The sequence below is a fragment of the Pseudomonas sp. DW-iso3 genome (genome assembly GCF_058725305.1).
Genome location: NZ_JBZXDZ010000007.1, coordinates 223809 through 280906, shown reverse-complemented (window position 1 = coordinate 280906; position 57098 = coordinate 223809). Strand labels below are relative to the sequence as shown.

The following is a 57098-nucleotide window of genomic DNA, read 5'->3' as shown; positions in this document are numbered from 1 at the left end:
CCTGCATGCCGGAAATGGCATTGGCCGCGTCACCAAGGCTGAAGCCTGCGGCAAACACCGGGTCGGCTGCCAGGGTCATCAGGCAGGAAAGGGCGAAACCGCGTGAAATCTTCATCGAAACAACCTCTGGGTATAGGGGTGAAAGCAGGCGTTTGACTGGGCATCCGGCACATTGTTCCAGGTCGGTCGAGGAACCCAATCGGCATACCAGAGTCCATGAAATGACTTCAAGACTTGCCAGGAACAGCCTTATGAGTGCCAGCCGCCCCCCAGTAATTGAACAAAAAAACCCATTCTGGAGCCGCCCGCGCGTGTTCATCGGCGTGTGCGTGGCCATCGTCGCCGGGCTCGGCGGCGCGCTTTATACCCAGGACAGCGTCAAATCCGCCGCGACCCTGGTGACCACCACCCAGCAGCCGGCGGCGCAGATCATGGCGCACAAGGATTACCTCGAAGTCGACCCCATTGCCACGGCGGCACCTGAACCCGACCGCAGCCTGGAACTGTGGGCCATGCCAGAAGGCAGCGCGCCGGTTTCCCTGGGGCTGTTACCGGAGGATGGCAAGGGCATCATTGGATTGAACCCGCGCCAGCAGGCCAGCATTCGCAAGCCGGTGGAATTGATGGTGAGTTCGGAAACTAAGGGTGGGTCGTTGAGCAAGCAGCCCACCGGCCCGACGGTGTACCAAGGCGCACTGGCCTACCGCTGATACTTCAAATACCACAAAACCCTGCGGGAGAGAGCTTGCCCCCCTCCCGCAGGTGGATCTTCGATAGCCTGGGGTTTATGCCGCGCTGAACAACTTATGCGGATCGATCACAAATTTCTTCGGCACACCCGCATCAAACTCGCCATACCCACGTGGCGCGTCATCCAGGCTGATCACCTGCACGCCGACGATCTCGGCAATGTTGATACGGTCCCACATGATCGCCTGCATCAGCTGGCGGTTGTACTTCATCACTGGCGTCTGCCCAGTGTGGAAGCTGTGGGATTTGGCCCAGCCCAGGCCGAAACGAATGCTCAGGCTGCCCATTTTCGCGGCGGCATCGACAGCACCTGGATCTTCGGTGACGTACAAGCCAGGGATACCGATCTTGCCGGCCACGCGCACCACGCCCATCAATGAATTGAGCACGGTGGCCGGTGCTTCGGCCTTGACGCCGTCGTGGCCGTGGCCGCGGGCTTCAAAACCTACGCAGTCGACGGCGCAGTCCACTTCCGGCTCGCCGAGCAACGCGGCGATCTGTTCGTGCAGCGGGGTATCGGTGGACAAGTCGACCACTTCAAAGCCCTGCCCCTTGGCGTGCGCCAGGCGGATAGAGTTGACGTCGCCGATGATCACCACCGCTGCGCCCAACAGGCGGGCTGAAGCCGCAGCGGCCAAGCCCACAGGGCCGGCACCGGCAATGTAAACGGTGCTGCCTGGGCCCACGCCCGCTGTGACGGCGCCGTGGTAGCCCGTCGGGAGAATGTCGGACAGGCACGTCAGGTCGCGGATTTTCTCCATGGCCTTGTCGCGGTCCGGCAGTTTCAGCAGGTTGAAGTCGGCATAGGGCACCAGCACGTATTCGGCCTGGCCGCCGGTCCAGTCGCCCATGTCGACATAGCCGTAGGCGCCGCCGGCACGGGCCGGGTTGACGGTCAGGCACACGCCGGTGTGTTGTTCTTTGCAGGAGCGGCAGCGGCCGCAGGCTACGTTGAATGGTACGGAAACCAGGTCGCCGATTTTCAGGTTCTCGACGTCGCTGCCCTTCTCGATCACTTCACCGGTAATTTCATGACCGAGCACCAGGCCGGTCTGGGCAGTGGTGCGGCCGCGCACCATGTGTTGGTCGGAGCCGCAGATGTTGGTGGAAACCACGCGCAGGATGACGCCGTGCTCAATCTTCCTGCCACGGGGGTCCTGCATTTTGGGATAGTCGATTTTCTGTACTTCGACCTTGCCGCTGCCGAGATACACGACACCACGATTACCAGACATGCTTTCACCTCGCTGTTGTTTTTATGGAACTGCGTTGCCTCTTTGGTTGGGCAGCGCGTTTAAGTGCTCGGGTACAGATGCTGTTTTTGCGTTGTTAGTAAGGACCTCATCGCGGGCAAGCCCGCTCCCACATTTGATCGGGTTCCAACCTTGAAATGCGGTCGAATGTGGGAGCTGGCGTGCCTGCGATAGCGATCTAAAGAACGACCGTGCGATTGGCGTTGAGAAACACCCTTCGCTCAATGTGATACCCCACCGCCCGGGCCAGTGTCAGCCCTTCAATATCCCGTCCCTTGGCAATCAAATCCTCGGGATAGTGGCTGTGATCCACCACTTCCACGCCCTGGGCAATGATCGGGCCTTCGTCCAGGTCGTTGTTGATGTAATGCGCCGTGGCGCCGACCAATTTCACACCCTTGTTGTACGCCTGGTGATACGGCTTGGCGCCCTTGAACCCCGGCAGCAACGAGTGATGAATGTTGATGGCCTTGCCATCCAGCTTGCGGCACAGCTCCGGCGACAACACTTGCATGTAGCGCGCAAGGATCACCAGTTCCGCGCCGGTGTCTTCCACCACCTGCCACACTTGACGCTCCTGGGACGGTTTGTCGTTGGGGTCGAGGGGGAAATGGTAGTAGGGAATCTGGTGCCAGTCGGCCAAAGGTTTGAGATCGGGGTGGTTGGACACCACCGCCACCACGTCCATCGACAGTTGGCCGATGCGCTGGCGGTACAGCAGGTCGTTCAGGCAGTGATCGGCCTTGGAGACCATGATCACCACTTTTGGCCGGTAGTTCGGCGCCGTCAGCTCGAAGATCATGCCGAAGGCTTCACCCCGGGTGGCCAGGCCATCACGAAAGGCCTGCTCGTCAAAACCGTCGGGCTGGCGGAACTCCACGCGGATGAAGAACCGGCCCGACAGCCGGTCATCGAACGAGTGGTGCTCAGTAACGTAGCAACCCTGCTCGAACAGGTAGCGGGTGACCGCGTCCACCGTGCCGAGCACGCTGGGGCAGTCGGCGGTCAAAATCCATGTATCGGGTGCGCGGCTCATGGGGTATTCCTCAGGCTTGGACGCTCAGGCCAAATTCGGCAGATGCATCCTGCAACCACAACCACCAGTAATCCGAGAAGCTGCGACGGATCAGCAGTTCCCAGGTGTCTTCAGCCGTGTGGCGGATCACCAGTTGCGACTTGGCGAACACCGTGCCCACCGCCTTGCCCACCGGGAAGTTGTTGGGGTGCACGTCGTAGCTGGTGGACTTCATCAGCACGTCACGCACGTTCGGGCCGCTGAGTTCAAGAATCTGCTGGCCGCCGCTGACGTTGACGATCTGGATATGCAAATCACCCAGGGCGGCACGCAGGTTTTGCTCGGCGGCAAATTCTTCACCGCTTGGCACGATCAGCAGCCACTCATCCGGGCCGAGCCATTGCAGGCTGGTTTCGCCTTTGACGATGACTTGCAGGGCCCCTGGAAGCTCAATGCCGAGCGCTTTGTGCACGCCGGCGGCGAAGGCTGCATCGTGGCCATCACCGCGAAGGGTCAGGTGGCCCAGAAGCTTTTTCTCGCGCACGGTCACACCGGCGTTCTTGCGACCTTTGCCGACCAGGCTGGCGAGGTCGGCATGGTGCAGCGACGACTCGGCCTTGGCGCCGGTGGTGGGGCGTTGTTGGTATACGTTGGCTGCTGTCATAAAGCACCTGTTCTGAATGCTGTGGTGATTGTTCTGGCCTCATCGGGGGCAAGCCCCCTCCCACATTTGCAACGCATTGCGCTGTGGGAGCTGGCTTGCCTGCGATGCAGGCGACTCGGTGCATCAGATGTTCTGGCGATCGCCTTTCGGGTCGAAGAACACCGAAGACACAATCTCCGCCTCAATCACGCTGCCATCCGCTTGCGGTGAGAACACCCGCTCGCCAATGCGCTTCAAGCCGCCCTTCACCACTGCCATCGCGAACGAATAGCCGAGGGAGTTGTGGGCATAACTTGAGGTGACGTGACCCACCATCTTCATCGGAATCGACTGCTTCGGATCAAACACCAGCTGCGCGCCTTCTGGCAGCCACACGGTCGGGTCGATCGGTTTCAGGCCCACCAGTTGCTTACGCTCTTCACGCACGCAGTCTTCACGGTTCATGCCGCGCCAGCCGATCCACGAGAACGGCTTGGTACGACCGACGCACCAGCCCATGTTCAGGTCGTCCGGAGTCATCGAGCCGTCGGTGTCCTGGCCGACGATGATGAAGCCCTTCTCGGCCCGCAGTACGTGCATGGTTTCGGTGCCGTACGGGGTCAGGTTGTACTTTTTGCCGGCCTCGACGATTTTTTCCAGTACGCCCATGGCGTAGTCAGCCTGCACGTTGACTTCGTACGACAGCTCACCGGTAAACGAGATCCGGAATACGCGAGCCGGTACGCCGCCGACCAAACCTTCTTTCCAGGTCATGAACGGGAAGCCGTCCTTGTCCAGGTCGATATCCGTCACTTCCGCCAGCAGCTTGCGGCTGTTGGGGCCGGACAGGGTCATGGTCGCCCAGTGGTCGGTGACCGAAGTGAAGTACACCTTGAGGTCTGGCCATTCGGTCTGCTGGTAGATTTCCAGCCACTGCAGCACACGGGCGGCGCCGCCGGTGGTCGTGGTCATCAGGAAGTGGTTGTCGGCGAGGCAGGCAGTGACGCCGTCGTCGAAGACCATGCCGTCTTCCTTGCACATCAGGCCGTAGCGCGCCTTGCCCACGTCGAGCTTGGTCCAGGCGTTGGTGTAGATGCGGTTGAGGAACTCACGCGCATCCGGGCCTTGAATGTCGATCTTGCCGAGGGTCGACGCGTCCAGCAGGCCGACGCTGTCGCGCACAGCCAGGCATTCACGCTTCACCGCGGCGTGCAGGTCTTCACCGTTGCGTGGGAAGTACCAAGGGCGTTTCCACTGGCCGACATCTTCAAACTCGGCGCCGTTCTTCACGTGCCAGGCGTGCAGCGCGGTGTAGCGCACCGGCTCGAAGATGTGCCCACAGTGCCGGCCCGCCACTGCGCCAAACGTAACCGGCGTGTAGTTCGGGCGGAACATGGTGGTGCCCATCTGCGGGATGGTCACGTTCAGCGAGCGCGCGGCAATGGCCAGGCCGTTGACGTTGCCCAGCTTGCCCTGGTCGGTGCCGAAGCCCAGCGCGGTGTAGCGTTTGACGTGCTCGACCGACTCGAACCCTTCTCGGGTCGCCAGTTCGATGGCGGCAGCGGTCACGTCGTTTTGCAGGTCGACAAATTGCTTCGGTGCCCGTGCCGTCGGCTTGTCATGCGGCACTTGGTACACCGCAAGCGTCGGTTCTTCCAGCCGGCTCAAGGCCTTTGGCAGAGTGCCTTCCACCGGGGCAAAACCGGCTTCGCTGGCCGCGCGCACGCCGCCTTCAAAACCATCCGCCAGCGAATCGCCAAGGCCATAAACGCCGTTGATACCGCCGACACACACGCGTTTCTGCGGTGCTTCGCCCGGCACGAAACCGAGGATGTCTTCACGCCAGGTCGGCTTGCCGCCCAGGTGCGAAGCCAGGTGGACTACCGGGCTGTAGCCGCCGGAGCTGGCGACCAGGTCACAGTCCAGCCATTCGCCGGGGCTGGTGACTTTATGCGCTTTCACATCGATCGCGGCCACGCGGGCGGCGGTGACGTGCTTGCTGCCACGGGCTTCGATCACGGCGCTGCCGGTGAGGATACGAATGCCTTTGGCGCGGGCTTCTTCAACCAGTGCGCCACGTGGGTTGTGGCGCACATCGGCGACGGCAACCACTTGCAGGCCTGCATCGAGCCAGTCGAGCGCTACGCGGTAGGCGTGATCGTTGTTGGTGGACAACACCAGTTTCTTGCCCGGTGCCACGCCGTAGCGGCGCACGTAAGTGGACACCGCGCCAGCCAGCATGTTGCCCGGCACGTCGTTGTTGCCGTAGACGAGTGGACGCTCGCACGCACCGGTCGCCAACACCACGCGCTTGGCGCGCACACGGTGGATACGCTGACGCACCACGCCAATCGGCGCACGGTCACCAAGGTGATCGGTGAGGCGCTCGTGAATAGTCAGGAAGTTATGGTCGTGGTAGCCGTTGACGGTGGCGCGAGGCAGCAGCACCACGTCCGGCAGGGCCTTCAGTTCGGCAATGACGCTGGCAACCCATTCAGCCGCCGGCTTGCCGTCGAGGCTTTCACGCGAGTCCAGCAGCGAACCGCCGAACTCTTCCTGCTCATCGGCGAGGATCACACGGGCACCGCTGCGCGCAGCGGCAAGTGCAGCCGCCAAACCGGCAGGGCCTGCGCCCACCACCAGCACGTCGCAATGACGGTTGAAGTTGTCGTAGGTGTCCGGATCGTTCTCGGTCGGCGAACGGCCCAGGCCAGCGGCCTTGCGGATGTACTTCTCGTAGGTCATCCAGAACGATTGCGGGTACATGAAGGTTTTGTAGTAGAAGCCCGGCGGCATCAGCTTGCCGCCAACCTTGCCGAGAATGCCCATCACGTCATTGTTGACGTTCGGCCAGCCATTGGTGCTGGTGGCGACCAAGCCCTGGTACAGCGCCTGTTGCGTAGCGCGCACGTTAGGGATTTGCGTGGCTTCGGTGGCGCCGATCTGCAGCACCGCGTTCGGCTCTTCAGCGCCTGCCGCGAAGATGCCGCGAGGACGCGAGTACTTGAAGCTGCGGCCGATGATGTCGACGCCGTTGGCCAGCAAGGCTGCGGCCAGTGTGTCGCCCTCAAAGCCTTTGTAGCTCTGGCCGTTGAAGGTAAACGTCAGGACTTTATTACGGTCGATCCGGCCACCGTTGGACAGGCGATTGGTCTGGCTCATACCTTCTCTCCAGAGGCCTTGGCGGTGAATTGTGGCTTCTCACCGATCTTGTAGGTTTCAAGAATTTCGTAGGTCAGGGTGTCGCGGGTCGCGTTGAAGTACTGACGGCAACCCGCCGCGTGGATCCACAGTTCGTGGTGCAGGCCACGGGGGTTGTCGCGGAAGAACATGTAGTCGCCCCACTCTTCATCGGTGCAGGCGTTCGGGTCCAGCGGGCGCGGGATGTGCGCTTGGCCGGACGCGTGGAATTCCTCTTCGGAGCGCAGTTCGCCACAGTGAGGACAGAAGATATGCAACATAGGGAATTTCTCCTGTTAGTGGGCGACGGCCGCAGCGCCGTGTTCGTCGATCAACGCACCGTTGTGGAAACGGTCGATGGAAAAAGGCGCGGCCAGCGGGTGCATTTCACCCTTGGCGAGGCTGGCGGCAAACACGTTGCCTGAGCCCGGTGTGGCCTTGAAGCCACCGGTGCCCCAACCGCAGTTGAAGAACATGTTCGGCACCGGCGTCTTGGAGATGATCGGGCAAGCGTCGGGCGTGGTGTCGACGATGCCGCCCCACTGACGGTTCATGCGCACGCGCGACAGCACGGGGAACATCTCGACGATGGCCTGGATGGTGTGCTCGATCACCGGGTACGAACCACGCTGGCCGTAGCCGTTGTAGCCGTCGATACCGGCGCCGATCACCAGGTCGCCTTTGTCGGACTGGCTGATGTAGCCGTGCACGGCGTTGGACATGATCACGCTGTCGATAATCGGCTTGATCGGCTCCGACACCAGGGCTTGCAGCGGGTGGGATTCAATCGGCAGGCGGAACCCGGCGAGCGAAGCCATGTGCCCGGAGTTACCGGCAGTGACCACACCGACGCGCTTGGCGCCGATAAAGCCCTTGTTGGTTTCCACACCGATGCACACGCCGTTTTCCTTGCGGAAACCGATCACTTCGGTCTGCTGGATCAGGTCCACGCCGAGTGCGTCGGCGGCACGCGCAAAGCCCCAGGCCACGGCATCGTGACGGGCCACGCCGCCACGACGTTGCACAGTGGCGCCGAGGACCGGGTAGCGGGTGTTCTTGGAGCAGTCGAGGTACGGAATCTCGTCGGCCACTTGCTTGGCGTTGAGCAGTTCGCCGTCCACACCGTTGAGGCGGTTGGCGCTGACGCGGCGCTCGGAATCACGAATGTCCTGCAGGGTGTGGCACAGGTTGTAGACGCCGCGCTGGGAGAACATCACGTTGTAGTTCAGGTCCTGAGACAGGCCTTCCCACAGTTTCATCGCGTGTTCGTACAGGTGGGCCGACTCGTCCCACAGGTAGTTGGAACGCACGATGGTGGTGTTGCGCGCGGTGTTACCGCCGCCCAGCCAGCCTTTCTCGACCACGGCCACGTTGGTGATGCCGTGCTCCTTGGCCAGGTAGTAGGCGGTCGCCAGACCATGCCCGCCGCCGCCGACGATGACCACGTCGTAGACCTTCTTAGGGGTCGGCGTGCGCCACATCTTCTGCCAGTTTTCGTGGTGGCTGAGTGAGTGCTTGAAGAGGCCGAAGCCCGAGTAGCGTTGCATAGTCATTACTCCAAAACCGCGCTCAGCGATAAACCGGGAAATCAGCGCACAGGGCAGACACGTGCTTGGCCACGTTGGCCTCGACATCGGCGTCGCCGAGGTTGTCGAGGATGTCGCAGATCCAGCCGGCCAGTTCGATGCACTGCGGCACTTTGAAACCACGCGTGGTCACCGCCGGGGTGCCGATACGCAGGCCCGAGGTCACGAACGGCGACTGCGGGTCATTCGGCACGGCGTTCTTGTTGACGGTGATGTGGGCGCGGCCCAGGGCGGCGTCCGCTTCTTTGCCGGTGAGGCCCTGACGAATCAGGCTGACCAGGAACAGGTGGTTGTCGGTGCCGCCGGATACCACATCGTAGCCGCGCTTGATAAACACATCGGCCATGGCCTGGGCGTTATCGATCACTTGCTGCTGATAGGCCTTGAAGCCTGGCTCCAGCGCTTCCTTGAAGCACACGGCCTTGCCGGCGATGACGTGCATCAGCGGGCCGCCTTGGGCGCCGGGGAATACCGCGGCGTTGAGTTTCTTTTCGATTTCTTCGTTGGACTTGGCCAGGATCAGACCGCCCCGTGGACCGCGCAGGGTCTTGTGGGTGGTGGTGGTGACCACATCCGCATACGGCAGCGGGTTCGGGTACAGGCCGGCGGCAACCAGGCCAGCGACGTGGGCCATGTCAACGAACAGCAGTGCGCCCACCTTGTCGGCAATCTGACGGAAACGTGGGAAATCCAGCGTCTTGGAGTAGGCAGAGAAACCGGCCACCACCATTTTCGGCTTATGCTCGACGGCCAGACGCTCGACTTCGTCGTAGTCGATCAGGCCGGTGTCGGTGTTGATGCCGTATTGCACGGCGTTGTACAGCTTGCCCGAAGACGACACTTTGGCGCCGTGGGTCAGGTGACCGCCGTGCGCCAGACTCATGCCGAGGATGGTGTCGCCGGCTTGCAGCAGGGCCAGGTACACCGCACTGTTGGCGGACGAACCGGAGTGCGGCTGCACGTTGGCGTAATCGGCGCCGAACAGTTGCTTGGCGCGTTCAATGGCCAGGGCTTCAACTTTGTCCACGTGCTCGCAGCCACCGTAGTAGCGCTTGCCCGGATAACCTTCCGCGTATTTGTTGGTGAGGCCGCTGCCTTGGGCTTCCATCACGCGTTTGCTGGTGTAGTTCTCTGACGCGATCAGCTCGATATGATCTTCCTGACGCTGCTCCTCGGCATTCATGGCCGCCAGCAGTGCGTCGTCATATCCCTGGATCTGGTCTTGTTTGCTGAACATCGCGTCTCTCCCAGCCTTTCGTATTGTTGAGGCCCGTTCAGGGGCCCTTTGATGCGATGGTAGGGCTGACGCCTCTAGATCAAATGCCTACGGACGCCACGCAAAGGTGCGTTTACGACATGGCGTGAACAACACCGAAACAAATGTGGGAATGGGCTTGTGTGGGAGCTGGCTTGCCTGCGATGCAGACACCTCGGTCTATAAGCAGAACCGAGGTGATGCCATCGCAGGCAAGCCAGCTCCCACAAGGGTTAAGCGATGATCTTGCGAACGAGCAGCAGCAGAAGGAAATGCAGGGGGTAGAGGGCGTAAGCCCAACGGCGCATGGCCGGCGGCGTGACATCTTTGGCATGTCGCAACAGGACTAATCCCGCCAACGGCGCGATCAGGCATGCGGCCAATCCCGACAACGCGACAGGCGTGCCGCTATTAAGCAGAATCTGCCATTGATTGGCGGCCACACACACCAACCCCGGCAACACGCTGAAATACCAGGGACGACGGAACACCAGCAGCATCGCCAGCGGCAGTAATACACCAAACAAACCGAACATCAGCTGCGTGGAAAACACGGCGGCGATCGTGACGGCAATCAGCGCCAATACGCGATCAAAAAGCGCCTTCTGCTGCCATCCTCGGGCAACCAGCAGGCCCAGTGCCAAGGTCGGCAAGACGTTCAACGTATCGGCATCCTCGATAAACAGCCGATAGGGCACTTCGCTGATCACGCTGAACACCAACAGCCAGCCCAGGTAGCGCCATTGGCCTGTCACGGGTGCGTGCCTGACCCGATGCAGATTCGCCGCAATCGCCAGGCAAAACCACGGGAACGCCAAGCGTCCCGGCACATACAGGCCGTCCAGGCTCAGCCCGACATAGCGCAGGTGGTCGAGCACCATGCTCAACAGCGCCAGCCACTTGAGCAGATCCAAAGCGCCATCACGGACATGTCCGACAGGCAGGGTTCCAGTACCGTGCATAATTCCCCAGTGACTTTGCATTTACAGTGCGTGCGCACCCGCGACAATCTTGGTTACAGTGCGCACCAACATCGACCACAGGAATGGGCCATGACCGACAAGAGCCAACAATTCGCCAGTGACAACTATTCGGGCATTTGCCCGGAAGCCTGGGCCGCCATGGAACAAGCCAATCAGGGCCATCAGCGCGCCTACGGCGATGATGAATGGACCCACCGTGCCGCCGACGGTTTCCGCAACCTGTTCGAAACCGACTGCGAAGTGTTCTTCGCCTTCAACGGCACCGCCGCCAACTCCCTGGCGCTGTCCTCGTTGTGCCAGAGTTACCATAGCGTGATTTGCTCGGAAACCGCCCACGTCGAAACCGACGAATGCGGCGCACCGGAGTTTTTCTCCAACGGTTCCAAGCTGCTCACCGCGCGCACCGAAAACGGCAAACTGACCCCGGAATCGATCCGCGAGATCGCCCTCAAGCGCCAGGATATTCACTACCCCAAGCCGCGCGTGGTCACCCTGACACAGGCCACCGAAGTCGGCAGCGTGTATACCCCGGATGAAATCCGCGCCATCAGCGCCACCTGCAAAGAGTTGGGCCTGAACCTGCACATGGACGGCGCACGCTTCTCCAACGCCTGCGCATTCCTTGGCTGCTCACCGGCGGACCTGACCTGGAAGGCCGGCGTGGACGTGCTGTGCTTTGGCGGCACCAAAAACGGCATGGCCGTGGGCGAAGCGATCCTGTTCTTCAACCATAAGCTGGCCGAAGACTTCGACTACCGCTGCAAACAGGCCGGCCAGTTGGCGTCGAAAATGCGCTTCCTCTCCGCCCCGTGGGTGGGCCTGCTGGAAAACGATGCCTGGCTCAAGCATGCACGCCACGCTAACCACTGTGCACAACTGCTAAGCAGCCTGGTGGCCGACATTCCCGGCGTGGAACTGATGTTCCCGGTGCAAGCCAATGGCGTGTTCCTGCAGCTCTCGGAACCGGCGATTGCGGCGTTGACCGCCAAGGGCTGGCGCTTCTACACGTTCATCGGCAAAGGCGGCGCACGCTTCATGTGTGCGTGGGATACCGAGGAAGAACGTGTAAGAGAATTGGCGGCGGATATTCGGAAAGTAATGGAAGCCTGAAACGACGGGCCCTTCAGGGCGTTTTCAGAGACTGTTTGTAGGTATTTCTGACAGTATCTATCTACCCCCTGCCTTGGTTAGGATTTCGTCACCCCGAACAAACGGACGCGTTTTTTCGGGGCTGACTGCCTGCCGAATATTCGGCTGGAAAGGGAAATCCTATAGAGGGCAACATCATGGAAATTCAACGCTACACGATTGACTCGCAACGCCGAGACGCCACCAGCGCCACACTCGTCAGCCTCGACGACCTGAGGAAGCTGGCGAATGTCGGCGACACCATCGTCGAGCCTTCCAGGCTCTTTACGGTCACCGGCAAAGAGTTCGAAATGACAGCATCCGGCGCGTACACCATCAACCTTTTCGTCCGCTAACCACTAAGGCTCGCGCCGCAGACTCATGACCTGCGACGCGGCACTGATGTGATTTCGCTCACAAGGCCTTCGGCTCTTGATGCTCTATTTCCCGGTGCCCTGGACGGCGGTCAACTGCATGTTCATCGCGGCCTGCGACCGCCACGGCGGAGCGCGCGGCGTCAACCGGGTCGGCGGCCAGCACTCTACTGAGGGTCAGAACTCGATGCGCACATCACCCTTCGGCACACTGCAGCACGACAGGATATAACCTTCGGCTTCGTCTTCCTCGGTGATGCCACCGTTGTGCTCCATCTCCACCTCGCCGCCCAGCTTCATCACCTTGCAGGTGCCGCAGATGCCCATGCCGCAGGCTTTGGGGATCAACAGGCCAAGCTTGGCGGCTGCGGCATGCACGGTTTCGCCGGGGGCGACGCGAATGCTTTTGCCCGACGCAATGAACTCCACCTGGTGCAGATCCGCCAGGTCGATTTCCGGCGCGTCGGCGGCTTGTTCGGCTTGCTCCACCGCGTCCGCACGGGCTTCCGGCGGTGTGGCGCCAAACGATTCCTCGTGGTACCGCGTCATGTCGAACCCTGCCACTTCCAGCAGGCGCTTTACCGCGTTCATGTAAGGCGTAGGGCCGCAGCAGAACACTTCGCGCTCCAGGAAGTCCGGCACCATCAGTTCCAGCATCTTGTGGTTCAGGTAACCGCGATAACCCGCCCAAGGCTCACCCAAACCATGTTTCTCGCAGATCAGGTGCAGGCTGAAGTTGTCGATCCGCGACGCCATATGCTCCAGCTCGCGGTGGTAGATGATGTCCTTGGGCGAACGGGCGCTGTGGATAAACGTCATGTCGACGTTGGCGTTGGTGTCGTAGAACCAGCGCGCCATCGACATCACCGGCGTGATGCCCACGCCGCCGCTGAGGTACAGCACTTTCGGACTCGGGAAGTCGATGGCGTTGAACAAGCCCACCGGCCCGTGCACCGCCAACTCTTGCCCTTCATGAAGGGTATCGTGCAACCAGTTGGAAACCTTGCCGCCCGGCACGCGCTTGATGGTCACCGAGAAGCTGTAAGGCACCGAGGGCGAGCTGGAAATGGTGTAGGAGCGCATGATCGGCTGGCCGTCGATTTCCAGCTCCAGGGTGACGAATTGCCCTGGCTTGAAAAAGAACAGGATCGGCTGGTCGGCCATGAAACAGAAGGTGCGCACGTCCCAGGTTTCCTGGATGACTTTGACGCAACGGACAATGTGTCGACCATTGGCCCAGGTCTGGGTGGTTACCGGATTCAGGAAATTATTGGACATGTTGTTCTCCACCGCCGACATCGGCCTTATGGTGGCGATTCTGCGTAACGTCAGAACCACCCATTTACCTATCTGCGACATTCACATACTTATCGCGACCAGCCCCCAACGACCTAGGGTTGCGCGTCGGGAACAGATTGGGCCATGTCGCCCATGGATAAGGTTCGCCACATCGCCGGCCCCACACTCGCTCCCAACAACGACGCTTTCTTTACGCCTTGCAAAGCACCAACCGTAGCCACTATTCGCCGGCCACACAGAATGGCCATGAGGACACACACGATGGACGTCACCGCAACCTTAAGCTTGGGCGATCCGCTGGAACCCGCACGCAAGGCCACCGCGCAAATGCTGCAAGAGCGCGAGCGCACTTTCTCGCTGCCGCAGCCGTTTTACTCTGATGAGCGGTTGTTTGATATCGACATGCAGGAGATCTTCCAGAAAGAGTGGTTGATCGCCGGCATGACCTGCGAGATCCCGGCCAAGGGCAACTACCTGACCCTGCAAGTGGGCAAGAACCCGATCATCGTGATCCGTGGCGCCGAAGGCGTGGTGCATGCCTTCCACAACGTGTGCCGTCACCGTGGCTCGCGCTTGTGCACCAGCGACAAGGGCAAGGTCGCCAAACTGGTCTGCCACTACCACCAGTGGACCTACGAACTGGATGGCCGCCTGCTGTTCGCCGGCACCGAGATGGGCGCCGACTTCGACATGAAGCAGTACGGCCTCAAGCCGGTCAACGTGAAGACCGCCGGTGGCTACATCTTCATCAGCCTGTCGGAGAACCCGCCAGCCATCGATGACTTCCTGTCGACGCTGAACCACTACATGGAACCCTACGACATGGAGAACACCAAGGTGGCGATTACCACCACCTTGATGGAGAAAGCCAACTGGAAGCTGGTGCTGGAAAACAACCGCGAGTGCTATCACTGCAACGCGTCGCACCCGGAACTGCTGAAAACCCTGCTGGAATGGGACGACGTCACCGACCCGCGCGCCGACCAGGCGTTCAAGGACCACGTGGCCGCCTCCGCCGCCGCCTGGGATGCCGAGAAGATCCCTTACGCCCACGCCAGCTTCGGCCTGCGTAACCGCATCGTGCGCATGCCGCTGCTCAAGGGCACCGTGTCGATGACTCTGGACGGCAAGCAGGGCTGCGCCAAACTCATGGGCCGCATCAAGAACCCGGACCTGGGCTCGATGCGCATCCTACACCTGCCCCACTCCTGGAACCACTGCATGGGCGATCACATCATCGTGTTCACCGTGTGGCCGATCAGCGCTCAGGAAACCATGGTCACCACCAAGTGGCTGGTGCACAAGGACGCCGTGGAAGGCGTGGACTACGACGTGGACCGCATGCGCCAAGTGTGGGACGCCACCAACGACCAGGACCGTCGCCTGGCCGAAGAGAACCAGCGCGGGATCAACTCCACCGCTTACCAGCCAGGCCCGTATTCCAAGACCTATGAATTCGGCGTGGTGAACTTCGTGGACTGGTACAGCGAGCGCATGTTGAGCAACCTGGGGGCCGCTCCGGCGCCTTACCTCAAAGGCGTTGCGGCTCACGAGTAACCTTCCCCTCTGTAGGAGCCGGCAAGCCGGCTCCTATGTAGTGTTCAAATTTTAATCAAAACCTCTGAACCCCTCTCCTGACGTACCCTCCAGCCTTTACCCAACAACTTATCCACAAAGCCACCCACAGCAATTGTGGGCAAGTGCGCCTTGCACCCTAAATTAAATGAAGAAAATCCGTGACTTATTTGAGTACCGAGGTTTTGCCAACGGTTGATCACTTATTGACCAAACCACTGAAAGCGTTGTATTACGTGACGTGTAGAGGTACGCAAACACCTTATCCACAGAAGCACCAACAGACTTTGGGGGCAACTTGCACGACGCTGTGGAAAACCCCTTCAAAGCTTCATAAATCGCGGTTTCCAGAGATTCCGGTGAGTAAATACCCCTAATTGATCATATTTTGATCAGTCGATTGAAAGCCTTGATAAATAAGGGCTGCAGCCGATAGCGAACACGTTATCCACAGAAGCGCCAACAGAGTATGGGGGCAACTCTGTGCGTAAAAATGCCCGGGCAGCGCAAAAAAACCGAGTAAAAACCGTCAGTTAGCCTGGTTGTTTTTCGTACAAAGGGCTGGAGGGCTTGATTGTAACGGGCTGTGGACAACCGCGAACAGGTTATCCACAGACGGGTCAACAGGGATTGTGGGTAATCCCACGGACAGTGCAAAACCAAGGTGGGAGCGGGCTTGCTCGCGAAGGCAGGTGTCAGCCAACACAGGCACTGGCACACCGCATTCGCGAGCAAGCCCGCTCCCACATTCGATCAGCGTACGACGCCTTCCTCGACCAACAGCTTGAGAATGGCCTCGGCGCCCGCTTCCGGGCTGAGCCCCTTGAGCACTTGACCACCGCCACCACTGGCCTTGGCCGTGGCGGCTTTCATGCGGTCAGCACCGCTCTTGGCTTTGATTACCTTGAGGCGCTTGGGGCGTGGCTTGGCCGGCTGCAGCACGGCGTCTGTGAATAACTCGTCTTGTTCGATTTCGACTTCGTGGGCCGCCAGCTCACCGCGCTGCGCCGGGCCGAAGGCACTCTGCCGAGGCTTGGGCGCGGCGTTATCCACCGTCGCCAGAAACGGTAGGCGTACCTTCAGGCGTCGTCGTTGCCCACGTGGCAGAGCTTGCAGCACATGGGCCACACCGCCGTCGATGGACTCGACCTGCGCCAGCCCGACAATCAAAGGCCAACCCAATTGCTCGGCGAGCAAAAACGGCAACATGCCCGAGCCTTCACCGGTTTCCGCCTGGCTGCCGGCGAGCACCACCTGGGCACCGGCGTCACGCAGGTATTCACTGAGCACCGGTAACGCATCACTGCCCGCTGGCTGCTCCAGCACATGCAACTGCGGCAACCCCATGCCCAGGTAGCTGCGCAGGGTCGGCTCGCTGATGTCGCCCGCGTGTAGCACCTGCAACTTATCCCCAGCCATTTGCAGGCCAAGCTCCACCGCGCGCGCGTCTTGCTCGGCACGGCGTGGTCGCCCGGAGGTCGGGTGGGCGCCGATGGACACCAAGCTGATAACATTTGTGTTCATGCTCATATCCTCAAGCCGCGTCGCGCTTGGCGCCGTTGCGGTGGGCCTCGACCGCGACGATCAAGGCTTGCAGAATCGCGGCGCTTTCGCCGATCACCGACAGGTCGGCACGCTTGATCATGTCGCAACCGGGGTCGAGGTTGATCGCCACCACCTTGTCGCAGGCGCCGATGCCCTGCAGGTGCTGGATCGCCCCGGAAATGCCCACGGCCACATAGACCCGTGCCGTGACCCAGGTGCCGCTGGCGCCGACCTGGCGATCACGCGCCATATAGCCATCGTCCACCGCTACCCGCGACGCGCCTTCAGTGGCGCCCAGAGCCGCAGCGGTCTGGTGGAACAGGGCCCAGTCCTTCACGCCGTTACCGCCGGAGAAAATGAATTCCGCTTCGGCCATGGGAATCGCCGCCGGGTCTACCGCCACGGCACCTAGATCTTCGATACGTGGCAGGCTGCGCGCCAGGGTTGTGGATAACTCCACGGGCAGTACTTCATGACGTGTCTCGCTGACCGGATCGGCACACTCGGCGGCCGCAAGGATCAGGCGTGGCAGCGGCCGGGCCAGATCTTCCTGGCCCGCACCGGCGCGACCGATACACGACTCGCCTTTGATCTGCCACACCCGCGTGGCCGGACGCTCCTTGAGGCTGGCGGCAAAACGCCGGCCCAGCTCGCCGCCACCGCTGCGGCTGTCCGGCAGCAGCCAATGGCGGGGGTTGAGCTGGTTATCCACAGCGCGCAGGCCCTGGACGCGTTGCTCCGGTGAATAACCGTCGAACTCATGGCCCTCCAGCACCAGCAGGCGATCAACGCCCGCTGTGGCAAAGGTGGTTTCTTTATGCTCGCCAAACACCACTGCCAACACTGCGCCGTCGTTGCCGGCGAGCTGCCGCGCCAGGCCGAGCAAGTCGCGGTCGTGACTGCTCAGGCGGCCGCCGACCATGTCCGGCACCACGTTGATGTAGAACGCCGGCGCCGGAACCTGGTGCAGCGGCAATTGCACCTCGACCGCCGCCGTACGCTTCGCCGCGCCGCCCTGCTGGGCGCCGCTGCGGTCGATACGCTTGATCCCGTTGGGGCCGATAAAACCAACGCCATGCACGTTCTTGCGGACAACGCCGTTGGGCCCCATCCAGCTGTGTTGCACGGGCTGCATCGCCGCATGCAGGGGATGAAGACGGTTACGGGCGATCCATTCGGCCCGTGGGTCGCGGCGGATAATGTCGCTCATCAATGCACCTCCGCAGGTTCGCGCTTGGATGGAACGTTGGCTGGCGCCTCTTCAAGCAATGCATCCGCCACCAGCTCGGCGATATCTTTGATCAACGGGCGCGGCTCAACCACACCCTCGAGCATCGCGGTGCATTGCGGGCAACCCACGGCCACCAGTTCGGCGCCGGTTTCGCGGATGTCTTCCATGCGCATGTCGGGGATACGTTGCTTGCCGGGAATGTCGGTAATCGGCGCCCCGCCACCGCCGCCGCAGCAGCGTGAGCGGAAGCCCGAACGTTGCATCTCCTTGACCTCGATGCCCAGGGCTCGCAGCACCTGACGCGGCGCTTCGTACTCACCGTTGTAACGGCCCAGATAGCAAGGGTCGTGGTAGGTCACGCTGTTGCCTTTGTGCTGGCCCAGGTTCAGCGCGCCCTCATCGATCAGTTGCGCCATGAAGGTGCTGTGGTGCTGTACGCGATAATGACCGTTGAAGGCGCCGTACTCGTTCTTCAGTACATGAAAGCTGTGCGGGTCGCAGGTCACGATGCGCTTGAAGCTGTACTTGGCCAGGGTCTGGATGTTGCGTGTGGCCAACAACTGGAAAGTCGCTTCATCACCCAGGCGCCGCGCAACATCGCCGCTGTCGCGCTCCTCCAGGCCGAGTACCGCGAAGTCGACCTGGGCCGCTTTCAGCACTTTGACGAAGGCGCGCAGGGTACGTTGGTTACGCATGTCGAAGGCACCGTCACCGACCCAGAACAGTAGGTCGCAACTGCCTTTTTCGCTGAGCAGCGGCAGGTTCAAATCTGCCGCCCAGTTCAGGCGACCGCCCGGTGCGAAGCCGCCGGGGTTGTCGGTGGCGATCAGGTTTTCCAGGACTTCGGCGCCTTTGTTCGGGGTCGCGCCCTTTTCCAGGGTGAGGTGGCGGCGCATGTCGACGATGGCGTCCACGTGCTCGATCATCATCGGGCACTCTTCCACGCAGGCGCGGCAGGTGGTGCATGACCACAGGGTTTCGGCGTCCACCAGGCCGTTGACGATCGGCTGATGTGGGTTGCCGCTGTGCTCACCGATGGGTTTGCCAGGATAGGGGCTGCCGGCGAACTTGGCATCGGTGCCGCCCGCCAGGCCGACCACCATGTCCTGAATCAGCTTTTTTGGGTTCAGCGGCTGGCCGGCGGCGAAGGCTGGGCAGGCGGCTTCGCATTTACCGCACTGCACGCAGGCGTCGAAACCGAGCAGTTGGTTCCAGGTGAAGTCCTTGGGTTTTTCCACGCCCAGGGGCGCGCTTTTATCACTGAGGTCCAGCGGCTTCAAACCGGTGGAGCGGCCACCTCCGAAGCGCTCGGCACGGCGGTGCCAGGCCAGGTGCAGCGCACCGGCAAAGGCGTGTTTCATCGGGCCGCCCCAGGTCATGCCGAAGAACATTTCGGACACGCCCCACAGCACACCGACGCTGAGCAACGCCGCCAGCAGCCAGCCGCCAAAGTCCACCGGCAGAATTCCGGCCACCGGCAGCGTTACCAGGAAGAAGCTTACCGAGAACGCCATCAGGCTTTTCGGCAGGCGCATCCAGGGGCCCTTCGAAAGGCGTGAAGGCGGATTACGGCGACGCAGGTAAACAAAGGTGGCGCCGACAAACATCAGCACCGACGCCAGCAGCAAGGCATAGCCGAGGATGCGGTTCTGCAGGCCGAAACCATGGACCAGAATGGCGAGCAACGCCGACAGCACAAAACCCAGCGCGGTGGCGACGTGGGTATTGGCGATGTATTTGTCGCGAGCGACCACGTGGTGCAGGTCGACCATGTAGCGCTTTGGCATAGCCAACAGGCCGCCCAGCAGGTTGACCTTGGACGCGCGGCCACGGCGCCACATGTTCACTCGGCGCAGGGCACCGAGGACGGCAAGGCCCAGGGCGGCAAACAAGAGAATCGGAAGAAGGGTGTTCAACATGGTGAAGCTCCCAAAGACCACGCGGGTCCAGCATGGAAGCCGGATCACTGTGGGAGCTGGCTTGCCTGCGATGGCATCGCCTCGGTTTCACTCAAGACCGAGTCGCCTGCATCGCGGGCAAGCCCGGCTCCCACATTGATCAGCTCCCACATTTAGATCGAGTACACAGTGGTTCGGTGGTTTCTAGAAATCCTTGCACAAGCGCAGGGCGTCATAGATCGCAGCATGGGTGTTGCGCTGCGCCACACAGTCGCCAATGCGGAACAGCAAGTACCCATCACCCGCCTCGCTCAGGCAAGGCTGCGGCTTGATCGCGAACAAGGCTTCAACGTCGATCTGGCCTTTGTTGCGTGAGCCTTCCTTGAGCGCGTAGTAAATGGCTTCGTCCGGACGCACGCCGTTCTCCACCACCACCTGATCCACCACCCGCTCCTCTTTGGCGCCGGTGTATTCGTTCTCCAGTACCGCCACCAGCTTGTCGCCCTCGCGGTAGACCTTCTCCAGCATCATGTCGCCGGTCATGATCACTTCCTTGGGGTACATGCTGCGGTAGTAGGTCGGGAACGACGTACCGCCGATGGCCACGCCCGGCTTGATGTCATCGGTGACGATTTCCACCTGGCAGCCTTTGTCGGCCAGGAAGTCGGCCACCGACATGCCGGTGAACTCGCAGATGGTGTCGTAGACCAGCACGTTCTTGCCCGGCGCGACCTTGCCATCGAGCACATCCCAGCTGCTGACCACCAAACCTTCGGCGGCGCCCCAGTGTTCGTTCTGCTCGATAAACGGATGCCCGCCGACGGCCAGCACCACCACGTCCGGACGCAGGTCCAGGATGGTCTCTGCATCGGCCGCGACACCCAGGCGCAGGTCGACTTTCAAACGCGCCAGCTCCAACTGGAACCAGCGGGTGATGCCGGCAATCTGGTCACGCTGCGGCGCCTTGGACGCCGTGGTGATCTGCCCACCAATAAACTCTTTCTTCTCGAACAAGGTCACGTCATGGCCACGCTCGGCGGCCACGCGTGCAGCCTCCATCCCGGCCGGGCCGGCACCGACCACCACGACTTTGCGTTTCGCCCCGGCGGACTTCTCGATGATGTGCGGCACGCCCATGTATTCACGAGAGGTCGCGGCGTTCTGGATGCACAACACATCCAGGCCCTGGTACTGGCGGTCGATGCAGTAGTTGGCACCGACGCACTGCTTGATCTGGTCGATCTGGCCCATCTTGATCTTGGCGATCAAGTGCGGGTCGGCGATGTGTGCACGGGTCATGCCGACCATGTCCACATAACCGCCTTCCAGAATGCGCGTGGCCTGGTTCGGGTCCTTGATGTTCTGCGCGTGCAGCACCGGGACCTTGACCACTTCCTTGATACCGGCGGCCAAGTGCAGGAACGGCTCCGGTGGATAACTCATGTTGGGGATCACGTTGGCCAGGGTGTTGTGCGTATCGCAACCCGAGCCCACCACGCCGATGAAATCGAGCATGCCGGTGTCGTCGTAATACTTGGCGATCTGTTTCATGTCCTCGTGGGACAAGCCGTCCGGGTGGAACTCGTCACCGCACAGGCGCATGCCCACGCAGAAATCATCACCAACTTCGGCGCGTACGGCTTTCAGCACTTCCAGGCCGAACTTCATGCGGCCTTCAAAGGTGCCGCCCCACTCGTCGGTACGTTTGTTGACCCGCGGGCTCCAGAACTGGTCAATCATGTGCTGGTGCACGGCAGACAGTTCCACACCGTCCAGGCCACCGGCCTTGGCGCGGCGCGCGGCCTGGGCGTAGTTGCCGATCACACGCCAGATTTCTTCCGGCTCGATGGTCTTGCAGGTGGCACGGTGCACCGGCTCACGCACGCCCGACGGCGACATCAGCGTCGGCCAGTTAAAGCCGTCCCAGCGCGAGCGACGGCCCATGTGGGTAATCTGGATCATGATCTTGGCGCCATGCTTGTGCATGGCGTCGGCCAGGTTCTGGAAGTGCGGAATGATGCGGTCGGTGGACAGGTTGACCGAACTCCACCACTCCTGCGGGCTGTCGATGGCGACCACCGAGGAACCGCCGCAGATCGCCAGGCCGATACCGCCCTTGGCTTTCTCTTCGTAGTACTTCACATAGCGGTCGGTGGTCATCCCGCCGTCGGTCGCATACACCTCGGCGTGGGCGGTGCTGAGCACGCGGTTGCGGATGGTCAGTTTGCCGATCTGGATCGGCTGGAACATTGCTTCGAAAGCCATGGCACGGTCCTCGGCTTACAACGGCTTGACGGTGAACAGGCCGTCATCGTGGCCCTCTTCGGAGCCTCCGTAGACTTGTTCGGCGACAGTGCGGATCTGGCTGCCGCGTGCTTGCAGAATCTGGTCCATGGCACCGGCAAACCAGCCGGTGAACATGTAGTCCACTTTGCGCCCGACCTTGCCGTACACGTAGACGAACGCCGAGTGTTCCAGCTTGACGCTGGCGGTGCCTTTATCGAGGTCGATGTCCTGAATCTTGAACAGGCCCCAACCGCGCTGCGACAGGCGCTTCATGTAGTGCTCAAACACCGCGACGCCTTCCAGGCCATGGCATTCAGCTTCTTTCTCGCACCAGTGCCAGGCGGATTTGTAGCCGGCCTTGTAGAGGATCTCGGCATAGGCGTCGGCGCCCAGGACTTCTTCGATGCCGATGTGGTTATTGACGAAGAAATGGCGTGGCACGTACAGCATCGGCAAGGCGTCGGAGGTCCAGACACCGGTTTCGCTGTCGACTTCGATAGGCAATTGCGGGGCGATCTTGGCCATGGAAACTTAACTCCAGAAAAATTCTTGTTAATGCCCCCGGCGCGAACAACCGGGGGAAGAAGAGGCGTTGGCGGTGGGTTATTCGCCCCAGACGTCCTTGAGGACGTTGACCCAGTTCTCGCCCATGATCTTGCGTACCACGCGCTCGGGGTGGCCGCGCTTGAGCAGGGTCTCGGTGAGGTTGGGGAACTCGCCCACGGTGCGGATGCCCAGCGGGTTGATGATCTTGCCGAAGCTGGTCAGACGGCGGGCGTAGCCTTTGTCATGGGTCAGCATTTCGAAGAAATCCTGGCCATGGCCTTGGGTGAAGTCAGTGCCGATGCCGATGGCGTCTTCGCCGACGATGTTCATGGTGTACTCGATGGCTTCGGCGTAGTCGTCGATGGTCGAATCGATGCCCTTGGCCAGGAACGGCGCGAACATGGTCACACCGACAAAGCCGCCGTGGTCGGCGATGAACTTGAGTTCTTCATCGGACTTGTTGCGCGGGTGCTCTTTAAGCCCGGACGGCAGGCAGTGGGAGTAGCACACCGGCTTTTTCGATTCGAGGATGACTTCTTCGGAGGTCTTGGAACCTACGTGGGACAGGTCGCACATGATGCCGACGCGGTTCATCTCAGCAACGATTTCACGGCCGAAACCCGACAGGCCGCCATCGCGCTCGTAGCAACCGGTGCCAACCAGGTTCTGGGTGTTGTAGCACATCTGCACCACACCGACGCCGAGCTGCTTGAAGATCTCGACATAGCCCAGTTGGTCTTCGAAGGCATGGGCGTTCTGGAAACCGAAAATGATGCCGGTCTTGCCTTGTTCCTTGGCCTTGCGGATGTCAGCGGTGGTTTTCACCGGGATCACCAGGTCGCTGTTTTCACGGATCAGGGTCTGGCTGGCCACGATGTTATTGATAGTGGCCTGAAACCCTTCCCACACCGACACGGTGCAGTTGGCGGCGGTGAGGCCCCCTTTGCGCATGTCCTCGAACAGGTCGCGGTTCCACTTGGCAATAATCAGCCCGTCGATAACGATGCTGTCGGCGTGCAATTCGGCTGGGCTCATCAGGCGTCCCCTTATTGGCGATTCATGCGCCGAATCGTCTGCCGGCGCTTTGGGGCCAGCATATGCCCAGGGGCCGACAGAGCCGGGTGCAAAAACGACAGGGGAATTGCCGAAAGCGTCAATCCGCGACAAAGGCTGTTGTGAGAGGCCTGACTGGCGACTGTTCTTTGTCTTACGCTTGAGCCAGAATTCCCGCATCACCTGATATGAGACGGCGCAATGAAATCGATTTTCCTGGCTTTGGCACTCATCGCAACCGGCGTTCACGCGGCCGAAGACACCGACAGCACGCCGTGCGACGGCATCGAAAACGACAAGCAAACCCTGGAATGCGCCTCTTACAACAAAACCACCGCTGAACAACTGCTCAAGGATAACTATCTGGGCCTGCTGGAACGCATGGCTTCGACCTATGGCAGCGACAAGACCAAGCTGGCGGACATTACCGCTCGTCTGAAGGATGCCCAGCAGAAGTGGGAAAAATTGCGCGACGCTGATTGCGCGGTGGACACCTTCCCAGCGGTAAACGGCACCAAGGCGTACGCGATTGCGCAAAATGATTGTTTGGCACGGATGAGTGATGAGCGGTCGGAGTTTTTGGAGTCGATTGGCCAGGAATAAGCGACAATCCTCGTCACTTTCTCTCCGAACCAAGGCTATTCATGAAGACTTGCGGCATCGAAATCAAAGGCAGCGAAGCCATCATCGCCGTCGCCTCTCTGGACAACCAGGTGTTGACCCACGTCGCTCTGGCCACGAAAAAAATCGCCCTTGAAGACGACGATGAAGCGGCCAACGTCAAAGCCTTCGCCGCTCAGGTGAGGGCGTTTGTGCAGGCAAACGCCATCGAACGTATCGCGATCAAGAAGCGCAGCAAAAAAGGGGAATTCGCCGGCGGCCCGACCACGTTCAAGATTGAAGGGGTGTTTCAGTTGCTGGAGGGTGTTGAGGTGACGCTGTTGTCGCCACAGACCCTCAATGCACAGAACAAGAAGCACAACTTTGATCTGCCGGCGACGCTGAACAAGTATCAGCATGAGGCGTACAAAGCGGCGTGTTCGGCGCTGGTCAAGAAGTAAGCCACACCATCAATCAGGGTGGGAGCGGGCCTCGCGAAGGCAGTGTGTCGGTATCAGAAGTGCTGACTGACACGCCGCCTTCGCGAGCAAGCCCGCTCCCACATTTGATCTCTGTGTTCTTCAGGCCGCTGCACGCTGGAGAATGGTGAGGGCGCTCCAGGCACTTTCGAATTCGGTCCACACGCCGGCGCGCAGCAGTTGGCCCAGATTGCTCGTTTCCCCCAGCTCCAATGCCACCTCACCAAGGAGGGTGCGCAACATTTCCGGGCGTCGGCCCACCAGATTATGAAAAGAACTGTAAATCATAGTCGCGAATACAATTAACTATAATCAGCCGTCAAACCACCTCCCGCCGCCGATCCTCCCTTGGGCATTTTGCAAACCGTGCCCGATAACTGCGGGTGAAATACGACGGCGATTCAAACCCGCACGCAATACTCACTTCCAGCACGCTCATGTCGCTCTGACGCAGCAGTTGCCGGGCTTTTTCCAGGCGCAGGCCGAGGTAGAAGTTACTCGGCGTGTCGTTCAGGTGCAGGCGAAACAGGCGCTCCAGCTGACGGCGCGTCACTTTGATCGCCTCGGCCAGGGCCAATGTGCTCAGGGGCGGCTCGGTGTGCTGCTCCATCTCGCCGATCACTTGCACCAGCTTTTTGTTGTTGATGCCATAACGCGTGGCGATCTGCATGCGTTGGTGGTCTTTGCGTGGGCGGATGCGGCCGAGCACAAATTGCTCGGAGACCTGGATCGCCAGCTCAGGGCCGTGGGCCTGGGCGATCAGGTCGAGCATCAGGTCGATGGAGGCCGTACCGCCGGCGCAGGTGATGCGGCGGCGGTCGATCTCGAACAGTTCCTGGGTCACGGTGAGCTGTGGATAAGCTTCCTTGAAGGCGTCGATGGCTTCCCAGTGCAGGGTCAGGCGATGACCGTCGAGCAGGCCCGCTTCAGCCAGCACACAGGCGCCAGTGTCGATGGCACCGAGGGTCACGCCCTCGTGGTCGAGGCGGCGCAGCCAATGTTCCAGCGCAGGGGTCGCGAACTGCAGCGGTTCGAAACCCGCCACCACCAGCAATGTGGCGCCTTTCTTCAACGGTTCCAGCGCCGCATCGGCGTTGACTGACATGCCATTGCTCGCCAGCACCGCGCCGCCATCGGCACTCAACACATGCCAACGGTACAGCTCGCCGCGAAAGCGGTTGGCCACCCGCAGGGGTTCCAGCGCGGAGATAAAGCCGATGGCCGAGAAGCCTGGCATCAGCAGAAAGTAGAAATCCTGGGACATGGTGGCGCTCTCGTCGGACGGGCAGCGTGGCACTGTGATACTCCCGTTCTCGGGTGGATTCAAGGGGGCAGGTCGCTGCAGTGCAAGAGCTGGTCGCCGCCGTGCGCTTTGTCCCCTCCAAAGCTACGTAACTTAAACCCGCAACATCAGCCTCACGGCGCATAAAGACGCCGGCCCCCACAATAACGACCTGCCGAGGGATCCACCATGAACCGACTGATCAGCCGCTGTGTGCTTGCACTCAGCGCCAGCGCCATCTTGAGCACGAACGTACTGGCTGCCGACGCGGCATCCTGCCAGAACGTGCGCATGGGCGTGGTGAACTGGACCGACGTAATCGCCACCAGCGCCATGACCCAAGTGTTGCTCGACGGCCTCGGCTACAAGACCAAACAGACCAGCGCCTCCCAGCAAATCATCTTCGCTGGCATCCGCGACCAGCGCCTGGACTTGTTCCTGGGTTACTGGAACCCGCTGATGACCCAGACCATCACACCGTTCGTCGACGCCAAGCAAGTCAAGGTCCTCGACAAACCCAGCCTGGAAGACGCCCGCGCCACCCTCGCCGTGCCGACTTATCTGGCAGACAAGGGCCTGAAAACCTTCGCCGACATCGCCAAGTTCGAGAAAGAACTGGGCGGCAAGATTTACGGCATCGAGCCAGGCTCAGGCGCCAACACCCAGATCAAGGCAATGATCGCCAAGAACCAGTTCGGCCTGGGCAAGTTCCAACTGGTGGAGTCCAGTGAAGCCGGCATGCTCGCCGCCGTCGACCGTGCGGTCCGCCGCAAGGAAGCCGTGGTGTTCTTCGGCTGGGCGCCGCACCCGATGAACGTCAACGTCGCCATGACCTACCTCACCGGCAGCGACGACGCCCTCGGCCCGAACGAAGGCATGGCTACCGTGTGGAGCGTCACCGCGCCGAACTACGCCGAGCAGTGCCCCAACGTGCACAAACTGCTGACCAATCTCACCTTCACCGCCGCCGACGAGAGCCGGATGATGCAGCCACTGCTGGATCACAAGGACGCCATCGAGTCTGCCAAGCAGTGGCTCAAGGATCACCCGCAAGACCAGGCGCGCTGGCTGGAAGGGGTGACCACCTTCGACGGCAAGCCGGCAGCGGCCAACCTGAAATTGACCAGCAAGTAAGCCCATTTCAATCACCGTTTCGCGGCCACTTTCGACCGCGAACGGCACCACTATGCCTGTAAGGAACCGCCTCATGAACCACGACGTCATCATCACCTGCGCACTCACCGGTGCTGGCGACACGACCAGCCGAAGCCCACACGTGCCGGTCACCCCCAAACAAATCGCCGCCGCCGCGGTGGAAGCCGCCAAGGCAGGCGCCACGGTTGTGCACTGCCATGTGCGTGACCCTGAAACCGGCAAGTTCAGCCGCGACGTCGCCCTGTACCGCGAGGTGATGGAGCGCATCCGTGAGGCCGACATCGACATCATCGTCAACCTCACCGCCGGCATGGGCGGCGACCTGGAGATCGGCGGCGGCGAGAACCCGATGGCGTTCGGCCCCAACACTGACCTGGTCGGCCCCTTGACTCGACTGGCCCACGTCGAAGAGCTGCTGCCGGAAATCTGCACGCTGGACTGCGGCACCCTGAACTTTGGCGACGGCGACACCATTTACGTTTCTACCCCGGCACAACTGCGGGCCGGCGCCAAGCGCATCCAGGAACTGGGCGTGAAAGCCGAGCTGGAAATCTTCGACACCGGTCACCTGTGGTTCGCCAAGCAGATGATCAAGGAAGGCCTGCTGGACGACCCACTGTTCCAACTGTGCCTGGGCATCCCATGGGGCGCGCCGGCCGACACCACCACCATGAAAGCCATGGTCGACAACCTGCCCGCCGACGCCGTGTGGGCCGGCTTCGGCATCGGTCGCATGCAAATGCCAATGGCGGCGCAAGCGGTGCTGCTGGGCGGCAACGTGCGGGTCGGTCTGGAAGACAACCTGTGGCTGGACAAAGGCGTGCTCGCCACCAACGGCCAGTTGGTGGAGCGGGCAAGTGAAATTCTCAGCCGCCTGGGCGCACGGGTCATGACCCCGGCCGAGGGCCGCGTGAAGATGGGCCTGACCAAACGCGGCTGACTTCCAAACACCCCACAACCCTGTGGGAGCCGGGCTTGCCCGCGATTGCGGTACGTCAGCCACCAAATGCACCAACTGACACACCGCTATCGCAGGCAAGCCAGCTCCCACCGGTGATCACCGAACTCTTTAGGAACTTGCCATGCGCTTTATCACTGAAATCAAAACCTTCGCAGCCCTCGGCAGCGGTGTTATCGGCAGCGGCTGGGTGTCCCGCGCCCTGGCCCATGGCCTGGATGTGATCGCCTGGGACCCGGCGCCCGGTGCCGAAGCCGCGCTGCGCAAACGTGTTGCCAACGCCTGGGGCGCCTTGGAAAAACAAGGCCTGGCGCCGGGTGCATCCCAGGACCGCTTGCGCTTTGTCGCCACCATTGAAGAGTGTGTGAAAGACGCTGACTTCATCCAGGAAAGCGCCCCGGAACGCCTGGAACTGAAACTCGACCTGCACAGCAAGATCAGCGCCGCCGCCAAGCCGAATGCGTTGATTGGGTCGAGCACGTCCGGCCTGTTGCCAAGCGAGTTCTACGAGGGCTCGACCCATCCTGAGCGGTGCGTGGTCGGCCATCCGTTCAACCCGGTTTACCTGCTGCCGCTGGTGGAAGTGGTCGGCGGCAAGAACACTGCGCCGGAGGCCGTTCAAGCGGCGATCAAGGTGTACGAATCCCTCGGCATGCGCCCACTGCATGTGCGCAAGGAAGTCCCGGGCTTTATCGCCGATCGCCTGCTCGAAGCCCTCTGGCGTGAGGCCCTGCACCTGGTCAATGACGGCGTCGCCACCACCGGCGAAATTGACGACGCCATCCGCTTTGGCGCGGGCCTGCGCTGGTCGTTCATGGGCACTTTCCTGACCTACACCCTGGCAGGCGGCGACGCAGGCATGCGCCACTTCATGGCGCAATTCGGCCCGGCGCTGCAATTGCCGTGGACCTACCTGCCAGCGCCGGAGTTGACCGACAAGCTGATCGACGATGTGGTCGACGGCACCAGCGATCAACTGGGCAAACACAGCATTTCGGCGCTGGAGCGCTATCGTGATGACTGCCTGCTGGCGGTGCTGGAGGCGGTGAAAACCACCAAAGCCAAGCACGGCATGACCTTCGCCGAATAAGGGAAAATCCTGACATGCCCGCACTGACCACCTACACCACCCAGGTCCACCCCGACTGGGTGGACTACAACGGCCATCTGCGCGACGCGTTCTATCTGCTGATCTTCAGCTACGCCACCGACGCGCTGATGGACACCCTGGGGCTGGACAGTGAAAACCGCGAAGCCAGCGGCCACTCACTGTTCACCCTGGAGTTGCACCTCAACTACCTGCACGAAGTGAAGCTGGGTGCCGACGTGGAGGTGCATACCCAACTCATCGCCCACGACGCCAAGCGCCTGCACCTCTATCACAGCCTGCACCTGGTTGGGGATGAAAAGGAACTGGCGGGCAACGAGCAGATGTTGTTGCACGTTGATCTGGCCGGTCCACATTCGGCGCCGTTCACCGAGTCCACACTGGAAAAACTCACGGCTATCAGCGCGGAGCAGGCTGACCTGCCGCGCCCCGCCCTGCTTGGCCGAGTGATTGGACTACCGCTGAAAAAATAGCCACTGAAGATACCCTTAGGAGCCACCATGCAAACCGCCGCCGCTGTCGCCGATTTCCGTACTTACCCGAAGATCTGCGACATCGCGGACGTACGGGTGCTGGAGGATCAGATCTTTGTGCAGTGGGCCGATGGACGGGTCAGTCCGTTTCATCATCAATGGCTGCGAGACAACTGCCCTTGCTCCCAATGCGTATACAGCGTGACGCGCGAGCAAGTGCTGGAGATTGTGGATGTGGACGCCCATCTCAGGCCGGCCTCGGCCCGTATTGATCAAGGCAACCTGAGCCTGGAATGGAGCGGCGGCCACCGCAGTCAGTACGATCCGGGTTGGCTGCGGGCGCATGCCTACGACGATGAATCCCGTGCCGAACGCCGTGCGGCAACGCCCAAATCGCGGCTGTGGGACAGTCGGTTCCAGCTACCGGTCTTTGAGTATTCGGCCGTCATGGAAGACCCGAGCGCGCTGCTGCAATGGTTGCTGGCGCTGCGCGATTCTGGCCTGACGCAAGTCCGAGGCGTCCCCACCGAGCGCGACTCCCTGGCGCTGGTGGCCAAGCGCATTTCCTTCATCCGCGAGAGCAACTTCGGCGTGCTGTTCAATGTGCAATCCAAGGCCGATGCCGACAGCAATGCCTACACCGCTTTCAACCTGCCCTTGCACAGTGATTTGCCCACACGAGAGCTGCAACCGGGCCTGCAATTCCTGCATTGCCTGGTGAACGATGCCAACGGCGGCGAAAGCATTTTTGTCGACGGGTTTGCCATCGCCAACGCCCTGCGCACGGAAGATCCCGAAGCGTTCAGGGCGCTGTGTGAAATCCCGGTGGAGTTTCGCAACAAGGACCGTCACAGCGATTATCGCCGCCTGGCGCCGATCATTGCACTGGATGCCTTGGGCGACGTGGCGGAGATTCGCATGGCCAACTTTCTACGCGGGCCCTTCGAGACCAGCGTGGCGCAGATGCCGCTGCTGTATCGGGCGTATCGGCGGTTTATTGCGATGACGCGGGAGGATCGTTTTCGGCTGGTCAAGCGCCTGAACCCGGGCGAATTGTGGTGCTTCGACAACCGTCGCACCCTGCATGCGCGCAATGCGTTCGATCCCGCCTCCGGGGCACGGCATTTCCAGGGCTGCTACATCGACCGCGATGAATTACTGTCGCGCATCCGGGTGTTGCAGCGCTAGACCGCGGTGCTGCCATCGCAGGCAAGCCAGCTCCCACAGGGAAATGCACTCCAAATGTGGGAGCTGGCGTGCCTGCGATGAGGCCGGTACTCACGCCACAAATCCCGGGCTAAAAAAAGCCCCGATCCAGCCGTGACTGGATCGGGGCAGAGTGCCTTGTGTGAGCGTTACATCCTGAGGGTGACCAAACCTTCAAGCTGAGTGCTTGAGTTCAGTGTGCCCATTAATACGGTGGGTAAATGGCCCGAAAACGACCTGCTCATAGCCATCTGAGGCATTCGTGCAATCTGCCCTTGCCGACCCTTTGGACGGCAACCAGAATCCAGGTCTAACCCCGCTCCCTTCACCAGGATAAACGTCATGATGCACGCAGATTTGATTGACCAGGATGACCTGCTGGGCCAACTGCGCTCACTGGGTTTCGAAGTATCCAGCGGCGCCACCGCCGAGCAGGCCTGCGAGTGTGCGGTGCGTGGTTTGAGCGAGGCTCGGGCCAAGGCGCTCAAGGGGATGGTTGAGCAGATGTACACCGGCAGCGCGACGATCTTGCCGGCGGTGCGGCAGGCGATCGATAAGCAGTTGCTGCCGGCCTTGGTGCAGTTCAAGCAGAACTCGGGCGCCTGATAGTCCGCATTCGCGAGCACGCCCGCTCCCACATTCGACCGCATTTCAAAGGTGGAACTCGGTCACCTGTGGGAGCGGGCTTGCTCGCGAACGCAGGCGACTCGGCCTAGAGCCTTACGCTGGCAAAAGTCGACTCGTTCCTGGCCTGGCTCAACGCCGACATCGGTCCCGACAACGGTGACAATACCAGCGCCTGCGGGATCGGCATCATCGCCACCTGCTGGGTGGTGTTGGAACCTACGCGCTCATCCCGTGGCGGAATGCCAAAGTATTCGCGGTAGCACTTGGAGAAGTGCGGCGTAGACACGAACCCGCACACCGACGCCACTTCGATGATCGACATCGGCGTCTGCTTGAGCAACTGCCGTGCGCGGATCAAGCGCAGCTTGAGGTAGTAGCGCGATGGCGAACAGTGCAGGTATTTCTGGAACAGGCGCTCCAGCTGGCGACGAGACACCGCGACGTACACCGCCAGTTCGTCCAGGTCGATCGGCTCTTCCAGATTGGCCTCCATCAGCGCGACGATTTCCTGCAGCTTCGGCTGGTTGGTGCCGAGCATGTGCTTGAGCGGCACACGCTGGTGATCCTGTTCGTTGCGAATACGCTCGTAGACGAACATTTCGGAGATGGCGGCCGAGAGTTCACGGCCGTGGTCGCGGCTGATCAGGTGCAGCATCATGTCCAGCGGCGCGGTGCCGCCGGAGCTGGTGAAGCGGTTGCGGTCGAGGGTGAACAGGCGTGTGCTCATGGCCACGCGGGGGAAAGCTTCCTGCATCGAGGCCAGGCATTCCCAGTGCACGCTGCAATCAAATCCATCAAGCAAACCGGCGCAGGCCAGGGCCCAGCTGCCGGTGCACACCGCGCCGAGGCGACGGGACTGGCGTGCCTGGCTTTGCAGCCACGACACATGTTCACGGGTAACGGTGCGCTGGATGCCCACGCCGCCGCACACGATCACCGTGTCCAGGGCCGGGGCTTTGTGCATGGAAGCATCGGGGGTGATTTGCAGACCGTCGCTGGCCCACACCTGGTTTCCGTCGACGCTCAAGGTCGTCCAGCGATACAGCTCGCGGCCGGAGAGCTGATTGGCCATGCGCAGCGGTTCGACTGCGGACGCCAGGGAAATCAGCGTGAAATTGTCCAGCAGCAAAAAGCCGATGGATTGAGGCGCACGGTTCTGGGGTTGGGCCCCGGAGTTGAACGACGTCATCGCAGTATCTCCTCACACAAAAGCGGGTGATGGCCTCAGGCGAGGCTCTTGTTATTGCGCTCTACATCCAGCGAGGAGAGAGGCTTTGAATTGATAGAGCAAATGCCATGCCTAAAATTGAATGGCCGTCCAATAACTCCTAAAAACGACCTGATGACGTGTCTAGATAAGCCCGCGCCGCACGTACGGATATAGCCGAAATCAGCCGTAGGAATGAGCCTATCCACAGGGGATGAGCAGATCGGTAGCACTTGTGGGAAGGCGCTTTGCGGGCGTGGGAGAAGTCTGTCACCCAAAGCACGGGTGACAGCGGGTCGGGCGGGAAATCGTTCGGTAGCTACTTATCTGTTTGCGACGCGCTAAAAGGTGGCGCTTTTGGATCCGGTGTTCACTTTATGAGCAGTGTTGCTTGAACTGCCGCTATCGCGGGCAAGCCCGGCTCCCACAGGGGAATGTATTCCAAATGTGGGAGCTGGCTTGCCTGCGATAGCGGCGTCACTGGCTCAACACTCCACAGCACTCACCGCCAACCCGCCCCGCGATGTCTCTTTGTATTTGTCATGCATATCCGCCCCGGTATCGCGCATGGTGCGGATCACTCGGTCCAGGGAGATAAAGTGCTGGCCGTCGCCCCGCAGCGCCATTTGCGCTGCGTTGATTGCCTTCACCGCCGCAATTGCATTGCGCTCGATGCACGGTACTTGCACCAGCCCGCCCACCGGGTCGCAAGTGAGGCCCAGGTTATGTTCCAGGCCGATTTCAGCGGCGTTGCACAGTTGTTCCGGCGTGGCGCCAAGAATCTCGGCCAAGCCGGCGGCGGCCATGGCGCAGGCCGAGCCTACCTCCCCTTGGCAGCCGACTTCGGCACCCGAGATCGAGGCGTTTTTCTTGCACAGGATGCCTACCGCCGCCGCACCAAGCAGGTAGTCGACCACGTTGGCTTCGGTGACTTCCTCGCTGAATTTCATGAAGTAGTGCAACACCGCCGGGATGATCCCCGCCGCGCCGTTGGTAGGGGCCGTCACCATGCGCCCACCGGCGGCGTTTTCCTCGTTCACCGCCAGGGCGAACAGGTTGACCCATTCCATCGCGCTCAACGTCGAGCCGATCACATTGGGCTTGTTCAATTCCTGCAGGCTGCGGTGCAACTTGGCGGCACGCCGGCGCACGTTCAGGCCGCCGGGCAGGATGCCTTCGTGCTTGAGCCCCTGCTCCACGCAATCCTGCATGGCGCGCCAGAGCTTCATCAGTCCGCTGCGGATTTCTTCCTCGGAGCGCCAGGTTTTCTCGTTGGCCAGCATCAACTCGGCGACACGCAGGTTGTGAGTCTTGCACAGCTGCAACAGCTCGACTGCGCTGGAAAAATCATACGGCAGCTCGGTGCGGTCCATATCGGCCACGCCGCTCTGCGCCTGGGCTTCATCCACCACAAAGCCGCCGCCCACCGAATAGTAGGTGTCACGGTGCAGCTCACCGTGATCGCCCGTCACCACCAGGGTCATCGCATTGGGGTGGAACGGTAGGTTTTCGTCGAGCAGACGCATGTCCCGCGCCCATACGAAGGGCACCGGCAAACGGCCGTCCAGCAGCAGCGTATCGGTCTCGCGCAGGGTGTGGATGCGCAGGCCGATTTGCGATGGGTCGATCGCATCTGGCCATTCGCCCATCAGGCCCATGATGGTCGCGGTGTCGCTCCCGTGACCAATGCCGGTGGCCGACAATGAGCCGTAGAGCTGAACTTCGACGCGCCGCACTTGTTCCAACAGTTCACGTTCACGCAAAGCCTGAACGAACAACGCCGCGGCGCGCATGGGGCCGACGGTGTGAGAACTAGAAGGCCCGATGCCGATCTTGAACAGGTCGAAAACACTGATAGCCATTAACGTGGGACTCCGCAGGTGAACAGGCCGGACACCAAGGAGCTGCTACGCTCAGATCGCCCAGATGGCGGCATCATCAAGCTTTTACTTGCCGTCACGGCGTCTCACACCGACGCACTCATGCTCACCAGCGTCGCTCCCGTGCGATCGCCTGTTTTGGCCGTTTTTAACGGTGCAGATGGGCAAAAACTGCAGTTTTGCCTGTGGAAAAATCTGTAAGCGACGTCACCGACACTGGATACGACCATCCCTGTACTGGATACGACGCCCCCTGTAGGCGTCAGATTTTCACTGGTACATGATCAGTCTCGACTCGTTTGCAAGGCACCGTGCCAGAGCTGTTGTCGCACGCACCAACCGCAACACTTATAAAGCGCGGCGAATGCCGCCAGAAAAAACACAGGAGTCTACCCAGATGAAAGGTTCACCCTCGTTGTTGTTGGCCGCCATGCTGAGTCTGCCAGTCATGGCGCACGCCGCAGAACCGGCACAATGTCAGACCGTCAACTTCTCCGATGTCGGCTGGACCGACATCACCGTCACCACCGCGACTACCAGCGAGATCCTCAAGGGCCTGGGCTACAAGCCGCGCACCACGATGATTTCGGTACCAGTGACCTACAAGTCGCTGGCCGACGGCAAGAACATGGACGTCTTCCTCGGCAACTGGATGCCGACCATGGAAAACGACATCAAGCAGTACCGTGATGCCGGCACCGTGGAAACCGTGCGCGCCAACCTGGAGAACGCCAAGTACACCCTGGCCGTCCCGGAAGCGCTGTACAACAAAGGCCTCAAGGACTTCGCCGATATCGCCAAATTCAAGGATGAACTGGGCGGCAAGATCTACGGCATCGAGCCGGGTAACGACGGCAACCGCACCATCCAGACGCTGATCGACAAAGACGCCTTCGGCCTGAAAACCGCAGGGTTCAAAGTCGTCGAGTCCAGCGAAGCAGGCATGCTCTCCCAGGTCGAACGCGCCACCAAACGCGACCAGGCCATCGTGTTCCTCGGCTGGGAACCGCACCCGATGAACACCCGTTTCAAGATGAAGTACCTGACCGGGGGTGACGATTCGTTCGGCCCCAACTACGGCCAGGCCACCATCTACACCAATACCCGCAAGGGCTACACCGAGGAATGCAGCAACGTGGGCCAGTTGCTGAAAAACCTAGTGTTCACCCTGAACATGGAAAGCACCCTGATGGGTAATGTCTTGGACGACAAGATGAAACCCGACGCCGCGGCGAAAGCCTGGCTGAAGAAGAACCCGCAAGTCCTCGACACCTGGCTTGCCGGTGTCACCACCATAGATGGCAAACCAGGACTCGACGCCGTTAAAGCCTACCTCGCCAAGTAATCCGCTATCCCCGGGGCGGTGCGCTGTCCCGGGATGTTTTCCCTCTTCGCATGTGGACATTCACTACCATGCTGACTGAACAGAAAATCCCACTAGGCCAGTACATCGCTGCCTTCGTCGAATGGTTGACCCAACACGGCGCCAACTACTTCGACGCAATCGCATCGACACTGGAAACGATGATCCACGGCGTGACGTTCGCGCTGACCTGGTTCAATCCGCTGGCATTGATCGGTCTGATTGCGCTGCTGGCTCACTTTATCCAACGTAAATGGGGACTGACTGTTTTTGTCATCGCCTCCTTCCTGCTGATCCTGAACCTGGGGTACTGGCAGGAAACCATGGAGACCCTGGCGCAAGTGCTCTTCGCCACCCTGGTCTGCGTGGTCATCGGTGTGCCGCTGGGCATTGTTGCCGCGCATAAACCGATGTTTTACACCATGATGCGGCCGGTACTCGATCTGATGCAGACCGTGCCGACCTTCGTCTACCTCATCCCAACCCTGACCCTCTTCGGGCTGGGTGTGGTGCCTGGGCTGATTTCTACGGTGGTGTTCGCGATTGCCGCGCCGATCCGCCTGACCTACCTGGGTATCCGTGATGTACCCCAAGAGTTGATGGACGCCGGCAAGGCCTTTGGCTGCTCGCGCCGTCAGTTGCTCTCGCGCATTGAACTGCCCCACGCCATGCCGAGCATTGCCGCCGGCATTACCCAATGCATCATGCTGTCGTTGTCGATGGTGGTGATCGCTGCCCTGGTGGGCGCCGATGGCCTCGGCAAACCCGTGGTCAACGCACTGAACACCGCCGATATCGCCCTGGGCTTTGAAGCGGGCCTGGCGATCGTGCTGCTGGCCATCATGCTCGACCGCATCTGCAAACAACCCGACGCTAAAGTAGGGGGTGATGCATGAGCATTATCCGATTCGACAAAGTCGACGTGATCTTCTCCAAAGACCCACGCGAAGCGCTCAAGCTGCTGGACCAAGGCATGAGCCGTAACGAGATCCTGAAAAAAACCGGGCAGATTGTTGGCGTGGAAAAAGCCAGCCTGGACATCGAGAAAGGCGAGATCTGTGTGTTGATGGGCCTGTCGGGCTCCGGCAAATCCAGTCTGTTGCGCTGCATCAACGGCCTCAACACCGTGAGCCGTGGCCAGCTGTTCGTCGAGCATGAAGGTCGCCAGATCGACATCGCCTCCTGCACACCCGCCGAGCTGAAAATGATGCGCACCAAGCGCATCGCCATGGTGTTCCAGAAGTTCGCCCTGATGCCTTGGCTGACGGTGCGCGAAAACATCAGCTTCGGCCTGGAAATGCAGGGCCGCCCGGAGAAAGACCGACGCAAGCTGGTGGATGAAAAACTTGAGCTGGTGGGCCTGACCCAATGGCGTAACAAGAAGCCGGACGAACTCTCCGGCGGCATGCAGCAGCGCGTCGGCCTGGCCCGTGCGCTGGCGATGGACGCCGATATCCTGCTGATGGACGAACCCTTCTCCGCCCTCGACCCGCTGATCCGCCAGGGCCTGCAGGACGAGTTGCTGGAACTGCAACGCAAGCTGAGCAAGACCATCGTGTTCGTGAGCCACGACCTCGACGAAGCACTCAAATTGGGTAGCCGTATCGCGATCATGAAAGACGGCAAGATCATCCAGTACAGCGTGCCGGAAGAGATCGTCCTGAACCCGGCGGATGACTATGTGCGTACCTTCGTCGCGCATACCAACCCACTGAACGTGTTGTGCGGCCGCAGCCTGATGCGCACCCTGGACAACTGCAAGCGCGTCAACGGTTCAGTCTGCCTGGACCCGGGCGGCGACTCGTGGCTGGACCTGGCCGAGGGCAACACCATCAAGGGCGCTCGCCAGAATGGCGCGGTGATGAACCTGCAGAACTGGGTACCGGGGCAAGCGGTGGAAGGTCTGGGCCGGGTGCCGACGCTGGTGGACTCGAATATCGGCATGCGTGATGCGTTGCAGATTCGTTATCACACCGGAAACAAGCTGGTGCTGCATGACAACAACCAGGTAGTGGGGATTCTGGGGGACAGTGAGCTTTACCATGCCCTGCTGGGCAAGAACCTGGGCTGACAAACACTGCACATCTCAATGTAGAAACTGGGTCAATGTGGGAGGGGGCTTGCCCCCGATTGCGGTGTATCAGTAACAGAAGTACTGACTGACACACTGCTATCGGGGGCAAGCCCCCTCCCACATTTAGTTCTGTTTACACATTTGGACCCAGTGGTGTCAGTGAGGACACCACCCGTTTTCAACTATCAGCTATAGACACGGCCAAGGAGCTGCCGATGGCTTTCAAACTGATCGAGCACGTCCCGGGTGATCTGCTCCTGGGTGAAGCCCATCAGGTCGTATTCCTGAGGTCCATTGTGCAGGTAGACCTCCGCGCGGTAGTAACGCGTGCGCTCTTCCTCGGGAAGGTCGCTCGGTGCCGACGAGTAAGCATCCAGGCTCACTTCGTAGACAAACGGGTTGCCCTCTGCCATCTCGATGCGCACACCGATGCAGCGCTTGGATTTACCCAGCAGGGTCTGCACTTCCAGCCCCTGTTCACGCAACGCCGTCGCCGCTTCTTCCAGCGCTGGCGTCACGTGCTTGTCCATGAAGCGTTGCACGGTGCCTTGGCTCGGTTGCAGGTCCAGCGCGGTCAAGCGCTCGCTGAAACCACGACGACCCCGCTCGGCCAATTGCGCCTGCTCCTGTTCGATGGCCACATCCTGGCGCATGGCTTTGTGCAAGCCGAACATAAAGAAGATCAACACTACCGAGAATGGCAGCCCCGCCAGCACCACCATGGTCTGCATGGCTTCGAAGTTGCCCGCGAACAGCAAGCCGATGGTCACCAGGGTGATCACCGCCGACCAGAAGATCCGCAGCCAGTGCGGCGCATCTTCATCCACGTTGCCGCCTTTGCAGGAAAGGTTGGCCATCATCACGGCGCCGGAATCCGCCGGGGTCAGGAACAGCACGAAGCCCACGAAGATCGACACGCCGATCACGATTTTCGACGCCGGGTAATGCTCAAGCAGTTGGTAGATGGCCATGGAAGGCTGTTCCAACGCAGTCTTGCCCAACGCCACCGCACCCTGGTTCAGCACCAGGTCCAATGCCGAATTACCGAAGATCGACAGCCACGCCAAGGTGAAGCCCAACGGGATCAGCAGCACGCCGGCCACCAGTTCACGCACCGTGCGACCACGGGAAATACGCGCGATGAACATGCCCACGAATGGCGCCCAGGAAATCCACCAGGCCCAGTAGAACAGTGTCCACAGGCCCATCCAGCGTTCGGTCTTGTCGGCGTCGCCTTCGTACACGTAGAGGTCGAAGGTTTTCAGGATGATGCCGTTGAGGTAGTCACCGGTGTTTTGCACCAGACCGTTGAGCAAGTGCAGGGTCGGGCCGAACAACAGTACGAAAATCAACAGGCCGCTGAACAACACGATGTTGAGGTTGGACAGGCGCCGAATGCCGTTCTCAACACCCGACACGGCGGCGATGGTCGCCACGGTGCTCATCACGATGATCACGATCAACAGGTTGGTGTTGCTGTGCTCCATGCCGAACAGGTTTTCCAACCCGGACGACACCTGCATCGAACCAATCCCCAGGTTCGTCACCAGGCCCAGCAGGGTCACGAACATGCCGAAGCCGTCCACCGCGTGGCCGGCCGCGCCTTTCACCCAACGCTCGCCCACCAGTGGGTACAGCGCCGAACGCAAGGCCAGCGGCTGGTTATGGCGATACGCGAAGTACGCCACGGCCAGGCCGACCAAGGCATAGATCGCCCAGCCGTGCAGGCCCCAATGCAGGAACGTCAGTTGCAGCGCCTGGCGTGCGGCGCCATTGCTGGCGGCTGCGCCTTCGGGCGGGTTGAAGTAGTGGTCCAGCGGCTCGGAAGCACCGAAGTACAACAGCGAAATGCCGATGCCCGACGAGAACAACATGCCGGCCCAGGCGCCGTAGCTGAAGTCCGGGGTGTCGTCCTTGCTCCCCAGTTTCAACTTGCCGTAGGACGAAAACGCCAGACCCACCACGAACACCAGGTAGGCGGCGATGACCACCATGTAGTACCAGCCAAAGCTTTTCGACAGCCACGCCTGTGCTACGCCGAGCATGCGCCCGGCCTCCTGCGGGGCGATGATCAGGATGGCAGTCAACAACAGAATCAACGCGGTGGAGGTGTAGAACACCCAACCGTTGACCCGCACCTTTTCCGGCGGGGTCTTTATAAGAGAGGCAGAACTCATGGCGCAGATGCTCCGGGCAGTGCGAGAGAGAAACACAAGGCAACGGTTATCCCGGGACATCGATTTTTCGGCAGTCGACGGACGGGTGTTATAAAGACACCCCTAAAATTCTTGAGCCTCGCCGAAGCGACGCCCAGGCCCTGATACGGCCTGTTTCAAGGTTTTTTACAGGTGTCAGATGTCGCGGCTCACAAGTAGGAAATATCTGTAGGCAGCGACCATTTGTCGCAGATCTTATTCTTTGTTGATTGAACGTTCAATCAAAACAAAATAGACTGGCCCTCAAGCCGACGGACGTGGATCGTCCATCGGCAGGCCTAAGGAGAGGTGCTACATGCCCAAGGTCGGTATGCAACCCATACGCCGCCAGCAGTTGATCGAAGCCACACTGACGGCGATCGATCAGGTCGGAATGGGAGATGCCAGCATTGCGCTGATCGCCCGTTTGGCCGGCGTCTCGAACGGCATCATCAGTCACTACTTTCAGGACAAGAACGGCCTGATCGCCGCAACGATGCGGTACTTGATGAATGTGCTGATCGAGAACGTCCACGAACGCAGGCTTGCGCTGAAGGACGACAGCCCACGGGCGCACCTTCGGGTGATCATCGAGGGCAACTTCGACGCCAGCCAGGTCAATGGCCCGGCAATGAAAACCTGGCTGGCCTTCTGGGCCACCAGCATGCATCACCCGTCATTGCACAGGTTGCAGCGGATCAACGATCAACGTCTGTATTCCAACCTGTGCTGCCAGTTCCGCCGAGTGCTGCCGCTGCCGCACGCACGCAAAGCAGCCAGAGGCCTGGCGGCCCTGATCGACGGTTTGTGGTTGCGCGGCGCCCTGTCGGGAGACGCTTTCGACACGGAGCAGGCGCAACGGATCGCTTACGAATACATGGATTTCCAATTGGCCAAGCAGGTGAGTTAGAGCATCTATAACCGCTCAACCCCTGAACGGCTGTTGATCAGTGTTGCCAGACCCTTATGGCCCACTTTTCGGCGGTTAACGCCAACCACTTATGCACTTGCGAGGACTTTATGGCCCGTTTCGACCTGCAAAAACTCTACATTGACGGCGGCTACACCGACGCTGGCAGCGATGCCACCTTCGAAGCCATCAACCCGGCTAACGGTGAAGTTCTCGCCCAAGTGCAACGCGCAACGAAAGAAGACGTTGAACGTGCCGTGGTCAGCGCCGAAAAAGGCCAGAAAATCTGGGCTGCGATGACCGCCATGGAGCGTTCGCGCATCCTGCGTCGTGCCGTCGACATCCTGCGCGAGCGCAACGACGAGTTGGCCGCCCTGGAAACCCTGGACACCGGTAAAGCCTTCTCCGAAACCAAGTACGTCGACATCGTTACCGGCGCTGACGTGCTCGAATACTACGCAGGCCTGGTGCCGGCCATCGAAGGCGAGCAGATCCCACTGCGCGACACTTCCTTCGTCTACACCCGCCGCGAGCCGCTGGGCGTGGTCGCCGGTATCGGCGCGTGGAACTACCCGATCCAGATCGCCCTGTGGAAATCCGCACCGGCCCTGGCCGCGGGTAACGCGATGATCTTCAAACCTAGCGAAGTCACTTCGCTGACCACCCTGAAACTGGCCGAGATCTACACCGAAGCCGGTGTTCCGGCTGGCGTGTTCAACGTCCTGACCGGCAGCGGCCGTGAAGTCGGCACCTGGTTGACCGAGCACCCGCGCATCGAAAAAGTCTCGTTCACCGGCGGCACCGACACCGGCAAGAAAGTCATGGCCAGCGCTTCGAGCTCGTCGCTCAAGGAAGTGACCATGGAACTGGGCGGCAAGTCGCCGCTGATCGTGTTCGAAGATGCCGACCTGGATCGTGCCGCCGACATCGCGATGATGGCCAACTTCTACAGCTCCGGCCAGGTCTGCACCAACGGCACTCGCGTGTTCGTGCCCAAGCACCTGCAAGCGGCGTTCGAAGCCAAGATCGTTGAGCGCGTTGCACGCATCCGCGTCGGCAACCCGCAAGACGACAACACCAACTTCGGCCCGCTGGTCAGCTTCGCCCACATGGAAAGCGTGCTGGGCTACATCGCCAAAGGTAAGGAAGAAGGCGCACGCGTGCTGTGCGGCGGCGACCGTCTGACCGACGGCGAATTCGCCAAAGGCGCTTTCGTGGCCCCGACCGTGTTCACCGACTGCACTGACGAAATGACCATCGTCCGTGAAGAAATCTTCGGCCCAGTGATGAGTATCCTCACCTACGAAACCGAAGAAGAAGTGATCCGCCGCGCCAACGACACCGACTTCGGCTTGGCCGCCGGCCTGGTGACCAAAGACCTGAACCGCGCCCACCGCGTGATTCATCAGTTGGAAGCGGGTATCTGCTGGATCAACGCCTGGGGCGAATCCGACGCGAAGATGCCGGTGGGTGGCTACAAGCAATCCGGTGTGGGTCGTGAGAACGGTATCAGCTCGCTGAACAACTTCACCCGCATCAAATCGGTACAGGTTGAACTGGGCGACTACGCCTCGGTGTTCTAAGAACCGAGCCTTGTATTGCCTATAAGGCCGCCATCGGGGGCAAGCCCCCTCCCACACTGACTGTGTTCACAAGTTCAGATGTGTAAATACAGTCAAAGGTGGGAGGGGGCTTGCCCCCGATGAGGCCCGACCTGACTAGACTTCAAAGAGGGTGCATCCAATGTCCCAAGAATACGACTACATCATTGTGGGTGCCGGCTCCGCCGGTAACACCCTGGCGACCCGTCTGACCGAAGACGAAGGCGTCACCGTCCTGCTGCTGGAAGCCGGCGGCCCCGACTACCGCTTAGACTTCCGTACCCAGATGCCAGCCGCCCTGGCGTTCCCGCTGCAAGGCCGCCGCTACAACTGGGCCTACGAGACCGATCCAGAGCCACACATGGACGGCCGTCGCATGGAATGCGGTCGCGGCAAGGGCCTGGGTGGCTCTTCCTTGATCAACGGCATGTGCTACATCCGTGGCAACGCCATGGACTACGACAACTGGGCGAAATTGCCAGGCCTGGAAAACTGGACGTACCTGGACTGCCTGCCCTATTTCAGAAAAGCTGAAACTCGGGACATCGGCCCGAACGACTGGCACGGCGGCGATGGCCCGGTCAGCGTGACCACGCCGAAAGCCGGCAACAACCCACTGTTCCACGCCATGGTTGAAGCCGGCGTACAGGCCGGGTACCCACGCACCGAAGACTTGAACGGCTACCAGCAGGAAGGCTTCGGCCCGATGGACCGTACCGTCACGCCAAACGGCCGTCGTGCCAGCACCGCGCGCGGTTACCTGGACACGGCCAAGAAGCGTTCGACACTGACCATCGTCACCCACGCCCTCACCGACAAAGTGTTGTTCGAAGGCAAGCGTGCCGTCGGCGTGCGTTACCTGATCGGCGCCGCCGAAGAACGCGTTGAAGCCCGCGCCCGTAAAGAAGTACTGGTGTGCAGCGGCGCAATCGCTTCGCCGCAATTGCTGCAACGCTCCGGTGTCGGCCCGGCCAAACTGCTGGAAAGCCTCGACATCCCGGTGGTCCATGACCTGCCAGGCGTCGGCGAAAACCTGCAGGACCACCTTGAGCTGTACCTGCAATACGCGTGCACCCAACCCGTGTCGCTGTACCCGTCGCTGCTCTGGTACAACCAGCCGGCCATCGGCGCCGAGTGGCTGTTCAACGGCACCGGCATCGGCGCCAGCAACCAGTTCGAAGCGGGCGGTTTCATCCGCACCCGTGAAGAATTCGAGTGGCCGAACATCCAGTACCACTTCCTGCCGGTAGCGATTAACTACAACGGCAGCAACGGTGTGAAAGAGCACGGTTTCCAGGCGCACATGGGCTCCATGCGTTCGCCGAGCCGTGGCCGCATCCAGCTGAAGTCGAAGAACCCACGGGACTACCCGAGCATCCTCTTCAACTACATGGCCACCGAACAGGACTGGCAGGAATTCCGCGACGGCATCCGCCTGACCCGTGAAATCATGCAGCAGCCGGCACTGGACCCCTACCGTGGCCGCGAAATCAGCCCAGGTATTGACGTGCAAACCGATGAACAGCTCGACAAGTTCATCCGCGAACACGCTGAAACCGCGTTCCACCCGTCCTGCTCGTGCAAGATGGGCACCGACGAGATGGCGGTAGTGGACGGCGAAGGCCGCGTGCATGGCATGCAGGGTCTGCGCGTTGTGGATGCGTCGATCATGCCGATCATCACCACCGGTAACCTGAACGCACCGACGATCATGATCGCCGAGAAAATCGCCGACAAGATCCGTGGCCGCCAGCCACTGCCGCGCAGCACCGCCGACTACTACGTGGCCGGCGATGCGCCGGTGCGTGGCAAGCCGATGCGTGAAGTGGGCCCGCTGGCGCAGTAACTGATACACCGCGGTGCTGCCTTCACAAGCAAGCCCGCTCCCACCTTTGATCGGGTTCACACGGTCAAAATGTGGGAGCGGGCTTGCTCGTGAAGGGGCCTAACCATTCACTGCAAAACCTCTCCTTGATCGGCTACTCTGTTTGCCTGCCCGCGCCGAGCCGCCCACAAGGAAGGCCCCATGTTCGACCACCACGCCACACTCAAACAGCATTTCAGTGCCCTGCGCACTCGCGCCGAATTCTTCTCCCTGCGCTACGTACGCGAATCCGGCCAATACCTGGCCGTGCGCAAAAACGTCGCCGAACCACCGCACCTGAACCACGACGAGGGCGCCATGCTCACCGTGCGCCTCAACGGTGTGGAAGCCTACGCAGCGACCAACGACATTTCCCTGCCTGGCCTGCAAGCCGCCCTTGAGCGTGCCGAACAGCAAGCCCGGTTGATCAAGCCCCACGCGCTACTCGACCTGCGTGACCAGCACGTCTCCAGCGATGTGGCGGACTATCTGTCCCCCGAACTCAACCAGCCCTTCCCGTCCCTGAGCGACTGCTACCAATTGCTGGGTGACGAATCCGCCGCGGTGCCCAAGGACGAGCGCCTGGTGAGCTGGGAAGTCAGCCTCGGCCTGACCCACGTCGAGCAAATCTACCTCAACAACGCCGGCGCCGAACTGCGCCAGGCCCAGCGCTTTGTATTCCCCGGCGTCAATGTCACCGCCTACGACGGCAACGACAGCCAGAGCCGCACCCTCGGCGGCAGCAATTTCGGCCAGCAAGGCGGGTTTGATGTGATCAGCCGCTTCGGCCTGGTCGGAGCCGCGCCACGCATCGCCGACGAAGCCGTGCAATTGCTGCTTGCACCCAACACCCCCAACGGCCCGCGTGACCTGTTGCTGATGCCCGACCAGATGATCCTGCAGATCCATGAGTCCATCGGTCACCCACTGGAGCTGGATCGCATCCTGGGTGACGAGCGCAATTACGCCGGCACCAGTTTTGTGAAGGCCAGCGACTTCGGTCACCTGCAATATGGCTCCAAGTTGCTCAACGTGACGTTCGACCCGGACATCCCCGAACAACTCGCCAGCTACAGCCATGACGACGACGGCACTCCCGCCAGCAAGCAGTTCCTGATCCGCGAAGGGCTGCTGCTCAAACCGCTGGGCGGTGCGCTGTCGCAATACCGTTCGGGCATGAGCGGCGTGGCGAACAGCCGGGCCAGCAGTTGGAACCGCGCCCCCATCGACCGCATGGCCAACCTGAACATCGAAGCGGGCGACAAGCGCCTTGCGCAACTGATCGGTGGCATCGAAAACGGCATCTTGATGTCGACCAACCGTTCATGGTCCATCGACGATGCGCGCAATAAATTCCAGTTCGGCTGTGAATGGGGCCAACTGATCGAGAACGGTGAGCTGAAAGGCGTGGTGAAAAACCCCAACTACCGGGCTATTTCCGCGAATTTCTGGCGCAACCTCAGCGCGGTCGGTGACGCCAGTACCTTCAAGGTGCTGGGCACGCCGAACTGTGGCAAAGGCGAACCCAACCAGGTGATCCGCGTCGGCCATGCGTCGCCCGCCTGTGTATTCAGTGATGTCGACGTATTTGGGGGAGACGCCTGATGAACACCTTCAAGGCATTGGTGGACTGGCTCAAGCACGCCATCACCGACAGCGAACAATTCCACCTCGGGTATGCGGATGAAGCGTCCGAGTTCGTGCGCTTCAACCACGCCAAGGTACGCCAGGCCGGCCAGGTGCAACAGGCCAGCCTCAGCTTGAAACTGATCAACGACGGCCGCCACGCGGACCTCGGCATCACCCTGGCCGGCGAGCTGGAACTGGACCGCCAACGCTTGGCCGATGGCCTGCAACAGTTGCGTGAAACCCTGCCGTTGCTGCCGCAGGATCCGTACCTGCTGCTGAACCACAACGCCTGGCAAAACAGCAACGAACAAACCCGGCCGTTGCCGGAACTGGCGCAGGTACTGGAAGACATCAAGGCGGCCGCCCACGGCGTCGACCTGGTCGGTTTCTATGCAGCCGGCCCCATCACCCGAGGCTTTGCCAGTTCGTCGGGCGCCTTCGGCTGGCACCAGGCCAATAGCTTCAATTTCGATTTCAGCCTGTTCCACGCCAATGGCGAAGCGGTGAAAGCCAGCTACGCCGGACACACCTGGGACAGCGCCGAATTTGCCGCGCGCTTCCAGCAGGCCCGCGAACAGCTTGAGTTCCTCGGCCGCCCACTGCACACACTGGCGCCCGGACACTACCGCGCCTACCTCGCCCCGGCGGCGATTGAAGAAATCATCAGCATCATCACCTGGGGCGGGTTTTCCGCCCAGGCGATCGCCAGCAAGGGCAGCTCGCTGCAAAAGCTGTATGCCGGCGAACAGTCCCTGAGCCCGCTGGTGACGCTGACTGAACAGATCAGCGGCTCCCTGAGCCAGGCATTTTCCACCGAGGGTTATCCACGCGGCGACGTCACACTGATCAAGGCGGGGAAAGCCGATGGCCAATTGATCAATTCGCGCAGCGCTGCCGAATACGGCTTGAGCACCAACGGCGCGAGCAGTGATGAATCGCCCAGCGCCTTGCAGATGGCCGCCGGCAGCCTGGCCCAGGCCGATATCCTCAAGCAGTTGGGTACCGGGTTGTACATCAGCAACCTGTGGTACCTGAACTATTCGGACCTTCCGGCGGCACGCCTGACCGGCATGACCCGTTTCGCCACCTTTTGGGTGGAAGACGGCGAGATCAAGGCGCCGGTCAGCACCATGCGCTTTGATGACAGCGTCTACCACCTGCTCGGCACGCAGTTGGAAGCCCTGACCGCTGAACGGGAACTGCTGCTGTCGGCCAGCACTTACAGCCAGCGCAACACCGCCTCCAACCTGCTGCCGGGGGCTTTGGTAAAACGCCTGACGCTAACCCTTTAACCACCACTATCCCCTGTGGGAGCGGGCTTGCTCGCGAATACGGTGCATCAGTCACACATGTGCTGACTGACACTGCGCATTTCGCGAGCAAGCCCGCTCCCACAGGGGCTGTGTCAGCTTCTGACATCTCGGTTCCATCCTCTCCTACGGTCAATTCTCTTCTTCCCATTCCGTGGGGCAGCCTGTTGTCGCCTGTAAAAAACCTCGATATAACGGTTAGTGGCATCCCGCCACCCGACAGGTAGTACTGCATGCACTTGCCCGGGAAGGGCAAGCTGGAGCGTTGACATGAACCATGGAAGTTTTGTCATTGAAAAGCTGTTCAAGCACTACAACGTTCATGTTGAGCAGCTAGGAAACGATTCTGCAAAAAAGACCGTCTTGATGGTCAACGGCGCGCTGTCCACCACGCGCTCGTTCGCTCGCACCAGTAAATGCCTGGCAGAGCATTTCAATGTGCTGCTGTTCGACCTGCCGTTCTCCGGCTATTCCCGCGAACACAACACTGACCTCGACCTGGTAACCAAGGACGACGAGGTGCACATGCTGCGCGCCCTGGTCGAGCGTTTCCAGGTCAACCACCTGGTGTCGGCCTCCTGGGGTGGTATCTCGACGCTGCTGACCCTGGCGCACAACCCACCCTCCATCGAAAGCTCGGTGGTGATGGCCCTGGCACCCAACCTCAATCAAGCCATGCTCGACTACGTGGAACGTGTGCGCGTGCTGATCGAAGCGGATGACAAGTCTGCCGTCGGCCACTTGCTCAATGAAACCGTGGGCAAATACTTGTCGCCCCGGCTCAAACGCAACAACCACCGTCACCTGTCGACCATGGCCACCACCGAGTACCGCCAGGCGCGTTTCCATATCCACCAGGTACTGGCCTTGGGCGATGGCAACTACCTGCCGGCACTGCGGCAGATTGAAACGCCAGTGCACTTCCTCAACGGCGCGCTGGACGAATACACCCCCGCCGCCGAGGCCCAGTTGTTCAAGCAGTACGTGGGGCGCAGCAGCTTTGCCGTGGCCGAGCAGACGGGCCACTTGCTCGACCTTGAATCCAACGAAGCCGCCGTAGCGGTGCACCGTGAGCTGCTGGATTTCCTGGTGGGAAAACACGCGACGGTTGGCGCATAATCGCAAACACATAGCCTGCTATCAAAAAGGTATTCCATGCCGAACCGCGTCCCGCTTGATGCCAAGACCGCCCGCTGGCTCCCCTGGGTGGTCGCGATTGCCTTCTTCATGCAGTCGCTGGACGGGACGATCCTCAATACGGCACTGCCGGCGATGGCACGGGACCTCGCAGAGAACCCATTGCGCATGCAAGGGGTGGTGATCGCCTACATGCTCACCGTCGCCTTGCTGATCCCGGCGTCGGGCTGGATCGCTGACCGCTTCGGCACCAAGAAAATCTTCTTTGGCGCCATCATGCTGTTCAGCATTGGCTCGCTGCTGTGCGCCCTGTCCAGCAGCCTGACCATGCTGGTGGGCGCACGGGTGATCCAAGGCCTGGGCGGTGCGCTGATGCTGCCCGTCGGGCGACTGGTGGTGCTGCGCGCCTACCCCCGCTCCGAACTGGTGCGCATCATGGGCTTCATCACCATCCCCGGCTTGCTCGGCCCGTTGCTCGGCCCGACCATGGGCGGCTGGATGGTGCAGTACCTGACATGGCACTGGATCTTTCTGATCAATTTGCCGGTGGGCATGATCGGCTGCTACGCCGTGTGGAAATTCATCCCCGACCTGCGCGGCACTGAGCGCACGCGATTCGACGGAATCGGCTTCCTGCTGTTTGGCGCCGCGATGATCCTGATTACCATCGCCATGGAAGGCCTGGGCGAGCTGCACCTGCCGCACTTGCGGGTGATGTTGCTGCTGTTCGGCGGGCTCGCGTGCCTGGCGGCGTATTGGCTGCGGGCCGGGCATATCGATAACCCGTTGTTCTCACCGGTGCTGTTCAAGACCCGCACCTTCGCCGTGGGCATCCTCGGCAACCTGTTCGCGCGGTTGGGCAGCGGTGCCCTGCCGTTCCTGGTGCCGTTGCTGTTGCAGGTGGCACTGGGTTATTCACCGTCGGAAGCCGGCATGAGCATGTTGCCCCTGGCGGCGGCGGCGATGTTTGCCAAGTCCGTGGCACGCCCGCTGATCGAACACTTGGGCTACCGCATCGTCCTGACCGGCAACACCCTGGCGCTGGGCATCATGCTGGCGAGCATGGGACTGGTCACGGAGCACACGCCCTACCCGCTGCTACTGGGTATGCTGGCGGTACTGGGGGCGATCAATTCGCTGCAATTTACCGCCATGAACACCGTCACCCTGATCGACCTCGATGATGCCCAGGCCAGCAGCGGCAACAGCCTGCTGTCGGTGGTGGCGCAGTTGTCGCTGAGCCTCGGGGTCGCGTGCGCCGGTGCACTGCTCGGCGGATTTACCGCCGAAACCGGCAACGACGGTGTGGAAAGCGTCCTCGGCGCGTTCCAACTGACCTTCCTCACCGTGGGCATCATGGCGATGCTGGCGGCGGCGATCTTCCTGCAACTGTCGCCCAAAGACGGCAAGCGTGCAGCCAGCCCGGAGCAGCATATCGAGCATTAACAGGCTTCTCGTCTAGAACTTGCAGGGAAATTCCCACGAGGCTGGTACACTGCGCGACATTTTGTTTTGCAGAGCCAGTCCCGTGACTACCATCGCCACCGCTTTTAATACTTTGCCCCTGTCCGCCGCCATGCTGGCTAACCTCGACTCGCTGGGTTATGTCGAGATGACGCAGATCCAGGCGCAAAGCTTGCCGGTGATCCTCAAGGGGCTGGACTTGATTGCCCAGGCCAAGACCGGCAGCGGCAAGACCGCCGCCTTCGGCATCGGCCTGTTGAACCCGATCAACCCGCGTTACTTCGGCTGCCAGGCCCTGGTGATGTGCCCGACTCGTGAGCTGGCCGACCAGGTCGCCAAGGAAATTCGTCGCCTGGCCCGTGCCGAAGACAACATCAAGGTACTGACCCTGTGCGGCGGCGTGTCCCTCGGCCCGCAGATCGCCTCCCTGGAACACGGTGCCCACGTCATCGTCGGCACACCGGGTCGTATCCAGCAGCACTTGCGCAAAGGTTCGCTGGTACTCGACGGCCTGAACACGCTGATCCTCGATGAAGCCGACCGCATGCTCGACATGGGCTTCTACGACGCCATCGAAGACATCATCAGCAAGACCCCACCGCGCCGCCAAACCCTGCTGTTCTCGGCCACTTACCCGGTGAGCATCAAGCAGCTGGCCTCGAAGTTCATGCGCGCGCCGCAGCAAGTGAAAGCCGAAGCGTTCCACTCCGACGATCAGATCGAACAGCGTTTCTACGAGATCTCGCCGGAAGAGCGCATGGACGCCGTGACCAAAGTACTGGCGCACTTCCGTCCAGCCTCCTGCGTGGCCTTCTGCTTTACCAAGCAGCAAGTGCAGGAAACCGTGGATCACCTGACATCCAAGGGCATTTCCGCCGTCGGCCTGCATGGTGACCTGGAACAGCGCGACCGTGACCAAGTGCTGGCGATGTTCGCCAACCGCAGCACGTCGGTGCTCGTTGCTACGGACGTTGCCGCACGCGGTCTGGACATCGACTCGCTGGACATGGTGATCAACGTCGAACTGGCCCGCGACTCGGAAATCCACATTCACCGCGTCGGCCGTACCGGTCGTGCTGGCGAAACCGGCATCGCCATCAGCCTGGTGGCACCGTCCGAAGCGCACCGCGCCCAGGCCATCGAGCAACTGCAGAAGTCGCCACTGAACTGGGATCAACTGGACAACCTCAAGCCACAAAGCGGTGGTCCGTTGCTGCCGCAGATGAGCACCCTGTGCATCGCTGCCGGCCGTAAAGACAAGGTTCGCCCTGGCGACATCCTCGGCGCGCTGACCGGTGAAGCCGGCATCCCGGGTGCCCAGGTCGGCAAGATCGCGATCTTTGACTTCCAGGCCTTCGTGGCCGTGGAGCGCGGGATCGCCAAGCAGGCGTTGCAGCGTTTGAACGACGGCAAGATCAAAGGCCGTTCGTTGCGCGTGCGCATCCTGTAAAGATCTCCAACTTAAGGGAGATCCACATTTGACTGTATTCCAAATCAGAAAATGTATGAGGACACCGTTTTGCGCTCGACCGAAGTTGTGATCATTGGCGCCGGCGCCGCGGGCTTGATGTGCGCACTGACCGCCGCCGGGCGTGGGCGCAAAGTGATGTTGATCGACCATGCGAACAAGGCCGGCAAGAAGATCCTGATGTCCGGCGGTGGCCGCTGCAATTTCACCAATATGTACACCGAGCCGGCCAACTTCCTGTCGCACAACGCGCATTTCTGCAAGTCCGCCCTGGCGCGCTACACCCAGTGGGACTTTATCGGGTTGGTGGCCAAGCACGGCGTGCCCTATCACGAGAAGAAGCTCGGCCAGTTGTTCTGCGATAACAAGTCCAGCGACATTCTCGGCATGCTGCTCGATGAGTGCATCCAGGTCGGTGTGAGCCTGCACCTGGACACGTCGGTCCAGGAGATTGCCAAACTGGAAGCCGGTTATCAGTTGCAAACCACCTTGGGTGAGCTGCGCTGCGAATCCCTGGTGATCGCCACGGGCGGCCTGTCGATTCCGACCCTGGGCGCCACTGGGTTCGGTTACCAAGTGGCCAAGCAATTCGGCCATGAATTGCTGCCGACCCGCGCCGGGCTGGTGCCGTTCACCATCACCGACCAGCTCAAGGATCTGTGCGGCGAGTTGTCCGGCACCTCGGTGGATTGCCTGGTCAGCTGCAACGGCCAGAGCTTTCGCGAGAACATCCTGTTTACCCACCGTGGCCTGAGCGGGCCGGCGATCTTGCAGATATCCTCGTACTGGGAGCCCGGCGACACGGTGGAAATCAACCTCCTGCCCGACCACGACGCCCACACCTGGCTGCAACAGCAACAGGTCGAGCGCCCCAACAGCGAGCTGAAAACCCTGCTGGGCGAGATCTTCACCAAGAAGATGGCGAACCTGCTGGCGGAGACCTGGTTCGCGTCCAAGCCAATGAAGCAGTACACCCATGCCGAGATTGCCGATATCGCGCAAAAGCTCGGCAGCTGGCAACTGGTGCCGGCGGGCACCGAGGGTTATCGCACGGCGGAAGTGACGTTGGGTGGGGTGGATACGCGGGAAGTGTCGTCCAAGACCATGGAGTCGCTGAAAAGCCCTGGCCTGTACTTTATCGGCGAAGTGCTGGATGTGACCGGCCACCTGGGCGGCTTCAACTTCCAGTGGGCGTGGGCGTCGGGTTACGCCGCCGCACAGTACGCCTGACTAAAGGATGTACTCGATCAAACTGTGGGAGCTGGCTTGCCTGCGATGACGGTGAGCCAGGCAACGCTAATGCTGAATGTGCCGACGCCATCGCAGGCAAGCCAGCTCCCACATTCGATTTGTGGTGTGGCCGGAATAAATTTTGCTGTTGGATGTGATCGTCACGCTTGCCGTGGCGTCCTTGATAGCTCAATTTAGCGGCATCGTCCCGGAAGACTCCAGACTTCATGTCATCAACCTCGTTCAAGCAGTCCATGCGGCGCCTGTGGGCGCTGGATAAATTCAGCTACAGCATTCGGGTGTTCATCGCCCTCACCGGCAGCATGGCGCTGTGCTGGTATCAGGATGAAATGACACTGCTGATCCCGCTGTTCCTGGGGATTATCGCCAGCGCCTTGGCCGAGACCGATGACAGTTGGCAAGGCCGTCTCAATGCCCTGGCGGTGACGCTGGTGTGTTTCAGCATCGCCGCGCTGTCGGTGGAGCTGCTGTTCCCTTATCCCTGGATCTTCGCGATCTCCCTGGCCCTGGCCACCTTCTGCCTGACCATGCTCGGCGCCTTGGGCGAACGGTATGGCGCGATTGCATCGGCGACGCTGATCCTGTCGGTGTACACCATGATCGGCGTGGACCAGCGCGGTGGCGCCGTCTCCGATTTCTGGCACGAGCCGTTGCTGCTGGTGGCTGGCGCCGCCTGGTATGGCGCGCTGTCGGTGCTGTGGCAAGCGTTGTTTTCCAACCAGCCGGTGCAGCAGAGCCTGGCGCGGCTGTTTCGCGAATTGGGGCGTTACCTCAAGCTCAAGTCATCGTTGTTCGAACCGATCCGCCAACTGGATGTTGAGGCGCGTCGCCTGGAACTGGCCCAGCAAAATGGGCGAGTCGTTGCCGCGCTGAATGCGGCGAAGGAGATCATCCTGCACCGCGTCGGCAATGGCCGCCCTGGTTCGAAAGTCAGCCGCTACCTCAAGCTGTACTTCCTGGCCCAAGACATCCACGAACGCGCCAGCTCGTCCCACTACCCCTACAACGCCCTGGCCGACGCCTTCTTCCACAGCGACGTGCTGTTCCGTTGCCAGCGCCTGCTGCGCCAACAGGGCAAGGCCTGCCAGACCCTGGCCGAATCGATCCAACTGCGCCAGCCATTCATCTATGACGACAGCTTCGCCGAAGCCTTGGGCGATCTGAACGCCTCCCTGGAACACCTGCGCATCCAGAGCAACCCGGCCTGGCGCGGCCTGCTGCGCTCGCTGCGCGCCCTGGCGGCCAACCTGTCCACCCTGGACCGCCTGCTGGGCGACGCCAGCAACCCCGACAGCCTGGCGGATGCTACCGACAGCAACCTGCTGGACCGCGCCCCGCGCAACCTCAAGGAAATGTGGACACGCCTGCGTACGCAGATGACCCCCACCTCCTTGCTGTTCCGCCATGCCTTGCGCCTGTCCCTGGCGCTGACCGTGGGCTACGGCATGCTGCATGCAATTCACGCCTCCCAAGGCTACTGGATCATCCTGACCACGCTGTTCGTGTGCCAGCCCAACTACGGCGCCACCCGCCGCAAACTCGGCCAGCGGATCATCGGTACCGCCATCGGGCTAACCGTGGCTTGGGCGCTGTTCGATCTGTTCCCAAGCCCACTGGTGCAGTCGATGTTCGCCATCGCGGCCGGCCTGGTGTTCTTTATCAACCGCACCACCCGCTACACCCTGGCCACCGCCGCGATCACCTTGATGGTGTTGTTCTGCTTCAACCAGGTGGGTGACGGCTACGGCCTGTTCCTGCCGCGCCTGTTCGATACCTTGCTGGGCAGCTTGATTGCGGGCCTGGCGGTGTTCCTGTTCCTGCCGGACTGGCAGGGCCGCCGCTTGAACAAAGTGCTGGCCAACACCCTGACCTGCAACAGCATCTACCTACGCCAGATCATGCAGCAATACGCCGCCGGCAAAAGCGATGACCTGGCCTACCGCCTGGCCCGACGCAATGCGCACAACGCGGATGCGGCGCTGTCGACCACCCTGGCGAATATGCTGATGGAACCGGGGCACTTTCGTAAGGAGGCGGACGTGGGCTTCCGCTTCCTGGTGCTGTCGCACACTTTGCTCAGCTACTTGTCAGGGCTGGGGGCACACCGCGAGACCCAATTGCCAGCCGAGGTGCGGGAACACCTGATCGAAGGCGCAGGGAACACCTTGGCGGCGAGCATCGATGAAATCGCCACGGGGCTGGCGAACAAGCAGCCGATTGCGATTCAGAGCGATGCCGAGGAAGCGCTGGCGGTGGAGCTGGAGCAGATGCCGGATGAGATTGATGAGGGGCAACGGCTGGTGCAGACACAGTTGGCGTTGATTTGCCGGCAGTTGGGGCCACTGAGGACATTGGCTGCGCATCTGATCAAGGACACCCGTGCGGCTTAGACCGCTTTCGCGAGCAAGCCAGCTCCCACATTTAACCGCGCCCATCCTTTGGAATGTGGTCGAATGTGGGAGCGGGCTTGCTCGCGAAGAGGCCCGCAAGAACCCTACATCCCATGCTGCTTCATCAACCGCGCATAACTGCCATCGGCCTTCATCTTGGCAATCTCCCGGTCAAAGCTGGCGACGATCTGCGCATGCTCGGGGTTCTTCAAGCTCACCAGGATATGCAGGCTGTTTTCGCTCAAGGGCTTGGGTAAGAACTCCACTGTATTGCGCACCCGCGTCGATTCGCGGGACAAGTAATACCGCGCCACATATTCATCCTCCACCGTCAGCCGCACCCGCTGCGCCGCGAGCATGCGCACGGCCATGGCGAAGTTATGCACCGGCACTTTCTGTAACTGCGCATCGCCATCGAACGCCGCCGAATAGGCATACCCGCGCACCACGGCAATGGGGTAGTCGTGCAGTTGCTCAAGGTTCTGGAATTCGATGGGATCGTCACGTCGCTTGATGAAACGCACGCGGTTGAGCAAGTACTCACCGGAGAACTGCCCCAGCTGTGTGCGCGCATCGTCGTACCAGGCGTTCACCAATACGTCATAACGACCGTCGCCAACGCCCATCAACGCGCGAGCCCAGGGCACCTGTTCGAAATCACTGGCATAACCCGCGCGGGCCAGGGCGGTGCTGACGATGTCGGTGGCCAGCCCGCCATTGATCAAGGTGGCGTCGGTAAAGGGTGGCCAGGCATCCGCTACCAGGCGCAGACGCTGTGCGAAGGCCGGCTGAGCCAGCAATAACACTCCAATCAAAGCAACGGCACGAGAGAATCGCGGCATGCTCAAAGTCCTTGGCAGGCTAGCTCAGGCGAGACCTGAGGTTCTAACAGTAGCTCAGATTACACAAAGAAAGCGGCGCCGCACGCACTCAATGATGGCAAATTGATTTCACTCACAAAAATAGTCGATTTAGACACGAATGGCTGTCGCGCTTACTATCCGCAGCAGACATTTAATAAGAGAACATGCCATGACAATTGAATGGGTCTGCAAGCACCACGATGACCTGGGCAAGGAGCAGCTTTACGCCATCCTGCGCCTGCGCAACGAGGTCTTCGTTGTCGAACAGAAATGTGCTTACCAGGACCTCGACGGGCAGGACTTGTCGGGCGACACCCACCACCTGATGGCCTGGCAGGATGACCAACTGGTGGCCTACCTGCGCCTGCTGGACCCGGAATCACAGGGCGGTGATGTGGTCATCGGTCGCGTGATCGTGGCGTCGGTAGCGCGCGGCACTGGGCTGGGGCATCAAATGATGGAAGAGACACTCAAGCGGATCGGCGATATCTGGCCGCAGACGCCGATTTTCCTGTCAGCCCAAGCGCATTTGCAGGGGTATTACGGGCGATACGGATTTGTGGTGGCCGGAGAGGAATACCTTGAGGACGATATTCCGCACATTGGCATGAGAAAGGACTAGGGATAACCCAGCACCTGCTTGATCAGCCCAAGGTTCGCCTCGATCCAGCGCCGATCAATGGCCCCCCAACTGCGAATCCGATAGTGCCCGGCATGGTTGCGGGCACCGTCTTCCTGCTCGAATTCACACAGGATATCCAGGTCAGCCAACGCCGCAATCGTATCCTGGGCCGTGCGCCGGGGCATGCCGGTGACGTCGGTCAGCGCCGGGACATTGCTGGCTTGCCCGCTGTCGATCAGGTAAGCCACGTACAGGCGGCGGTAGAAGCTGCTCTTGGTCTTGCTCACATCCATGGTCGGTCGCCTTGTGCGGTCAGGGTTTGCCCTGCAGGTCGCGGTACGTGAGGTAGACGCGCAGGTCGAATTCCACCTGATGGTAGCCC

The 57098-nt window shown here is 61.0% G+C and carries 51 protein-coding genes (2 of these 51 cut by a window edge); 27 read left to right on the top strand and 24 right to left on the bottom strand.

All coding sequences use genetic code 11. The features are described from left to right. Window positions 1-115, bottom strand: the 5' portion of a protein-coding gene (locus tag AC4PS7_RS21985) for a DUF2780 domain-containing protein (protein ID WP_069672922.1). 458 nt of this gene lie to the left of the window's left edge; the window shows 115 of its 573 coding nt (coding positions 1-115); its start codon is at window positions 113-115; the stop codon falls past the left edge of the window. A 136-nt stretch (window positions 116-251) separates the two neighbouring features. Between AC4PS7_RS21985 and AC4PS7_RS21980 the strand changes: the two genes are divergently transcribed. Further along, a complete protein-coding gene (locus AC4PS7_RS21980; RefSeq protein ID WP_069672923.1) occupies window positions 252-710 on the top strand; it encodes an anti-sigma factor domain-containing protein in 459 nt (152 codons plus the stop codon). A 75-nt stretch (window positions 711-785) separates the two neighbouring features. On the opposite strand, the gene fdhA is transcribed toward AC4PS7_RS21980, so the two are convergent. The 8 genes from fdhA to AC4PS7_RS21940 form a co-directional block, all read right to left on the bottom strand. After that, window positions 786-1985: a formaldehyde dehydrogenase, glutathione-independent gene (gene fdhA / locus AC4PS7_RS21975; RefSeq protein ID WP_010207077.1), complete on the bottom strand. Its 1200-nt coding sequence runs from the start codon at window positions 1983-1985 to the stop codon at window positions 786-788. 196 nt (window positions 1986-2181) lie between these two features. After that, window positions 2182-3039 carry a formyltetrahydrofolate deformylase gene (gene purU, locus AC4PS7_RS21970; protein ID WP_005792124.1) on the bottom strand — a complete coding sequence of 286 codons (858 nt, stop codon included), beginning with the start codon at window positions 3037-3039 and terminating at the stop codon, window positions 2182-2184. A gap of 10 nt (window positions 3040-3049) precedes the next feature. Continuing rightward, entirely contained in the window at window positions 3050-3682 is a 633-nt protein-coding gene (locus AC4PS7_RS21965) for a sarcosine oxidase subunit gamma (protein ID WP_010207081.1), read from the bottom strand. 123 nt (window positions 3683-3805) lie between these two features. Continuing rightward, the gene (locus AC4PS7_RS21960; RefSeq protein WP_047542566.1) at window positions 3806-6823 is read right to left on the bottom strand and encodes a sarcosine oxidase subunit alpha; all 3018 of its coding nucleotides are present in this window, start codon (window positions 6821-6823) and stop codon (window positions 3806-3808) included. Further along, window positions 6820-7122, bottom strand: coding sequence for a sarcosine oxidase subunit delta (locus tag AC4PS7_RS21955; RefSeq protein WP_010207083.1), 303 nt, complete (start codon window positions 7120-7122; stop codon window positions 6820-6822). The genes AC4PS7_RS21960 and AC4PS7_RS21955 overlap by 4 nt, the downstream gene beginning before the upstream one ends. Window positions 7123-7137: 15 nt before the next feature. Continuing rightward, entirely contained in the window at window positions 7138-8388 is a 1251-nt protein-coding gene (locus AC4PS7_RS21950; RefSeq protein ID WP_010207084.1) for a sarcosine oxidase subunit beta, read from the bottom strand. A gap of 22 nt (window positions 8389-8410) precedes the next feature. Continuing rightward, window positions 8411-9664: a serine hydroxymethyltransferase gene (gene glyA / locus AC4PS7_RS21945; RefSeq protein WP_010207085.1), complete on the bottom strand. Its 1254-nt coding sequence runs from the start codon at window positions 9662-9664 to the stop codon at window positions 8411-8413. 251 nt (window positions 9665-9915) lie between these two features. Then, window positions 9916-10644, bottom strand: a complete 729-nt coding sequence (locus AC4PS7_RS21940) for a TraX family protein (RefSeq protein ID WP_010207086.1) — start codon at window positions 10642-10644, stop codon at window positions 9916-9918. 90 nt (window positions 10645-10734) lie between these two features. Here AC4PS7_RS21940 and AC4PS7_RS21935 point away from each other — a divergent pair, with 90 nt between their 5' ends. Beyond that, the gene (locus AC4PS7_RS21935) at window positions 10735-11775 is read left to right on the top strand and encodes a threonine aldolase family protein (RefSeq protein ID WP_010207092.1); all 1041 of its coding nucleotides are present in this window, start codon (window positions 10735-10737) and stop codon (window positions 11773-11775) included. 176 nt (window positions 11776-11951) lie between these two features. Beyond that, on the top strand, window positions 11952-12149 hold the full coding sequence (locus tag AC4PS7_RS21930; protein ID WP_010207094.1) for a hypothetical protein: 198 nt from the start codon (window positions 11952-11954) through the stop codon (window positions 12147-12149). A 195-nt stretch (window positions 12150-12344) separates the two neighbouring features. Here AC4PS7_RS21930 and gbcB read toward each other — a convergent pair whose 3' ends face one another. After that, on the bottom strand, window positions 12345-13445 hold the full coding sequence (gene gbcB, locus AC4PS7_RS21925) for a glycine betaine monooxygenase reductase subunit (protein WP_010207095.1): 1101 nt from the start codon (window positions 13443-13445) through the stop codon (window positions 12345-12347). Window positions 13446-13727: 282 nt separating this feature from the next. On the opposite strand from gbcB, the gene gbca reads away from it, so the two are divergent. Next, window positions 13728-15023 (top strand): glycine betaine monooxygenase oxygenase subunit, encoded by a 1296-nt coding sequence (gbca, locus tag AC4PS7_RS21920; protein ID WP_010207096.1) that lies wholly within the window; start codon window positions 13728-13730, stop codon window positions 15021-15023. A 771-nt stretch (window positions 15024-15794) separates the two neighbouring features. On the opposite strand, the gene etfB is transcribed toward gbca, so the two are convergent. The 6 genes from etfB to AC4PS7_RS21890 form a co-directional block, all read right to left on the bottom strand. Further along, window positions 15795-16565, bottom strand: a complete 771-nt coding sequence (gene etfB / locus AC4PS7_RS21915; RefSeq protein WP_492179744.1) for an electron transfer flavoprotein subunit beta — start codon at window positions 16563-16565, stop codon at window positions 15795-15797. Between the two features lie 10 nt (window positions 16566-16575). Continuing rightward, window positions 16576-17796 carry an electron transfer flavoprotein subunit alpha gene (etfA, locus tag AC4PS7_RS21910; RefSeq protein WP_021491301.1) on the bottom strand — a complete coding sequence of 407 codons (1221 nt, stop codon included), beginning with the start codon at window positions 17794-17796 and terminating at the stop codon, window positions 16576-16578. Next, window positions 17796-19736, bottom strand: a complete 1941-nt coding sequence (dgcB, locus tag AC4PS7_RS21905; protein ID WP_187517322.1) for a dimethylglycine demethylation protein DgcB — start codon at window positions 19734-19736, stop codon at window positions 17796-17798. Before dgcB ends, etfA begins: the two co-directional genes overlap by 1 nt. Window positions 19737-19919: 183 nt before the next feature. Beyond that, window positions 19920-21980 carry a dimethylglycine demethylation protein DgcA gene (gene dgcA, locus AC4PS7_RS21900; protein WP_492179743.1) on the bottom strand — a complete coding sequence of 687 codons (2061 nt, stop codon included), beginning with the start codon at window positions 21978-21980 and terminating at the stop codon, window positions 19920-19922. Between the two features lie 15 nt (window positions 21981-21995). Next, complete coding sequence (locus tag AC4PS7_RS21895) at window positions 21996-22526, bottom strand: DUF5943 domain-containing protein (protein ID WP_016977793.1); 531 nt, start codon at window positions 22524-22526, stop codon at window positions 21996-21998. A 78-nt stretch (window positions 22527-22604) separates the two neighbouring features. Beyond that, on the bottom strand, window positions 22605-23582 hold the full coding sequence (locus AC4PS7_RS21890; protein WP_010207105.1) for a dipeptidase: 978 nt from the start codon (window positions 23580-23582) through the stop codon (window positions 22605-22607). Window positions 23583-23801: 219 nt separating this feature from the next. Between AC4PS7_RS21890 and AC4PS7_RS21885 the strand changes: the two genes are divergently transcribed. Next, the gene (locus AC4PS7_RS21885) at window positions 23802-24203 is read left to right on the top strand and encodes a lysozyme inhibitor LprI family protein (protein ID WP_010207107.1); all 402 of its coding nucleotides are present in this window, start codon (window positions 23802-23804) and stop codon (window positions 24201-24203) included. 41 nt (window positions 24204-24244) lie between these two features. Further along, window positions 24245-24661: a DUF3010 family protein gene (locus tag AC4PS7_RS21880; protein WP_010207109.1), complete on the top strand. Its 417-nt coding sequence runs from the start codon at window positions 24245-24247 to the stop codon at window positions 24659-24661. Between the two features lie 120 nt (window positions 24662-24781). On the opposite strand, the gene AC4PS7_RS21875 is transcribed toward AC4PS7_RS21880, so the two are convergent. Both AC4PS7_RS21875 and AC4PS7_RS21870 read right to left on the bottom strand, forming a co-directional pair. Further along, on the bottom strand, window positions 24782-24922 hold the full coding sequence (locus AC4PS7_RS21875; RefSeq protein WP_492179750.1) for a hypothetical protein: 141 nt from the start codon (window positions 24920-24922) through the stop codon (window positions 24782-24784). A 76-nt stretch (window positions 24923-24998) separates the two neighbouring features. Continuing rightward, window positions 24999-25943 carry a GlxA family transcriptional regulator gene (locus AC4PS7_RS21870; protein WP_010207111.1) on the bottom strand — a complete coding sequence of 315 codons (945 nt, stop codon included), beginning with the start codon at window positions 25941-25943 and terminating at the stop codon, window positions 24999-25001. Window positions 25944-26150: 207 nt separating this feature from the next. On the opposite strand from AC4PS7_RS21870, the gene AC4PS7_RS21865 reads away from it, so the two are divergent. The 6 genes from AC4PS7_RS21865 (at window position 26151) to AC4PS7_RS21840 (ending at window position 31467) form a co-directional block, all read left to right on the top strand. Continuing rightward, on the top strand, window positions 26151-27095 hold the full coding sequence (locus AC4PS7_RS21865; protein ID WP_010207112.1) for a choline ABC transporter substrate-binding protein: 945 nt from the start codon (window positions 26151-26153) through the stop codon (window positions 27093-27095). Window positions 27096-27168: 73 nt separating this feature from the next. Next, entirely contained in the window at window positions 27169-28056 is an 888-nt protein-coding gene (gene cdhC / locus AC4PS7_RS21860; RefSeq protein WP_010207113.1) for a 3-dehydrocarnitine:acetyl-CoA trimethylamine transferase CdhC, read from the top strand. A 142-nt stretch (window positions 28057-28198) separates the two neighbouring features. Beyond that, window positions 28199-29164: an L-carnitine dehydrogenase gene (locus AC4PS7_RS21855; protein WP_044287998.1), complete on the top strand. Its 966-nt coding sequence runs from the start codon at window positions 28199-28201 to the stop codon at window positions 29162-29164. Between the two features lie 14 nt (window positions 29165-29178). Further along, window positions 29179-29655 carry a thioesterase family protein gene (locus tag AC4PS7_RS21850; RefSeq protein ID WP_010207115.1) on the top strand — a complete coding sequence of 159 codons (477 nt, stop codon included), beginning with the start codon at window positions 29179-29181 and terminating at the stop codon, window positions 29653-29655. Between the two features lie 27 nt (window positions 29656-29682). Then, a complete protein-coding gene (locus AC4PS7_RS21845) occupies window positions 29683-30843 on the top strand; it encodes a gamma-butyrobetaine dioxygenase (protein WP_010207118.1) in 1161 nt (386 codons plus the stop codon). Window positions 30844-31203: 360 nt separating this feature from the next. Next, on the top strand, window positions 31204-31467 hold the full coding sequence (locus AC4PS7_RS21840; protein ID WP_010207120.1) for a hypothetical protein: 264 nt from the start codon (window positions 31204-31206) through the stop codon (window positions 31465-31467). Window positions 31468-31573: 106 nt separating this feature from the next. Here AC4PS7_RS21840 and gbdR read toward each other — a convergent pair whose 3' ends face one another. Beyond that, window positions 31574-32677, bottom strand: a complete 1104-nt coding sequence (gene gbdR, locus AC4PS7_RS21835; protein ID WP_005792167.1) for a choline metabolism transcriptional regulator GbdR — start codon at window positions 32675-32677, stop codon at window positions 31574-31576. Between the two features lie 503 nt (window positions 32678-33180). Next, on the bottom strand, window positions 33181-34557 hold the full coding sequence (locus tag AC4PS7_RS21830) for an L-serine ammonia-lyase (RefSeq protein ID WP_021491298.1): 1377 nt from the start codon (window positions 34555-34557) through the stop codon (window positions 33181-33183). 18 nt (window positions 34558-34575) lie between these two features. Here AC4PS7_RS21830 and AC4PS7_RS21825 point away from each other — a divergent pair, with 18 nt between their 5' ends. From AC4PS7_RS21825 to choV, 4 genes are all read left to right on the top strand, one after another. Beyond that, window positions 34576-34776: a hypothetical protein gene (locus AC4PS7_RS21825; protein WP_146136234.1), complete on the top strand. Its 201-nt coding sequence runs from the start codon at window positions 34576-34578 to the stop codon at window positions 34774-34776. Between the two features lie 196 nt (window positions 34777-34972). Continuing rightward, window positions 34973-35920, top strand: coding sequence for a choline ABC transporter substrate-binding protein (locus AC4PS7_RS21820; protein ID WP_010207122.1), 948 nt, complete (start codon window positions 34973-34975; stop codon window positions 35918-35920). A gap of 68 nt (window positions 35921-35988) precedes the next feature. Next, on the top strand, window positions 35989-36834 hold the full coding sequence (choW, locus tag AC4PS7_RS21815) for a choline ABC transporter permease subunit (RefSeq protein WP_010207125.1): 846 nt from the start codon (window positions 35989-35991) through the stop codon (window positions 36832-36834). Continuing rightward, window positions 36831-38009, top strand: a complete 1179-nt coding sequence (choV, locus tag AC4PS7_RS21810) for a choline ABC transporter ATP-binding protein (RefSeq protein WP_010207126.1) — start codon at window positions 36831-36833, stop codon at window positions 38007-38009. The genes choW and choV overlap by 4 nt, the downstream gene beginning before the upstream one ends. 188 nt (window positions 38010-38197) lie before the next feature. Here choV and AC4PS7_RS21805 read toward each other — a convergent pair whose 3' ends face one another. Continuing rightward, window positions 38198-40132, bottom strand: a complete 1935-nt coding sequence (locus tag AC4PS7_RS21805) for a BCCT family transporter (RefSeq protein ID WP_226994565.1) — start codon at window positions 40130-40132, stop codon at window positions 38198-38200. Between the two features lie 391 nt (window positions 40133-40523). On the opposite strand from AC4PS7_RS21805, the gene betI reads away from it, so the two are divergent. From betI to yccS, 10 genes are all read left to right on the top strand, one after another. Further along, window positions 40524-41117, top strand: coding sequence for a transcriptional regulator BetI (betI, locus tag AC4PS7_RS21800; protein WP_010207128.1), 594 nt, complete (start codon window positions 40524-40526; stop codon window positions 41115-41117). Between the two features lie 110 nt (window positions 41118-41227). Next, window positions 41228-42700: a betaine-aldehyde dehydrogenase gene (gene betB, locus AC4PS7_RS21795; RefSeq protein WP_010207130.1), complete on the top strand. Its 1473-nt coding sequence runs from the start codon at window positions 41228-41230 to the stop codon at window positions 42698-42700. Between the two features lie 160 nt (window positions 42701-42860). Then, window positions 42861-44564: a choline dehydrogenase gene (betA, locus tag AC4PS7_RS21790; RefSeq protein WP_010207131.1), complete on the top strand. Its 1704-nt coding sequence runs from the start codon at window positions 42861-42863 to the stop codon at window positions 44562-44564. A 180-nt stretch (window positions 44565-44744) separates the two neighbouring features. Next, window positions 44745-46187 (top strand): TldD/PmbA family protein, encoded by a 1443-nt coding sequence (locus AC4PS7_RS21785; RefSeq protein ID WP_042571442.1) that lies wholly within the window; start codon window positions 44745-44747, stop codon window positions 46185-46187. After that, the gene (locus tag AC4PS7_RS21780) at window positions 46187-47503 is read left to right on the top strand and encodes a TldD/PmbA family protein (RefSeq protein ID WP_492179742.1); all 1317 of its coding nucleotides are present in this window, start codon (window positions 46187-46189) and stop codon (window positions 47501-47503) included. Before AC4PS7_RS21785 ends, AC4PS7_RS21780 begins: the two co-directional genes overlap by 1 nt. 288 nt (window positions 47504-47791) lie before the next feature. Then, window positions 47792-48640 carry an alpha/beta fold hydrolase gene (locus AC4PS7_RS21775; RefSeq protein WP_010207135.1) on the top strand — a complete coding sequence of 283 codons (849 nt, stop codon included), beginning with the start codon at window positions 47792-47794 and terminating at the stop codon, window positions 48638-48640. Window positions 48641-48676: 36 nt separating this feature from the next. Then, window positions 48677-50104 carry a multidrug transporter subunit MdtD gene (mdtD, locus tag AC4PS7_RS21770; RefSeq protein WP_010207136.1) on the top strand — a complete coding sequence of 476 codons (1428 nt, stop codon included), beginning with the start codon at window positions 48677-48679 and terminating at the stop codon, window positions 50102-50104. A gap of 130 nt (window positions 50105-50234) precedes the next feature. Continuing rightward, complete coding sequence (dbpA, locus tag AC4PS7_RS21765) at window positions 50235-51572, top strand: ATP-dependent RNA helicase DbpA (RefSeq protein WP_231501119.1); 1338 nt, start codon at window positions 50235-50237, stop codon at window positions 51570-51572. Between the two features lie 69 nt (window positions 51573-51641). Further along, window positions 51642-52820 (top strand): BaiN/RdsA family NAD(P)/FAD-dependent oxidoreductase, encoded by a 1179-nt coding sequence (locus tag AC4PS7_RS21760; protein ID WP_031291102.1) that lies wholly within the window; start codon window positions 51642-51644, stop codon window positions 52818-52820. A 227-nt stretch (window positions 52821-53047) separates the two neighbouring features. After that, on the top strand, window positions 53048-55231 hold the full coding sequence (gene yccS / locus AC4PS7_RS21755) for a YccS family putative transporter (protein ID WP_010207141.1): 2184 nt from the start codon (window positions 53048-53050) through the stop codon (window positions 55229-55231). Between the two features lie 104 nt (window positions 55232-55335). Here yccS and AC4PS7_RS21750 read toward each other — a convergent pair whose 3' ends face one another. Further along, window positions 55336-56073, bottom strand: coding sequence for a substrate-binding periplasmic protein (locus tag AC4PS7_RS21750; protein WP_010207143.1), 738 nt, complete (start codon window positions 56071-56073; stop codon window positions 55336-55338). Between the two features lie 190 nt (window positions 56074-56263). Between AC4PS7_RS21750 and AC4PS7_RS21745 the strand changes: the two genes are divergently transcribed. After that, complete coding sequence (locus tag AC4PS7_RS21745; RefSeq protein WP_010207146.1) at window positions 56264-56716, top strand: GNAT family N-acetyltransferase; 453 nt, start codon at window positions 56264-56266, stop codon at window positions 56714-56716. Here AC4PS7_RS21745 and AC4PS7_RS21740 read toward each other — a convergent pair. After that, on the bottom strand, window positions 56713-57009 hold the full coding sequence (locus AC4PS7_RS21740) for a winged helix-turn-helix domain-containing protein (RefSeq protein ID WP_010207147.1): 297 nt from the start codon (window positions 57007-57009) through the stop codon (window positions 56713-56715). The two genes, AC4PS7_RS21745 and AC4PS7_RS21740, sit on opposite strands and share 4 nt — an antisense overlap. Window positions 57010-57028: 19 nt before the next feature. Continuing rightward, window positions 57029-57098 carry the 3' end of a M48 metallopeptidase family protein gene (locus AC4PS7_RS21735; RefSeq protein WP_010207148.1) on the bottom strand. The gene runs 431 nt beyond the window's last position, so the window shows 70 of its 501 coding nt (coding positions 432-501); its start codon lies beyond the right edge, outside the window; it ends in the stop codon at window positions 57029-57031.

Excerpts from the sequence above, each read along its gene's own strand:
- AC4PS7_RS21980 (WP_069672923.1), top strand. The coding sequence starts at position 252 with ATGAGTGCCAGCCGCCCCCCAGTAATTGAACAAAAAAACCCATTCTGG.
- fdhA (WP_010207077.1), bottom strand. The coding sequence starts at position 1,985 with ATGTCTGGTAATCGTGGTGTCGTGTATCTCGGCAGCGGCAAGGTCGAA.
- purU (WP_005792124.1), bottom strand. The coding sequence starts at position 3,039 with ATGAGCCGCGCACCCGATACATGGATTTTGACCGCCGACTGCCCCAGC.
- AC4PS7_RS21965 (WP_010207081.1), bottom strand. The coding sequence starts at position 3,682 with ATGACAGCAGCCAACGTATACCAACAACGCCCCACCACCGGCGCCAAG.
- AC4PS7_RS21960 (WP_047542566.1), bottom strand. The coding sequence starts at position 6,823 with ATGAGCCAGACCAATCGCCTGTCCAACGGTGGCCGGATCGACCGTAAT.
- AC4PS7_RS21955 (WP_010207083.1), bottom strand. The coding sequence starts at position 7,122 with ATGTTGCATATCTTCTGTCCTCACTGTGGCGAACTGCGCTCCGAAGAG.
- AC4PS7_RS21950 (WP_010207084.1), bottom strand. The coding sequence starts at position 8,388 with ATGCAACGCTACTCGGGCTTCGGCCTCTTCAAGCACTCACTCAGCCAC.
- glyA (WP_010207085.1), bottom strand. The coding sequence starts at position 9,664 with ATGTTCAGCAAACAAGACCAGATCCAGGGATATGACGACGCACTGCTG.
- AC4PS7_RS21940 (WP_010207086.1), bottom strand. The coding sequence starts at position 10,644 with ATGCACGGTACTGGAACCCTGCCTGTCGGACATGTCCGTGATGGCGCT.
- AC4PS7_RS21935 (WP_010207092.1), top strand. The coding sequence starts at position 10,735 with ATGACCGACAAGAGCCAACAATTCGCCAGTGACAACTATTCGGGCATT.
- AC4PS7_RS21930 (WP_010207094.1), top strand. The coding sequence starts at position 11,952 with ATGGAAATTCAACGCTACACGATTGACTCGCAACGCCGAGACGCCACC.
- gbcB (WP_010207095.1), bottom strand. The coding sequence starts at position 13,445 with ATGTCCAATAATTTCCTGAATCCGGTAACCACCCAGACCTGGGCCAAT.
- gbca (WP_010207096.1), top strand. The coding sequence starts at position 13,728 with ATGGACGTCACCGCAACCTTAAGCTTGGGCGATCCGCTGGAACCCGCA.
- etfB (WP_492179744.1), bottom strand. The coding sequence starts at position 16,565 with ATGAACACAAATGTTATCAGCTTGGTGTCCATCGGCGCCCACCCGACC.
- etfA (WP_021491301.1), bottom strand. The coding sequence starts at position 17,796 with ATGAGCGACATTATCCGCCGCGACCCACGGGCCGAATGGATCGCCCGT.
- dgcB (WP_187517322.1), bottom strand. The coding sequence starts at position 19,736 with ATGTTGAACACCCTTCTTCCGATTCTCTTGTTTGCCGCCCTGGGCCTT.
- dgcA (WP_492179743.1), bottom strand. The coding sequence starts at position 21,980 with ATGGCTTTCGAAGCAATGTTCCAGCCGATCCAGATCGGCAAACTGACC.
- AC4PS7_RS21895 (WP_016977793.1), bottom strand. The coding sequence starts at position 22,526 with ATGGCCAAGATCGCCCCGCAATTGCCTATCGAAGTCGACAGCGAAACC.
- AC4PS7_RS21890 (WP_010207105.1), bottom strand. The coding sequence starts at position 23,582 with ATGAGCCCAGCCGAATTGCACGCCGACAGCATCGTTATCGACGGGCTG.
- AC4PS7_RS21885 (WP_010207107.1), top strand. The coding sequence starts at position 23,802 with ATGAAATCGATTTTCCTGGCTTTGGCACTCATCGCAACCGGCGTTCAC.
- AC4PS7_RS21880 (WP_010207109.1), top strand. The coding sequence starts at position 24,245 with ATGAAGACTTGCGGCATCGAAATCAAAGGCAGCGAAGCCATCATCGCC.
- AC4PS7_RS21875 (WP_492179750.1), bottom strand. The coding sequence starts at position 24,922 with ATGTTGCGCACCCTCCTTGGTGAGGTGGCATTGGAGCTGGGGGAAACG.
- AC4PS7_RS21870 (WP_010207111.1), bottom strand. The coding sequence starts at position 25,943 with ATGTCCCAGGATTTCTACTTTCTGCTGATGCCAGGCTTCTCGGCCATC.
- AC4PS7_RS21865 (WP_010207112.1), top strand. The coding sequence starts at position 26,151 with ATGAACCGACTGATCAGCCGCTGTGTGCTTGCACTCAGCGCCAGCGCC.
- cdhC (WP_010207113.1), top strand. The coding sequence starts at position 27,169 with ATGAACCACGACGTCATCATCACCTGCGCACTCACCGGTGCTGGCGAC.
- AC4PS7_RS21855 (WP_044287998.1), top strand. The coding sequence starts at position 28,199 with ATGCGCTTTATCACTGAAATCAAAACCTTCGCAGCCCTCGGCAGCGGT.
- AC4PS7_RS21850 (WP_010207115.1), top strand. The coding sequence starts at position 29,179 with ATGCCCGCACTGACCACCTACACCACCCAGGTCCACCCCGACTGGGTG.
- AC4PS7_RS21845 (WP_010207118.1), top strand. The coding sequence starts at position 29,683 with ATGCAAACCGCCGCCGCTGTCGCCGATTTCCGTACTTACCCGAAGATC.
- AC4PS7_RS21840 (WP_010207120.1), top strand. The coding sequence starts at position 31,204 with ATGATGCACGCAGATTTGATTGACCAGGATGACCTGCTGGGCCAACTG.
- gbdR (WP_005792167.1), bottom strand. The coding sequence starts at position 32,677 with ATGACGTCGTTCAACTCCGGGGCCCAACCCCAGAACCGTGCGCCTCAA.
- AC4PS7_RS21830 (WP_021491298.1), bottom strand. The coding sequence starts at position 34,557 with ATGGCTATCAGTGTTTTCGACCTGTTCAAGATCGGCATCGGGCCTTCT.
- AC4PS7_RS21820 (WP_010207122.1), top strand. The coding sequence starts at position 34,973 with ATGAAAGGTTCACCCTCGTTGTTGTTGGCCGCCATGCTGAGTCTGCCA.
- choW (WP_010207125.1), top strand. The coding sequence starts at position 35,989 with ATGCTGACTGAACAGAAAATCCCACTAGGCCAGTACATCGCTGCCTTC.
- choV (WP_010207126.1), top strand. The coding sequence starts at position 36,831 with ATGAGCATTATCCGATTCGACAAAGTCGACGTGATCTTCTCCAAAGAC.
- betI (WP_010207128.1), top strand. The coding sequence starts at position 40,524 with ATGCCCAAGGTCGGTATGCAACCCATACGCCGCCAGCAGTTGATCGAA.
- betB (WP_010207130.1), top strand. The coding sequence starts at position 41,228 with ATGGCCCGTTTCGACCTGCAAAAACTCTACATTGACGGCGGCTACACC.
- betA (WP_010207131.1), top strand. The coding sequence starts at position 42,861 with ATGTCCCAAGAATACGACTACATCATTGTGGGTGCCGGCTCCGCCGGT.
- AC4PS7_RS21785 (WP_042571442.1), top strand. The coding sequence starts at position 44,745 with ATGTTCGACCACCACGCCACACTCAAACAGCATTTCAGTGCCCTGCGC.
- AC4PS7_RS21780 (WP_492179742.1), top strand. The coding sequence starts at position 46,187 with ATGAACACCTTCAAGGCATTGGTGGACTGGCTCAAGCACGCCATCACC.
- AC4PS7_RS21775 (WP_010207135.1), top strand. The coding sequence starts at position 47,792 with ATGAACCATGGAAGTTTTGTCATTGAAAAGCTGTTCAAGCACTACAAC.
- mdtD (WP_010207136.1), top strand. The coding sequence starts at position 48,677 with ATGCCGAACCGCGTCCCGCTTGATGCCAAGACCGCCCGCTGGCTCCCC.
- dbpA (WP_231501119.1), top strand. The coding sequence starts at position 50,235 with ATGCTGGCTAACCTCGACTCGCTGGGTTATGTCGAGATGACGCAGATC.
- yccS (WP_010207141.1), top strand. The coding sequence starts at position 53,048 with ATGTCATCAACCTCGTTCAAGCAGTCCATGCGGCGCCTGTGGGCGCTG.
- AC4PS7_RS21750 (WP_010207143.1), bottom strand. The coding sequence starts at position 56,073 with ATGCCGCGATTCTCTCGTGCCGTTGCTTTGATTGGAGTGTTATTGCTG.
- AC4PS7_RS21745 (WP_010207146.1), top strand. The coding sequence starts at position 56,264 with ATGACAATTGAATGGGTCTGCAAGCACCACGATGACCTGGGCAAGGAG.
- AC4PS7_RS21740 (WP_010207147.1), bottom strand. The coding sequence starts at position 57,009 with ATGGATGTGAGCAAGACCAAGAGCAGCTTCTACCGCCGCCTGTACGTG.